Origin of the sequence: Rheinheimera sp. 4Y26 (genome assembly GCF_025245835.1) — a bacterium.
Taxonomy (GTDB): Bacteria; Pseudomonadota; Gammaproteobacteria; order Enterobacterales; family Alteromonadaceae; genus Pararheinheimera.
In genome coordinates, this window is record NZ_JAOBWS010000015.1 from 1 (window position 1) to 55,901 (window position 55,901).

Sequence of the window (55,901 nt, forward strand, 5' to 3'; positions counted from 1 at the left end):
TATTGCCCGAGCAGGGCATTCCCATGCGAGTAGTACAGTGAAGCCGGGAATTAAGAACGCAACCAATGTTGCGTTCTTCCGACGGAACAATCCCTAGCTCTGCGAAGGATATCAAGGTTCCCTGATACCGCCACCAGTTGACTGCCCTCCGGCTGAACGCCCCGAGCTCTGCGAGGGATATGAAGACGCCCAATCCAACAGAACCCCAGTTATATCCCTTCCCAGAAACAAAAAATCCCCGCATTAGCAGGGACTTTTATCGTCAGAAACTTGTGATTAATAAATAAGATAGGCGTAAGCAGTAATAAAGGCGCTTTCCTGAAAGGCTTTGAGGCCTGTATCTCTGAAATCAACGGGGACAGGGTGTCTGGCCAGTTTGTCTTTGATGGCCGCGTTGGTACAAATCACAGTCTCTACTGTTGGGATCAACTGCAGTGCAGCTTCAATTTTAAAACCAACGGCTGAGCCGGAAAATTTGCCTTTTTGTGGTCTTTCTCGCACCAAAAACTTGCTGATTTTATAATCTTCCGCCAGTTTGGCCATACTGAACTGAAACTTGCGCATCTGCTCAGTGTCCTGATCGTTTAACAGTGGGAAACGCACCTGACGGCAATCGGGCAACACCATCAGGCCGTTATCCATTTCCATCAAACACAAAATTATTTCACTGCCTTTAATCTCAACGCCACATACCCGCATGTTCTTTACCTGCCATTTTGCAAAAGGCCGTTATTATGCCATGTAAAAGGCTAAAGGTAGCAGTAACATCAGCTGACTGTAGCTATTAATCGGTAATTGGCTTACAGATTTTCGTCGTGTGGATCCCATTGGCTGACGGCTATGTGCTGATAAAACTGCCATTGTTCCGCTAAACCTTGCCAGCAGTGCCAGAAAAATAGTTGTAAGTTACTGGTCTGGCTTGGAAAAATACTGTGATAACTTTTCATCTTCATCTCCTGCAATAACGGGGGCTAAAGACCCACCCGCAGTTTAATTAGTCGGTGTCGCTTTCCAGAGGATTGGCGGCCAGCAAAGCAGTACCCGTATTTAGGCTTGATGTCAGTTTGCCAAGGTTGTGCTGGCTGACGGCGTTAGCGTTTATCCGATGGGCCCGCTGAAAATCGGCCAGCGCACCGATATTGTCGCCACTGAGTACTTTAGCCACACCTCTGTTGCTATAGGCATAAGAGCGTAGTTGACGCTGCATGCCGACCGGACCCTCGCCAGCTTGCCGCACCAGCATGACTGCCTGATGACAAGCGCGTTTTGCTTGTGCGCTTTGCCCTTGTTTGCTGTAGGCAACACAAAGCCGGGTTTGGCGCACATAAGGATCGGTAGTGGCTGCAGGCGCTTTTGCTTCTGCAGTATTTTCGGTCATCAGCACCATTTGATAACTTTGATTGCCAGCCTGACTGGCAAAACTGGCCAACAACAAAGAGGTGGCCAATAAACAGCGTGATTGAGTCAGTTTCATGGTTTTGCTCCTGGTTGGTACACAACAAAGCTGTTGCTTGTTGTATTGCCAACTCTAGGGGGCAGGGAGTGCGTCTGACAAACGAGAAAATTGCAGCTGACAGCTGAAGTTCATTCATCTGTAAGGCTGTCGTTGCTTCTGGCAAAACCTGCCAGTATCCAGTTGATTAATAACTGGATCTCTGGTTTTTGCTGGTTTTGCTCATGCTGTACCAGATAATAATGGTCACGCGTACGCAGTTCCTCGTCAAACAACCGCACCAGACTGCCGCTGTCAAACCAGCTTTGGCTGATAGGCAGAGGGATCAGCGCAATTCCCAGCCCTTGCTGCGCCGCTCTGGCGACGCTGAACATACTGTCGAGCTGGATAATTTGTCTGGGTCTGAAGTCATCATAACCCGCCTGATCAGCCCACTGATGCCAACACCAGGGTCGGGCCTGATGCACTATCAGCGGCACTGTTTCCAGCAGCGGCAAATCGGCAGGTTCCCCTTGCAGACGTTGAAACAGCTCGGGGCTGCAAGCCGGCACATAACTGATGGCAAACAATTGATAAGCTTTTTTATCTGTCGGTTTGCTGCTGGCCAGCACTATTTGCAGATCGGTGTGACGACTTGCGTCCTGACGTGATTTCACTGTTTCCAGCCGTAAATTCACCTGCGGATGCTGAGTCGACCAGCCAACTAATCTGGGGACAAAAAACTCACTGGCAAAAAATTCCGGCAGCGTGATGCTGACCACCTGCTCCCTTTTGCTCTGACAAAACTCTGCAACAGTGGCCGATAACGTGCTTAGCACCGGGTGAATGGCCTGGTAAAAGCGCCGGCCTTCAGCTGTAAGTAATACGGCTCTGGTCTGGCGTTCAAACAGACTAAAACCGAGGTTTTCTTCCAGTTGTTTGATTTGATGACTGACAGCTGAAGGCGTCAGATACAACTGATTGGCAGCTTCTTTAAAACTTAAACATTCGGCGGCCACGCAAAAACAACGCAAACCACGCAATGGGGTATGAACGGCCATGTGCAACAGCTCCGTGCTTAAAGATAACAGCCATAAAGCAATTGTTGTTCCTGTATGTAATTGATTGAATTATATTAACAATATGAACGGATGTATTACCTGGTTGCTATTTGCTGGCGCGTAAATGCACCAAAAAAGCGCGCAGGCTGCCAGGTAGAAATGACACGATTTAGCTTGCTGCTGTTATAGCTGTCCTGACACTTTGAGTCTTTCCAGTTCACAACTGAATAAAAACTCCCACGCCTCCAGTTGCCGTTTGGCTTGCTCCAGATTGTCGGCCCAGACATAAAGGCCCTGACCCCGCACCAAGAAGGCGGAACTGAGCTGATGCTGACGATGTGTAAGCTCCCGGGCCAGTTGTGGCCAGGCCTGTTTGGCATCCAGGATCGGCAGATTCACACCGGCCTGATGTTGCGTCTCTGGCTGGATCAACTGCTGCAGATCATAACCACAAAACAGATGCTGTTCGGCTCTCACCAGCCTGGAAAACACTGTTGCGGCAACAGACTGGGTTTGCAGCACCACTCTGGCGCGGCTAAACAGCTGGTAAATAGTGCTGTGCAGCAAAGTGCAGGGTGAAAGTGTTGGGTTTTGATTTGGTTGGGTATTGTGCCAGGTCAGCAACGCCAAATCTTGTGGGCTCAGCTCAGCTTTGTCCTTATATGCCGGAGTGACCAGCGCACTGTTCTCATTCAGCCGGATAGAAAAATTACCGCTGCCGGCCGGTGTCCATTGTTTCGCGCTGATCCAGCGCCCCAAAGCACAGAGTTGAATAGCATAAGGATTGAGTTGGTTGCTGCTGGCTGTTTTATTCATCTTTATGTTTAGACGTCTAGGTGTTGAAATGTCTCAGATGGTAGCATTGCCGGCAGCTCGAGGCCAAGCCGTTTTTTTCGGTGCTGACAGACAATTGGTTGGCAAAAATGCTAGCATCAGCTTGTTCTGCCGCGCTGCAACATGAGGTCAAAAGGAGTTTTATGGATTTGCGCAGTAAGTTGCCCTGGGTGGGCACTACTATTTTCACCCAGATGTCTCAGTTAGCTTTAGAGCAGCAAGCCATTAATTTATCTCAGGGTTTTCCTGATTTCCCAGCACCTGAAGCGCTATTGCAGCAGTTGAATCAGCAAGTATTGGCCGGTAAAAACCAATACGCGCCTATGGCAGGTGTGCTGGAATTACGCCAGCAAATCGCGTTGCTGACCGAACGTTGTTATGGCCGTATGGTGAATGCCGACACCGAAGTCACTATCACTTCGGGTGCTACTGAAGCGCTGTTTGTTGCCATTCAGGCGGTGGTGCGGCCCGGTGATGAAGTGCTGGTATTTGATCCCGCTTATGACAGTTATCAGCCAGCCGTTGAACTGGCCGGCGGCAAAACCGTACATATTCAGTTAACGGCGCCGGATTATCGTATTGACTGGCCGGCGGTGCATCGCAGAGTCAGTAATCAAACCAAACTGATCATCGTTAATAGTCCACACAACCCAACCGGCATGGTGTTTAGTCAGCAAGACTGGCAGGCGCTGGCTGAACTGGTGCAGCAGCACGGCCTGTTTTGTATCAGTGATGAAGTGTATGAGCATATGGTGTTTGACGGTGCGGCACAGCTTAGTGCTCATCAGCAGGCGGCGCTGCAGGAGCGCAGTTTTGTCGTCAGCTCTTTTGGCAAAACCTTCCATGTTACCGGCTGGAAACTCGGTTATTGCGTGGCACCACCGGTATTAACCACTGAATTTCGCAAAATTCATCAGTATGTGACTTTTTCCAGTTTTACGCCGGCGCAATATGCTATTGCCAGCATCCTGGAAACGTCACCTGAGCTGGTGACAGGCCTGGCTGGTTTTTATCAGCAAAAACGCGACCGTTTTGCCGCTTTACTCAGCCAAAGCCAGTTTAAGTTATTGCCTTGTGCCGGTACTTATTTTCAGCTGGCTGACTACAGTGCCATCAGTGCGCTTGATGACCTGGAATTTTGCCGCTCTCTGGCAACAGATGTTGGCGTGGCAGCCATTCCTTTATCAGTATTTTCCCGCCAGGAGCAGGACAGTAAAATTATCCGTTTTTGTTTTGCCAAACAGGATGCAACCTTACAACAAGCAGCGGAGCGGTTATGCCGGTTAAGCCGATAACAAAACAGCTGAATGTAGCGCTGATCCAGTCTGAGCTGGTCTGGCAGGACGCAGCTGCCAACAGAGCCTATTTTGCCGCGCAATTCAGCAAGCTCAGAGAGGTTGATTTGGTACTGTTGCCGGAAACCTTTAATAGTGGTTTTTCGATGCAAAGTAACCTGATTGCCGAAGAGATGACAGGGCCAACAGTGCAGTGGCTGCAGCAACAGGCGACGTTTTATCAGTGGGCCATTTGTGGTTCTGTGGCCATAAAAACCGCCGAAGGTGTGCACAACAGATTGTTGTTTGTACACCCGGACGGATCCATTGAGTATTACGATAAAAAACACCTGTTCCGGATGGCCAACGAACATCAGCATTATGTGGCAGGAGCTTGTCGTAAGGTGGTGCAATACAAAGGTTTCCGTCTGATGCTACAGGTGTGTTACGACCTGCGTTTTCCGGTGTTTGCCCGCAACAGAGGCGATTATGATGTGCTGATTTATGTGGCCAACTGGCCACAGGCGCGCCGTGACATCTGGTGCACCTTATTAGCCGCCCGGGCTATGGAAAATCAGGCTTATGTGCTGGGCTGCAACAGGGTGGGTAAAGACGACAACGGCATCGACTACAGTGGTGATTCTCAGCTGCTGGATTATATCGGCAAGCCGCTGGCTGAGCTAAAGCCGCATCAGGCCGGTGTATTGCAGGCAAGCCTGGATTTGACCCAGTTACAGGAGTTCCGGCAAAAATTCCCGGCCATGCTGGACGCTGACGATTTTAGCCTGCTGTAATGGCAGGCCCGACGACCGTTCGTTGCCGATTGAATAAAAACAGGCGCTGCATTCGTATGGCGCCAAAAACGCTGCTTTAAAGCGCTTACAAAAAACCTATCTGTTTTATAATCACGGTTTTCCATACTGCGAAGCCTGAGTTCATGTCCAGATTTCACCCCACAGCTCTCATTTTCAGCGGATTTTTTCTGCTGGGTTTACTGATTATTTTGTGGGGCGTATTGCTGCCGGATTTAAACCGCGAGCTTGGTATGAGCGCTGCACAAAGTGGCTGGTTTTTTCTGGTGATGGCGCTTGGCACTGTATCCGGCGCTTATCTGGGTGGCAAATATGTGCAGAAGTTTCATTTCCTGCAGCTGTTTGCGGCGTTAGCACTGATTGAAACTGTGATCCTGCTGGCCATTTCATTGGCGCAAAACGCCTGGCAGCTACTAGCAGGCATTTTTTTATTTGGTTTGTTTTGCTCGGTGATGTTCACCATAGGTCATACCCTTATAGCCCGTCTACACGCCAATAAAAGAGCCAAAATGATGGGGCTGATGGATTTTATGTTTAGCCTGGGTACTTTGGCGGCGCCTTTTCTGGTGGTGGTGTTGTACTGGTGGTTGCCCGACTGGCGCTGGCCATTACGGCTGTTGGCGGTGTTGTTAGTGGCGCTGGCGATGTATGCGTTATTGATAGCCCAAAAGGCAACAGCAGATCCGGGCGCTGAACCTGCGCCAAGTCATAGCTTGTCTTACAAGGCCGTATTAAAACAGCCGGTATTTGTAGCTTTGGCGTTTGCGATGTTTGGTTACGGTGCGGTCGAATGGGGTAACGGCAACTGGTTTGTCAGTTACGCCAGCTCGGCGCTTTTGTATCCAACGGAACAGGCGCGGCTGATTTTTGCGTGGTTTACCGGCGGTATGGTGCTAAGCCGGCTCGGTTTTGCATATCTCATCCCCTATCTTGGCGCCAGCCGTTTGCTGCGGTTACTGGTGCTGATGATGCTGGCCGGCGCTATGGTATTAAAACTGGCCGACAGCAGCTGGGCCTTGTCAGCAGGCAATCTGTTATTGGGGCTTGGGCTGGGTGGTGTTTATCCGTTGCTACTGGCAACAGCGATGGATCTGGCGCCGCAGCAGGGCCCGGTGTTATCGGGTTTATCTAATATCGGCGGCTCTTTAGGCTGCCAGCTGGCAGGGCTTGGTACTGGTCTTTGGGCTAATGTATCCGGTATAGGCACAGCATTCTGGATGTTACCACTGGTGGCTTTATGGTTATTTGCTGCAGTTTGGTTATTCAGCCACCGCGCCCGCGCTGCACAAGCGGCTGCCCGTATTTAGCCATCCGGCAGTATAGTTGTTGCTACTTTGTAGCTAAAAACAACAAACTGTGAGTAATTTCGGCAAATTTGCGAAAACCACTCTTGATTCCGCGTAAAAATCGGTGCATAACAGGCTGCCCTAACAAACCTGAGATTTTCAGTTGATGAAAACATCTGTGGATTGGGCTTTACTGCAACAACAAGCCCGCGCTGCCTCTGAGCAAGCATACGCCCCTTACAGCCACTTTCCGGTGGGTGTGGCCATTCTGGCGCAAAGCGGCAAAATTTATACCGGTTGTAACGTTGAAAACGCATCTTATGGCGGTACGACCTGCGCTGAACGTAATGCCATTGCCGCCGCTGTAGTGGCAGGTGAGCGTCAGTTTCAGGCTTTAGTGGTTTACACCCCCCAGGAAAAACTGACGCCACCCTGTGGTATTTGCCGTCAGGTGATCGCCGAATTTTTCACTCCACAAAGCCCGATTGCCAGCTGCAACCACCTGGGACAAATCCAGCAGTGGACTTTAGGCGAATTATTACCCAGTGCTTTTACCCCTTTGTATTTAGCCGAAAGCACTAAAGTTGACACCAGCGCTGCTGCCAAATCTTAACGGAGTCCAACGTGTATTTACCGCAGGAAATTATCAAATTAAAACGCAATGGCGGCCAGTTACCTCAGGCGGCCATAGAGCAGTTTGTCAAAGGCATTACCGATAACAGTTTTAGCGAAGGCCAGACTGCTGCCCTTGCTATGGCGATTTATTTAAATGGCATGGTCACCGAAGAAACTGTGGCCTTAACCCGCGCTATGCGCGACTCAGGCGCAGTGCTTAACTGGGCCGGTAAACTAAATGGCCCCGTGGTGGATAAACACTCCACCGGCGGTGTTGGCGACAAAGTGAGTTTAATGCTGGCGCCGATGATTGCCGCTTGTGGTGCTTATGTGCCCATGATTGCCGGCCGTGGTTTAGGCCATACCGGCGGCACAGTAGATAAACTGGAAACTATTCCGGGTTATAGCTGCACTCAGCCGCTGGCAAAAATTCAGGCCGAAGTGGCCCGGTTAGGCTGTGTCATTGTTGGTCAAAGTGCGGAATTAGCGCCGGCCGATCGTCGTTTGTATTTGATTCGAGACGTCACTGCCACTGTGGAATCTATTCCACTTATTACTGCTTCTATTTTGTCGAAAAAACTGGCAGCAGGCCTGGATGTGCTGACGATGGACGTCAAGATTGGCTCAGGCGCCATTATGAAAAATGTGGCCGACGCTTCAGCCCTTGCCACCAGCATCGTCAATACCGCCAAAGGCGCCGGTGTAAAAACACAGGCACTGCTCACCGACATGAACGAATGTCTGGGCGCAACTGCAGGCAACGTATTGGAAGTATTAGAAACGCTGGATTATTTAACCGGCAAATACCGCGAACCAAGGCTGCATCAGGTAACGCTTGAACTGGGTGCCAGCATGCTGCAACTGGCCGGTTTGCAGCCTGATAAAGCCAGTGCCATTAAAGCGCTGGAACACAGCTTAACTTCGGGTAAAGCGGCGGAAATTTTTGCGCAGATGGTGGCGGCTATGGGTGGCCCGGCCGACTTGATGGAAAAACCACAGCAGTATCTGGCCGCCGCTCCTGTGGTGCAGGATATTCTGGCGCCACAAGATGGCTTCCTGGCCAGCAGCGACACTGTAGCTGTGGGTATGGCGGTGGTGCGTTTAGGTGGCGGCCGTGCCCATCCGGCACAGCAAATAGACCCGGCCGTTGGTTTTAGTGATGTGCTGGCCCTTGGTATTAAAGTAACCAAAGGTGACTTGCTTGCGCGGGTACATGCAGCTTCGAAAGAAGCAGCCGACAAAGCCAGCAGTGAATATCTGGCAGCTCTAACTTTCAGTGATATGGCACCAGCGTTAAATCCAATAGTGCATAAAGTGATTGATTAAGCTGGTACTTTTACCTAAAGGTTGATAAAACAGGCAAAGGATTGCCTGTTGGTCTTCGGAGTGTCTGATGTCCCGCCTTGAATTAAAAATTCCCCCGCTGTTACTGATGCTGATTTTTGCCGTTCTGATGTTTGGCTGTACCCATCTGCTGCCATTATGGCAATTTATCCCGGTGGATTTTGTGTTCTGGCGGGCAGGGCTGGCTGGTGCCTGGTGTGCAGCCGGCATTTTGATAGCTCTGCTTGGGGTTATTACTTTTCGCCGCGCGCAAACCACTGTGAACCCGTTAAATCCAAAGGCTGCCAGTCAGCTGGTGCAGCAGGGTATTTTCCGTTACAGCCGCAATCCGATGTATCTGGGAATGTTGCTGGTGCTGTTCGGCTGGTCTTTATGGCTGGCGGACGTTAGTGCCTTTGTACCTTTGCCATTTTTTGTCTGGTATCTGCATCAATTTCAGATCAAGCCGGAAGAACGCGCGCTCACAACCTTGTTTGGAGATGCGTTTTTACAGTACCAGCAAAAAGTCAGGCGCTGGTTGTAGCGGGGCAGCGTGCACTGCTTTTTGCTGCAATAACAGGCAAGGTACTCAGTTTTTCTTCCTGTAAAAGCATGTTGCAGCCCATACTTTTAAACATAAACCTCTGATCCAAATCCATATTGTAATGCGGTTGTCCGGTAACTGGTCAGCTTTGGCCTTGCCTGGCTTTCAGGTTAGATTGGCCGGCAACTAAAAAGGAACAACCATGTTGCTGTGGCCAGATACATCCACTTCTTTATTATCAATCCGGCCAGCGCAGTCTGGGGATGATCATTTTTTTCAACAGCTCTTTGCCGCCAATCACAGTTATTTTGCAAACAGCGGTTTGCCACAGCCTTTGGCTCAGCAGCTGTTGCGGCAGCAGTATCAGTTGCAACAACAGAGTTACCAGCAACAATCACCCTGTCCTCAAGTTTATTTGATTTTGTTGCAACAACAGCCGGTTGGCCGTCTGATCCTGGCGCGCCGTCCGGATTTTTTGCATATCACCGATCTGGCTTTATTACCCGATTTTTGCGGGCAGGGGCTTGGCAGTGAGTTGATGACTGGCTTGCGACAATATGCGCAACAGCAGCAGCTGGGGCTACAGCTGCTGGTGGAGCAACAAAATGACGGAGCTTTGCAGTTTTATCGGCGCCATGGTTTTCAGTGCCGGGGGCTAGAAGGCAACCATTTTCAACTGTATTGGTCGCCTGATGTTGTTTCTAATTTGGTTGCGGGTTGATGTTTTGCCGGATTTCGCCTAGCTTTGAAGGGTTTCCTCTTTCAATCAACAACTTGAGCATCAGCGCTATACGAGCGATTGTCAGACTTGGCTAGCATCAAAATAACACTGCGCCTGGGTTAAACGAGTCGCCCCGGAAAGCGGACATTGTTTGTATAAGGATTTGTACCCCCCATGAAAAAACCAACTAAGGAGAGTTTAAATGTCTGATCCGTTTTTAGGCGAAATTCGCATGTTTGCTGGCAATTATGCCCCAGAAGGCTGGGCATTCTGTAATGGCCAGCTAATGTCTATTTCCAGTAATACAGCGCTTTTTTCGTTGCTAGGCACCACCTATGGTGGCGACGGGCACTCCACTTTTGCTTTACCAGATTTACAGGGCCGCAGTGCTGTAGGTATGGGGACGGGCCCTGGTTTAAATCCTGTGGTATTGGGACAAAAAGCAGGCGCGGAAAATATCAGCCTGACCACGGCACAATTACCGGCGCATGCGCCCACAGCGCAGTTTACCGGTACTGCAACAGCAGTAAACGCTACTGTGGATGTTGCAACCAGCACTGCTACTGCAATGGTTCCGCCGACGACAGGTGCCACAACTTATTTGTCTGCTACTACTGCTAAGGCTGGTCCCACTAACGTCGCTTTTAATGGTTTGTTTACCGGCACGGCGCCCGATGCAACCAAAGCAAATTTGGGTGGGGTGCATGCTAATGTCACAGCGGCGGGTACAGTGACAGTCAATTCAGTGGGTAACGGGGCTCCTGTGGGCATCCGCAATCCGTATTTGGGAATGAATTTTATTATTGCGCTGGAAGGTTTATACCCTCCGCGTCCGTAACAAATCACTTTTAGTGACTGACTCCGATAACCTGATGAACGATACCTCCTCAGGTTACCGGAGAATTTTTTAATGGAAACTTCGTGAGCTGAGAGGCCTCTATGAAAAGCAGCACAACAACAGGTTATTTTGACCAACATTTATTGACGTTGGCAAAATCTGCCAGCAAAATTTTAGGCAGCAGTTTGTGTTACATGTTGTTTTTTTTGGCAACAATGCTGACGAGCCATCTGAGTTACGCAGCTTCCATACCGTCCAATGTAACTATTGATTTTAACGCCGCTGGTTTTGTCGAAAGTGCGGACCATGGCTCTGCCACCTATACCCAGGGTGATTTTACTATCACCTACAGTGCGGCCAACTGGTTTCAGGATACTGATGATGGACAGGGGGGGAGTGCAGGCCTTTTTGCCGGCGCTTTTACCGGCGTTGAAACTATTACCATCCAGACCACGTCGGGCAACGAGTTTGATTTCTCCAGCTTTTATATCAATGCATTTGGTGGTGGTTTTGCTTCGGCAGAAGGCTTCAGAGATGCCGCTTCGACAGGTACCCAAACGACCGGAACTGGTTTTGATGAAACCGCAGGTGCTTATAACGTTACCTTAAACAGCACCTTTGATAATGTTGACCGCGTGGTGATTACCTCCAATAGTTCCGGCTTCTTCGATGTTTTTGATAGTTTTGTTCTTAATACGGTACCAACACCCACTATCACCTCCGCTACCTACAACACTTCCACGGGCGACCTGGTTGTGACCGGAACCACCTTTACCGCAACCGGCGGTGCCAGCAATGATGTGGATGCCAGTGATTTGACCCTGACCGGCGAAGGTGGCACTACTTACACCCTGACCGACACCGCCGATGTGGAAATTACCTCAGCCACCAGTTTTACCCTGACCTTGAGTGCCACTGACAGCGCGGCGGTCAATTTAATTATTAATAAAGCTGGTACCAGCTCCACCGGGGGCACTACCTATAATCTCGCTGGTGCTGCCGGTTTTATCGCCGCCTCGGCAGCAATCGCAGATCTGACCGGTAACGGTATCACGGCGACTGTTGCTGCACCTACCGTCACTTCTGCAACTTATGATGCCAGCAACGGTGCCTTGGTTGTAACCGGCACTAACCTGAAAAAACTCAGTGGCGCCACCAATGAAATTATCGCCAACAAATTTACCCTGACCGGGGAAGGTGGCAGTACTTATACCCTGACCGATACCGCCAATGTGGAAATCACCTCAGGTACCAGCTTTACGCTGACGCTAAGTGCAACGGACAGGGCTGCGGTTAACCTGATCCTGAATAAAAATGGTACTAGTTCTACAGGCGCGACTACTTATAACCTCGCCGCTGCTGAAGATTGGAACGCCGGGGCTGATGCCGCAGTGACTATTGCCGATCTCACTGGCAATGGGATAACTGTCAGCAATGTGGCGGCACCCGCCATCACCAGTGCCACCTACGATGCTTCCACCGGAGCATTGGTGGTAACAGCGACAGGCTTGTTAACATCAAGCGGCGCTGGCAACGACATAGTGGCCAACAAATTTACCTTTACCGGCCAGGGCGGCGGCACTTATAGCCTGACCGATACCAGCAATGTTGAAATCACGTCCGGTACCAGCTTTATGCTAACACTCAGCGCTACAGATAAAAACGCAGCCAATTTGCTGCTGAATCAAAACGGTACCAGCTCAATGGGCGGTACCACCTACAATCTGGCTGCTGCTGAAGACTGGAACTCAGGTGCGGATGCTGCTGTGGTGATTGCCGATACTACAGGCAATGGCGTGACCGTCAGCAATGCACCTACTGCTCCGGGGGCTCCCACTATTGGCACTGCCACAGCGGGCGACGGGCAAGCTGATGTGACATTTACCGCGCCGGTCAGCAATGGTGGTTCGGCTATTACCCAGTACACAGCCACTGCCAGCCCTGGTGGGGCGACCGGCAGTTGTGCCGGCCCTGCGGCCTGTACTATTACGGTTGGATCACTGACCAACGGCACTGCTTATACTTTTACTGTCACTGCAACCAATGGCGTAGGAACAGGTTCTGCATCAGCGGCGTCTAACTCTGTTACGCCAAAGGCGGAACAGACCATCACTTTTGCTAACCCGGGCGCACAAAACTTTGGCACCACGCCAACGCTGAGTGCCACAGCAACATCGGGTTTAACTGTTGAGTTCAGCTCTGCCACCACCGGTGTTTGTACTATTACATCCGGCGGAGCATTGACCTTTGTAACAGCAGGTACCTGTACCATTGACGCGGATCAGGCGGGCAACGCCAGTACGAATGCGGCTCCCACTGTGTCCCGTAGCTTTACGGTAAATGCAATAGTGCCTGGTGCGCCAACTATTGGCACTGCAACGGCAGGTGATACCCAGGCATCGGTTACCTTTACTGCACCTGCCAGCACCGGCGGCGCTGCTATTACCGGTTATACCGTGACCGCTAACCCAGGTGGGCTCACAGGAACCGGAGCTGCTTCACCCATCTCAGTCACAGGACTGACCAATGGCGTGGCCTATACCTTTACCGTGACCGCCACTAACTCGGCCGGTACCGGCTCTGCTTCGGTTGCTTCCAATTCGGTAACTCCGGCGTCACCACAAACTATTACCTTTGCTAACCCAGGTGCACAAAACTTTGGTACTTCGCCGACGCTGACGGCAACCTCAGATTCCGGTTTGACGGTCACCTTCACTTCATCTACCACCGGAGTTTGTACTGTCAGTGGCACAACGCTGACATTTGTGACCGCAGGTACCTGTACTATCAATGCCGATCAGGCGGGCGACTCCTCTTATCTGCCAGCGACCCAGGTCAGCCGTTCCTTTAGCGTGAACGCTGTTGTTCCAGGCGCTCCGACCATAGGGACTGCCATCGCCGGTGATACCCAGGCCAGCGTGGCTTTTACTGCACCTGTAAACACAGGCGGTACCACAATTACCGGCTATACAGTGACCGTCAGCCCGCCAGATGTGGCTCCGGTGAACGGGGCTGCCTCACCTGTTGTGGTGACGGGGTTAACCAATGGCCAGGCTTATACCTTTACCGTGACAGCCGATAACTCGGCCGGTACAGGCCCGGCATCATCCGCGTCAAACTCGGTGACTCCGGCCGCTACCCAAACAATTACCTTTAATAATCCGGGAGCTCAGACTTTTGGCACTTCGCCAACCCTGACTGCAACCTCGGATTCCGGCCTGACACCGACTTTTACGTCATCCACACCGGCGGTTTGTACCATCACTACAGGCGGTGCTTTAACCTTTGTCACAGCAGGTACCTGTACCATTAACGCCGATCAGGCCGGTAACAGCAGCTACCTGGCTGCAACCCAGGTCAGTCGCAGTTTTACCGTGAATGCGATTGTTCCCGGCGCACCGGTGATTGGCAGTGCAACTGCAGGCAATGCTGAGGCAACGGTTAACTTTACTGCTCCGGCTTCCAATGGCGGCAGCAGCATTACCGGTTATACCGTGACTGCAAGCCCGGGCGGTATCAGCAGAACCACTACGGCATCACCTTATGTATTTACCGGTTTAACCAATGGCACCAGTTATAGTTTTACAGTTCGGGCGACCAATAGTGTTGGTACCGGTGCAGCTTCCGGCACTTCCAATACAGTCACCCCGGTAGCGCCAAATCAAGCGCCGGAGATCACTCAAGGTGCTTCAACCAGCGTGAACATCAGTGAAGATGGTGCTCCTACCGCTTTTGCGCTGACATTGACTGCCACAGATGCCGACAATGACCCGCTTAGCTGGAGTATCAGCAGCGCCGCAGAAAACGGCAGTGCCAGTGTCAGCGCTGGTGTGGTGAGTTACACGCCGCAAGCGAACTACAACGGCAACGACAGTTTTGTTGTTGAAGTCAGTGACGGTGAAGCAAGCGACAGCATTACCGTCAATGTGGTGATTGCTGCGGTGAACGATGCACCCAGCATCAGCGGCATCCCGGGAACCAGCCTTGATCAGGACACGTCTTACAGTTTTGTGCCCACAGCGACTGATATCGATACCAATGATGTGCTGACCTTTAGTATCAGCAACAAACCAACCTGGGCCAGCTTTGACCCGGCCACAGGCGCGTTAACCGGTACTCCGGCGGGCACTGATACAGGCAAAACATTGGGCATAGTGATTAGTGTCAGCGACGGTACTGCAAGTGATGCGCTACCGGCATTTGATCTGAAAGTCATTGCCACTATTGATCCGCTGCAGCCAATAGTCACAGCGCCTGAGCATCTGGTGATAAATGCCACAGGCCTGTTTACGCCAATGACGTTACGGCAGCTGTTAGGGCTACCGGAAAATGCCACACAGGCCGACCTTGAGGCTGCGCTGAAAAAACTGGCCAAAGACGGCGTGTCGGGCAATGAGTGTTGCACTGTAACTGTGACCGGTTTCGCCAACAACGGCTCTATGTTGCTGTCGCCAGGTCGCCATGACCTGGTGTGGAAAGCCACTAATGCGGTAGGTGTCAGTGGTGAAGCCATACAGCAGCTGGATATTCAGCCGTTGGTGTCACTGAGCAAATCACAAGTTGCCATCCGTGGCAGTGAAGTTAATTTCCGCGTGCTGTTAAATGGCCCCGCGCCACAGTATCCGCTGAGTGTGCCTTATGTGATCGATGCCGCAACAACAGCTACTCCTGCCGAGCATAATCTGACATCCGGTGTGGCGATATTTACCCAGCCAGGGCAAAAAGAAGTGGAGATTCCGGTGAGTTTGGCCCAGGGGGCGGGGTTCAGTGATAGTCAACTGGTGGTTGCTTTGGACAATGGCGTCAATGCCAGCAGTGCCAATCAACACACCATTGAAATCCGCAGTGGCAATATCCCGCCTGTGGTGAACCTGACGCTGACACAGGGTGGCGTTAATACCAGTTTGGTCACCCCCAATGGTGGACCTGTGACAGTGACAGTGCAGGTTAGCGATGCTAATGCCGGTGATACACACAGTTACGATTGGTCTGCCACTTCAGGTTTAGCCGATACCGACGGCAATTCAACTGACGCCAGCAGAACTTTCAGTGCTGAAGGTTTAGCCGGCAGTTATCAGGTGCAGCTGAACGTGACAGACTCAGCCGGTGCTGTAGTGCAGGCTTCGGTGTATTTCCGTGTGATTGCGAACTTGCCGGTGTTAAACCCTAATACCGATACAGACGGCGATGGTAAGAATGACGAGCAGGAAGGGACAGGGGATACCGACGATAACGGTATTCCGGATTATCTGGACAATATGCCGTCTACCAATATTCTGCCGCAGCAGGTAGTCACCACCAATGCCTACCTGATTGAATGTGACCCGGGTGTGCGTTGTGGTCTGGGTTTATTTGCCCGCAGTGGCAGTACAGGTGGTGTGCAGATTAAGGATGAAGAGCTGGGTCAGTTAGATGATTTAGTGGTTGACCCCGCTTTTGAACCTGTGGGTGGTGTGTTTGACTTTGCCATCCGTGATTTGCCAACCCCAGGTCAGTCGGTGCGGGTGGTGATCCCACAACGTAGTGCCATTCCGGCCAATGCGGTGTATCGCAAATTCCAGCGTGGTCGTTGGGTAACTTTTGCCGAAGATGCCAATAATGCATTGCATTCTGCACCTGGTAATCCGGGTTATTGCCCACCACCGGGTTCTGCTGACTGGACGCCAGGCCTGACTGCCGGCTATATGTGTGTGCAACTGACCATAGAAGACGGTGGGGCCAATGATGATGATGGGCTGGTGAACTCTGCTGTGGTCGATCCAGGTGGGGTGTCTGTGTACTTTAATACTGCACCTGTGGCGGTGAATGATAGCGCCAATACCGACGATCGTACTGCTATCACTATTAATGTGCTGGCCAACGATCAGGACATCGACCAGGATGTGTTAACAGTGATCAGTGCTACTGCTCAGCAAGGTACGGTTCGAATCGAAGCTGACAACCAGCTCAGATACACACCTAAAGCCGGTTTTAGCGGCACAGATCAGCTGAGTTACCGTATCCGTGACAGCAAAGGTGGTGAAGCCAACGCCACGGTGACTGTCACAGTGAAGGCCTATCAGGATGTGGTGGTGGAGAATAAATCTTCAGGCGGTAGCAGCGGCGGCTGGATGCTGCTGGGGCTGGCGGCTTTAGGCGGCTGGCGCCGCCGCACCGGCTTGCTGGCATTGTGTTCTGCCATCCTGGCAACAAGCCAGGCGGTAGCCGCAGATTTTTATCTGCAGCTGGGCGCCGGCCAGAGTGAAGCCAGTGCGCGGCAATTTGACCTGCCGCAAGGCAGTTTAATCAGCACTGATAACACCGACACAGCCTACCAGCTGGTGGCAGGTTATCGTCTGCTGGATAACCTGGCGGTTGAGCTGGGTTACCAAAAGCTGGGGGAAGGCAGTGCCACTATATCCGGCTCAGTGTTGGATGCGGCCAAATATCAGCAGCTGGTAGCCCAGGCCACACCGGTGTTAGGTGACGGGGTGTCGGCAGCAATACGCTGGCAATTCTGGCAGCTGAATAACTGGCAGTTTGAACTGCCGCTGGGTGTGATCCGCTGGCAAGCCGATCTGAGCAGTCAGATGGCGGCTAGCACTTTAACGCAGGAGCTGGACGGCACTGACTGGTTTTCCGGGCTGACGCTGAACTATCAGTTAAGTCCGGCCTGGCAGGCTGGCATTAGCTACCAGCGTGTGTTGCTGGAGCCTGCGGATGTAAACCAGTATCTGCTGCATCTGCGCTATCAGTTCTAAGCAAAAAAAACGGCGACCTAAGTCGCCGTTTTGTTGTTGAGGCTAAGCCGCTTCTGCAGAGACTGCGCGACTCAGACTTTTTGTGATCTGGTGCTCGTTGTTTCTGCCGGGGCTGCAGTCTGACAAGACTGTAATAAGGACTGCAAATGAGCCCCTAAGTCTTGCTGTGCAACAGCGCTGCTGGCACTCACCATTTGTTTTAACGTCTGCAGTGCCTGTTCCAGACCTTGCTGGTCGATTAAGGTTTTGGCATAAGCTGCGGCTGCAGCACCTTTTTCAAGGGTGCTGGCCAGCTGTTCAAAACTAAAATCCTGCTGTAACAATTGTTCTAAGTCGGCTAATAATTGCGCCACTTTGGCCGATTCCGCCAGAGCACCTTCAACACTAATCAGTTTACCCAGTGGATCTGTGGTCAGTTTTCCGGCGACACAGGCTGCCACTGAGCCTGCTTCTGCAGAGGCTACCACTGCATCCAGCCCTTGTTCACGAATTTGGCTCACTGCCTCTGCTAATTGTTGATCTTTGGCAAGCCAGGCCTGTTCGGCCAGTTGTTTAGGGTCGGCAGAAAAATAACCACAGCTGGTCAGAAAAAAAGACAACAACACCGGCAGGGTATAACGATGAGCAACAGACATAACAACTCCTGAAAATAAATGAATGCCAGTCAGGCTGGCTGCTATGCCCATAAAGATGGGGTTTATCCACTGCCGCTTCAAGCCATAGGCAAAAAAGTTGTGTGACTCTGCTAAGGCGCGGTTCTAACGGGTTTTCCTGAAGGATAAAAACTGCGACCATTGTCGCATTTTTTGCTTGCCAGTCTGCGACATATGTCGCACTATAATGCCATCATTGTTTTTAGGCTGGGTTCACTGATGCAACAACCAACGGCGCCTGAATTGGAAATTCTGAAACTGTTATGGTCAAAACAGCCGCTGACTGCCCGTGAACTGCACGATGAGCTGGCGCCTGTATTGGGTTGGGGTTATTCCTCTACCCGCAAAACGCTGGAGCGTATGACCGAAAAAGGACTGGTCAGTTTTGAAAGTCAGGGTCACAAAAACAGTTACAGCGCGCTGGCCGATAAAGTCAGTACGCTGGCGGCTTTTGCCCAGGACTTTGCCAGCCGCATTTTTGAGCTGAAAGGGCCCTTGCCCGTGGCCATGTTTGCTGGCAGCCAACTGGTGAATGCATCAGAAATTGCCGAACTGGAACGGTTGCTCAGCAGGCTGGCGGCAGCAGAGCAGGCAGACAACAAATGCTGACTTTGCTGCAACTTTGTGCTTTTGTGCTCTGGAGTTTTTTGCTCTGGTCTGGGCTGCAGGTTCTGCTAAGGAAAAAGCCCGCGCTGGCGCAGTGGCCGACAGGATACTGGCTGGCACTTTTTTGTTGCACTCTGCCGCTCTGGCCACCGTTAAAATGGCAACAAGAATGGGTGATCCCTGCTGCTTTATTACAGCCTGTTGCCGAGACCACAGCTTATTGGACGGCTCAGGTTATGCACCCAAGTCTGAGTGCGCAGTTGCATTGGTCCGAATTGTTGCTGATGTTGTTGAGCGGCATCTGGCTCAGTGGTGCTTGCTGGCGGTTATGGCAGCTGCGGCAACAATGGCGGCGGTTGTCTCAGTTATCTGCTCAGGCAGACAATCTGGCCCTGAGTGCTGTGCTGCAGGGGATAAACCCGGCAGCTGCTGACAAACTGGTGGCCCGGCTTGCTAAATTACAGATAAAACAGCAACAGGGTACAGGCTCACCTTTTGTGTTTGGTTTTTTCCGCTTGTCACTGCTGTTGCCGGCCAATTTTAGCGATTTCCCCCCTGCTGAACGTGTGTTGTTATTACAACATGAGCTTTGTCATGTGCAGCGCTGCGATCCACAACAATTGTTGTGCTGGCGGCTGCTGGCCGCTTTATGCTGGTTTAATCCGGTGGTCAGCAAACTCGAGGCGGCTTTTGTCCGTGCCATGGAGTTTTGTGTAGACCGTCAGGTGCTGGCATCTCAGCCTGAGTTAGCGCTCAGTTATGGCAAAGCCATGTTGACCAGCCTGAAATATCAGCAATATGCCAGCCAGGTCAGTGCCGGTTTTACTCAGCAGCAGCTGGATGAACAGTTTTATCAACAGCGCTTAATGCAACTGTTTCAGCCGGTGCCGTTATGGCCGGCCCGTCGGCTGGCAGCGCTGGTTGTTGTGCTGCTGCTGTTGATGTTGTTGGGTTATTTGTTGATGAGCCAGCTGTGGGGGCAACACGCGGCTCCCCGGCAGTGGCAATGGCCGCTGCAACAGGTGGAAGTGAATTCAGCTTTTGGTGTGAAAAGTGCCATCCGTCAGTACAGACCTCATTCCGGGCTTGATTTAGCCGGGCATGCCGGTGATGAAGTCCGCGCCGTGGCGACGGCCAGAGTCTTGATTGCCGATAACAGCACTTTGCACCCCAATCTTGGTTTGGTGGTATTGCTGGACCATGGTGCTGGCTACCAGACCTTATACGCACATTTGCAACAGGTGAATGTTCAGCCTGGTGACAGGGTGCTGGCCGGAGCCCCGATAGCGGCAGTGGGCAGTAGTGGCAAAGCCACGGGCGCACATTTGCATTTTGAATTACTGCACCAGGGTGTACCCCAGGATCCCATGTTGTATTTACCGGCTTTACCTTAAAAACCGCGCAGCGTCTTAGGCCTATTGCATTTTATTTTCCGGAGTTTGGCATGTTGTTAGAAAAATCGCGCTTGCGCAAAGTGTTGCTGTTATTAGCACTATTTAGTGCGGCTTTGCCGGCCGCGCCTGTATCAGAAGCTGAGTTATTACACAGTTTTGAACAGCAGTTCAGAGAAAAGCTGCAAAAGGCCAAAGTGCCTGGCGGTGCTTATGCCATAGTGCAGGGCGATCGTATTCTGAAGCTGGGGCATTATGGTGTGCGATCAGTTGGCGAGCGCGCGACCGTCAATGCTGACACTGTGTTTCGGTTGGCATCTGTGTCAAAAACTTTTGCCGGCGTTAGTCTGGTGCAGGCGCAACAGGCGCAGCAGCTGGAATTACAGCAGGCTTTATCTAAATACGTGCCTGAACTGCAGCTCAGAACCCCGGAGCTGACACAAAGCCTGACGCTGGAGCAGGTGTTGTCGCACAGCAGTGGTTTTTGGGCTCATGCTTTTGAAGACTTAATTGAAGCCGACCAAACGCCGGCGCAAATTCTGCCACGCCTTAAAGAGTTAAGCCCGGTTTGTCCGCTGGGGCGTTGTTACAGTTATCAGAACGTGTTTTTTGGTTTGCTCGGCAATGCGCTGGAGCGGGCAACAGGGCAAAAATATGACCAGTTATTAACGCAGCGGTTGTTCCAGCCATTGGGTATGCAAACCGCTTCTGTTGGCCTTGCACCACTGCTGGCGTCGCGCAATAAAGCCATGCCGCATGAACGGGGTGGCAAAGGTTGGCGGCAGGTGAAACCCAAAGCCAATTTTTACCGTGTAAGCGCTGCAGCTGGTGTGAATGCCAGCGCACGGGATCTGGCGCTTTATCTGCAGGCTATGTTAGGGCAAAGGCCAGACGTGTTGCCTCCACAGTTACTGAGCCAGCTGCAGCAGCCGTTAACCCGGATGCCGGGTAAACCACGCTGGCCGGTGTGGCAACAGTTTAAACAAGTCAGTGCCTGGTATGGCCGCGGCTGGCGGATGGTGCAATATGACAATGAAAAGTTGTATTACCATGCCGGTGTGGTAGACGGTTACCGGCCTTATATTGCTTATTCACCGCAAAGTGGTTATGGCCTGGTGCTGCTGACTAATGCGGAAGCGGATGTGATAGGGCCTCTGGCAGGCTGGTTCTGGCAGCAGGTGTTAGCTACACCACAACAGTTAAAGCTGGCACAACAAGCACAAACAAAGGGGCGTCGTAGTGGTGGCTGATAAAGGTTAAAAATAAAACTCCGTCAGCTCACTGACGGAGTTTTACGACCTAAATGCACTCTGGCGCGCGCCAAAGCTTCCTGCTCATAATCTTCCATATACTGGGCGACATCATTGCGCCAGTGCTCATCTTCATCCTTGTTCACACTGTTTTGTCTGGCATCCAATTGGTCTTTACGTACCAGCAAATCGTGAGCACGTTGTTGTAGCTCAACAGCAACTTCGGCAAAAATTTGTGGTTCGCTGGCCAGTTGCCGCAATTTTAAATGCAGATGCAAAGCCAGGATCAACAAACAGCAGGTAAATAAAATCAGGAAAAAAGCCATGGTTATGCTCCTGTATAAATCAACTGTCGTTTGCGGATCTCAACCAGCCAGAAATATGCACTTAATGGCAACGAACATAGGTTGACGACTGCAATCAGTATCTGATAAGCATCAGCAAAAAAGTTGCTTTGCAGTGTAGCTCTATCAATAAAATCAATAGCTTGAATCAAGCTCATCGCAATGAAACTTAACGAAGTGACCATTGATAATTGTGTTGCTCTGAGCTTTTGTAACCAATGCATGTAATAAATAAACCAAATACAAAATACGTTGATCAGTATCCAGCCGCCATACCAGGCAAATTTGTGCAATACGGTAGGTCCGGACGCAATTTCGTAAAGTAAAGGGCTTAACAACCTCGACATTGTTAAGCTCAAACAAATGACAAAAAATGAAATAGTAATGGAGTTCAGTTTTTTCTCGTAAACCAACGCCAGCACCAGCAATAGTAAATTGCCGACAATGGCGTAGTTAGCGATGTACAGAAATATCTGACTTTCAGCTGCCAGAGTCAGCATAAGCTGTTGAAACTTTTCATCCATTAGTTGAATAACTCCAGCATGTTAGCGAGGTGGGCGAGCGCTATAACCACCACCATAGCTAGGTGTGACAGGTGGTTCTTCTGTAAATGGAGGTTCTACCGTAGTCGCCTGCAACGCCAAAGCTTCCGCGCTTAAAGTCACGGTATCTGCAGTGCTGCTGACGGTGTTTTGAGTCTCAGCGGTGCTGGTTGTGCTGGTTGAACTGGTCGTATTGCTGGTGCTGCCACTATAAAGTGCATATTGATTTTGCAGGTTATTAATACCGCTGGTGTTCATCAGAATTTCTCCCTATCTTCATCGTTCGCAGTTGTTGTTGTACTTGTAGTACCAAAGTTATAGTGGAACTTCCCTATTGGAATTTCACTACGGCGCAGCGGTAAAAGGCTGACAAAAATATGATATTGCTGTGATATATCACTGAAAATAAAGAAGTTCGCGCATAAACACTGATAAACAACCAAAAGCACCCGGGAGAGATGATGATCAACAGATGGATATTTTTTGTATTACCGGCATTGTTCTGCGGCCAATTGCTGGCTGCTTCGCTGCAGTTTGGTTCTGGGGTAGATAAAACCTTGCTGACGGATCTGACCAAAGTGCAGGCGACGCCGGAACAATTTGTCGGCAAGACGATTACGGTGCAAGGCAAAATTGTCAGTGTTTGCCAGAAAAAAGGTTGCTGGATGCAGCTGGCGGTAAATTCCGGTAACAGCTTAAAAATTAAGGTCCGGGATGGCGATATGGTGTTTCCGGTCAGCGCCCGTGGCAAAAACGCACTGGCGACAGGGCAGCTGGTTAAAATTGAGCAGGATTTAGCGTCAAGCCGTGAACAGCAGGCGGCAGAAGCAAAAGCTCAGGGTAAAAGTTTTGACCCGGCAACAGTAACGCAGCCATTGATCAGCTGGCAACTGGTGCCAACTGCGGTGGAAATTCTGGCTGAATAAACAATGTTCACCAGGCTGTGGCCGTTAGCGGATCCAGCCCTGATTCAGACGCCTGAATTCGTCGGTGCCTGCTTTATCCAGCCATTCAAAAGCCAGCATTTCCAGACTGATAATACTGGCACCGGCCTGTTGCAACCGGGCCAGTGCCAGTTGTTTGTTCTCTTCGGTGCGCGAGCCCACGGCGCAGGCCACCACAAAGACCGCAAAGCCAGCCTCTAACAAATCCAGTGCGGTTTGCAGCACACAGACGTGGCTTTCGGTGCCTAGTAACACAATTTGCTGACGCTGCTGAACACGAATCGCCTGGGCAATATCGGCTTCCCGCCAGGCGCTGAAATGAATTTTGCTGTAAATATTGGCCGGTGCTATCAGTTGACGCAAATCAGGCACTGTTTGCCCTAGCCCCTGCGGATATTGTTCAGTAGCCAGCACAGGCACCTTTAGTTGCTGCGCCACCTGCAACACCCAAAGGGCTGAATGCTGCACCTGGGAAGTTTGAAAAATGGCCGGTGCCAGTTTTTGCTGAATATCAATCAGTATCACCAGGCTTTGTTCCCGCTCCAGTCGCATGACCTACTCCTGTGGTTGCCGTTTGCTCGTTTCATACCGCTGGCAGCCTTTGGTGAGCATGGCAGGCAAACTTGCGGCATCAAAGTTTTTCTGTGTTGGTTGCTGTCGTTTGGTGCACCGTCGCTTTTGGCTTGCTGCTGAACATCCAGCGCTAAGCACACAAAGATCAGGTTCAGCGGTCAATCGTCGTTTTGTTGCTGGCGCAGTTGCCGTTCCTGCATCTGGGCAAAAGCAGCCTTAATTTCTTCTAACACAGCGTCGACATCGGCTGCCGCTGTTGTGTCCTGGAATTGCCCTGTTAATTCAGCTTCAGGGTCAAAATCACCGGCCTGATACAAAGCCCGGATTTCTTCGGCGTATCTGGTTTTTAGCAGTTCTGGCGCAAACTGGCCGTAGTACTGCGTCATGTTGTTAATGTCGCGCTCCAGCATCCAGAGTGCATTATTATTGGCTGCTGCGTCGACCGCCTGAGGTAAGTCGATAATGACAGGGCCGTAGCTGTCGACCAATACGTTAAATTCCGACAAATCACCATGCACCAGACCCACCCCCAGCATCCGCATAATGTAACGCATCATGATGGCGTGATCTTCAATGGCCTGTTCTGCGGACATCGATACATCATTCAGCCTTGGCGCTACATCGCCATCGGCGTCTGTGACCAGTTCCATCAGCAGCACACCGTCAAAACAGCCATAAGGCTCGGGCACACGAACGCCGGCATCGGCTAATTTAGCCAGAGCTGAGACTTCGGCCTGTTGCCAGCTTTGCTCTTGTTGTTCCCGACCATAACGCGAGCCTTTTTCCATCGCTCTGGCCCGGCGCGAACTGCGCACCTTGCGGCCTTCCTGATACTGCACAGCCTGCTTAAAACTGCGCTGGCTGGCGTCTTTGTATACTTTGGCACAGCGGATCTGCCCGCCACAACGCACGACAAACACAGCGGCCTCTTTGCCGCTCATCAGTGGCCGTAGTACTTCATCAACCAGGCCTTCATCAACCAGTGGCTGGATTCTTTTTGGTATTTTCATGCAGCCGTTATACCTTAGTTTGCCATGCCTTGGAATGAATCATTGTGCCAGCGTTTTTAAAGCAAAAAAAAGCCCGGCAGCAGGCCGGGCTCAGATAACACATTTATTAGTCTTTTTTCGCCAGCAGGTAGGTCACCAGCTGTTGCAGTTCCTGATCAAAATTTTCTGAGTTCAGCTGGTCAAACTTCAGTTTGTATTTGCCATTCACCAACAGCATAGGGACACCGGTCAGTACACGCTTTTCTGACCAGTGGTTTTGGGTAGATTTCATCGCGTTGGCGCCAGTCACAATTGGCATGCTGTTGATTTTGGCGTCAAACACCTTGCCGTCAAAATCATTGACCACTAACAGGTTGCGAATATCAGCTTCATTGCTGAAAGTAGCGCGTTTTTGATGAATATAATCAAAAATCATCGCTGCAACTTTTTCACCCTGACCTGCGGATTTACCCACCAGATAAGCACGGGCCAGCGCGTTTTGTATCTCTGGTGCTGCGGCTTGCACAAAATCCACATGCACTTTTTCCAGCATCACGCCTTTTGGCAGCTGATTGGCCAGTTTATTGGCGAAAGGCTCAAAGCGGAAACAATGGCCACAATAAAAGGAAAAAAACTCTTTCACTTCAGGTTTGGCAGTGGCTTTTTCAGCCACCACTTCATAGTGGGTACCTTCAACAAATTCTGTCGCCTGAACGGTCAATGTCAGGCTGAGCAGTGCAACTGCACTGAGTAAAATACGGCGAAACATGATAAAACCTCCTGAAAATTAAGGCAGTTGCAGTAAATGGTTAACCAGCGCTTTTAAGTCCTGTTCCAGGTTGGACTGGTCCAGTTTGCTGAGGTCGATTTTGTAGCGGCCGTTGACAATAAAAGTCGGCACCGAAGTCAGCACACGGGATTTTGACAGGGTATTTTGTTCTTTTTGCATCAGGCTAACCTGAGATTTCACCACAAAGTTGTTGATGTTTTTGTCGTAGTCGGCGGCGTCAATACCTGCACTTAATACCACTTCACGAATATCCTGCTCGCTGGCAAAAGCTTTGCGTTTGGTATGAATGTGGTCAAATAAAGCGCGGTTCACTTCAGTACCTTTGCCTTTTACTTTGCCAATCACCATAGCGCGGCTTAAAGCCACCTGGGTTTCCTGTTTGGCGCCGCCCATAAAATCAACATGAAATTTTTTCAGCGCCACACCTTCAGGAAGAGATTTTTCCAGGCTCTGCACTACAGGTTCAAATGCGTTACAGTGTGGGCAATAAAAAGAGAAAAACTCTTTCACTTCAGGTTTGGCGGTTTTTTGCTCAGAAATAACCTGATAGTGTTCACCTTCTTCATATTTACCGGCAGCTTGTACCCCAGGCACCAGCAATAAAGCCGCTGCAAACCACATCATTAATTTTTTCATTTTTCAGTTCCAGAGTTACGTTCTATCGTCCATTACCGGCAAGCCGGCAGTCAGCTGGCGCACAGCTTACACCAAGCTAAATTCCGCTGTATAGCTGCTTGGCCTGATGAAATTTCATTGTTAATAATCAAACGGATGCATTTGCAATGATGGCTGTTGTAAACGCCATATTTGCTCCTGCAATACCACCAGCTGTTGTTGCCAATATGCTTCGGTGTTAAACCAGGGAAAATGCAAAGGGAAAGCCGGATCGACCCAGCGTCTGGCGAGCCACTCCATATAATGCACCATCCGCATCGCTCTGAGTGCTTCAATCAATTTAAGTTCCGCAAAATCAAAATCACAAAACTGTTGATATTCATCAAGTAACAAATCAAGCCGCATTCTTTGCTCCGGCGCTTCGCCTCCCAGTAGCATCCATAAATCCTGCATGGCTGGTGCCTGACGGCAATCATCGAGATCAACAAAAAATGGCTGTTGATGATAAAACAAGTTGCCTGGATGGCAATCGCCGTGACAGCGGATGGTGCGTTTAGGTTGATATTGTTGCTGGCATAACAGCTCTATTTGTTGCAATAACTGCTCAAGTTGTTGTCCTGTGTGCGTGCTGAACTGTCCTTGTTGCAGCAATAAATTGCGGCTTTGGCCGATAAATTCCTGCACCGACAGCTTTGGTCTGTGTAAAAAGTCTTTGGCGCCGCCAAGCTGATGGAGCTGACCTAAAAAACGCCCGAGTTGGCATAACTGTTCATCATCATCAATTTCCAATGGGCGGCCGCCGCGGCTTGGGAATACGGCAAACTGATAACCCTGATAGGGCAGCAGGGATTGCCCCTCGACCCTAAGTGGCGCCACCACAGGGATCTCGGCTTCGGCCAGTTCAAAAGCAAACTGATGCTCTTCCAGAATTTGTGCCGTACTCCAGCGCTGTGGCCGGTAAAACTTCACCACATAACGCAGGCCATCGTCGGCTTTAAACTGATACACCCGGTTTTCATAACTGTTTAAAGCCAACAAGCCGGATTCAGCATAAAAACCATAATGCTGGCAGGCATCAAGAATTAAGTCGGGGGAGAGTTCAGAAAAATCAAAAGCAGCGGCCATAACCAACCTCATCAAAAGCTGTGGGCAGTGTAACCGGCTCTGGACAAGACTGCGATGGCTTTGTTGGAGCAGCAGCTTAAACTGCTGCTCCGGTTCAGGCTTTAAATAGCAGGATTAACGGCCGGCAAAAAACTTACTGCCCTGGCTCAGTTCTACGTCAGGCTCGTCTTTGTCGCGTACCTGGAACTCTATATCCATCACAGGTTTTTTCGCATCGGCCGGGTCCAGCGACAGGCTGATCGGAATGCCGGCAGTATCGCCGCCTTTGATGGTGATTTCTTTTTCACCTATCCAGCTCGCTTGTTCCAGACCGGTGAAACTCAGCACAAAGGTTTGATCCTGCTGCGATTTATTGATGATTTTTAAGGTGTAGGTGTTTTCAATTAAACCTTCATCCGTTTCGCGGAACAAACTGCCACGGTCGCGCACCACGTCCAGCTCTGCCGGCATCCGGGTCCAGAGGGTCCAGGCAAAGGCAGTACAAACCACCAGCAGCACCACAAAATAACCCAGCAGTTTCGGCCGCAGCACTTTAGTCGGTTTGCCAGCCAGGCTGTGCTCGGTGGTGTAGCTGATCAGACCCTTGGCATAACCCATCTTGTCCATGGTGTCATCACAGGCATCAATACAGGCACCACAGTTGATGCACTCGTATTGCAGACCATTGCGGATATCAATACCTGTTGGGCACACATGCACACAGAGGTTACAGTCAATACAATCACCCAGACCTTTTTCTTTATAGTCGGCGTCTTTGCGCGAGCGTGGGCCGCGGTTTTCCCCCCGCACTGCGTCATAGGTCACGGTAAAAGTGTCTTTATCAAACATCGCAGACTGGAAGCGGGCGTAAGGGCAAATGTGGGTACACATAATTTCGCGCATCCAGCCGGCGTTGCCATAGGTACACACCATAAAAAACAACACAGATACCACGGCCCAGAAACCGGCATTACCGCTGAAAAAGTCGATAAACAGTTGATCTACCGGCGTAAAGTAACCGACAAAAATCAATGAAGTTAACAAGGAAAATGCCAGCCAGGCGAAGTGGGTCAGACCTTTTTTCAGCACTTTTTGCGCCGACCAGGGGTCTTTATCCAACTTCATTCTGTTATTACGGTTGCCCTGAATTTTTTCTTCAAACCAGATAAAAATAAAGGTCCAGACCGTTTGCGGACATAAATAACCACACCAGACCCGGCCATAAAAAGTAGTAACAAAAAACAAGGCGTAAGCGCCGATGACAAAAATCCAGGCCATGATGGTGAAGTCTTGTGGCCATAAGGTCATGCCAAAAATATTAAATTTTTGCTCGCCTATATCAAGCAGAATGGCCTGATGGCCGTCAAACTGCAGCCAGGGCAACAGCATAAACAGGCCCATAAAAATAAAACCCATATTGCGGCGTAATTTCTGATGTAAGCCTTTGACTGCCCGCACATAAATCCGATCCCGAACCGGGTAATTTTTTTGCTCTTTTGGATTGTGCATATCCACTTTAATAGGGATAGCCTGTTGCTTTTGTTGTGGTTCCACGCTGTACCTCTGATGCTGCAGCCAGGCCGGCATCTGTGTGGCCGGCACTGTGGGCGATTATAGCAGTAAATGCTGATGGATCATGGTCTTGCCTGCATTGCGGTAGATCAACTGCGGGCTTTATCACTGACATTCAGTGATCAAAGGCAAATTTTGTACCAAAATTTGCCGGGTCTGAATGCCTGATAAAGCGCAGGTTCAGCCAAGAATATGTAAACTTTGGCAACAGCAAAGTGTCAACAATGATGACAGTTTACTGTGTGAATCGGGTGCAAACCGTCAAAACACAATGCCGGATTTCGTTCGGGTTATTTTATGCGTAGAATAAGCGACAATGCGCAAATAAAGGTGTAATGATGAAAAAAGTCTTATGGTTTATCGTGTTAGTGCTGGCGCTTGCCACATTGTCAGATCATCCTGTGTTGCTGCCTTATAAACAACAACTGTACGCAAAATTCAGTGATTCAGCGCAAAATGCCAGCAAGGTGAAGTCGGATCAAAGTATGCGCGCCATTAAAACCCGTTTTGCTGAAATTGGTGGCAGTCTGGGCAGAGGTCAGCAAACCGAATTGGAACGGGTTGCCAGCAGTGCGGCCAATGTTCTGGATTTTTATCAACGGTATTGTGTGGAACGGCAGTTTCACCAACAGCTCTATGGTGACAGTATTACGCAGGTGTGTGCTGTCATCGAGAACAACCGTGGCGGTCTGACAAATTAACCAGACCGCACAGCGGTGTTACTCCACCTTTTTCACCACGACGGACTTACCTACGCCCACAGCGGCACTCTGATTTTGTTCGTTGACGCTGAGAATCAGCTGGCGGATCAATTTTGATTTTGACACGCCAGTTTCTTTACTCAGATTGTTTAACACTTCAATCGCTTCGGCACTTAAAGTGAAAGTTGCATGACGCATTGGTCCCTGACTCAGCAGATTTGCTGAATCTTCTTCCGGTGCCTGTCTGACACTAACGATTTTGGGGATCCCCATAGCGTAGTTTTCAGCATCGGCAATAAATTCTTCCACGGTGAAAGCGCGTTTATTCGATCGTGTTGAATTTTTTTTCAGATCGGTCAATGCCATCTTCTTGAATTGCCTTCATTGCCATCAGTTCAACAATAATGTCTTTGATTTCGGTAGCCGCTTTACCATCCGGCTCAGTGTCCATCACAGACATACCTTTTTCTTCACTGTCATCATAGATATTGCGGCTATAGGTGACGCCGTTTAACACCCGTAAATTAAAGCTGCGTACCACTTCTTTTGCATCGAGGATCCGGTTAGCCTGATTCGGTAACGAAGGGCACTGGGTCAGTACACAGGCAACTATCATGTCGGGGTTGACCACATTACAGTTGCTGACCAAATCTTCTAAGTGTTCCAGTGTTTTTAAATCACGGCGTTTTGGCCGTAATGGCAACAATACATGAGAGGCAACCGACATGGCGGAACGCAGCGCCACGCTATCCTGACCACCACAGTCGACGATGACATAATCGTAGTGATGTTCAAGGCTCTTCAGTTCATAACGGATCTTGCCGTACATTTGTACACAGTTGATCCATTGTACGTTCGGTGACAGGTGGCGTTCCTGCACCCAATCAGACGTGGTTCGCTGCGGATCACAATCCACCAGAATCACGTTGGCATTTTTCTGGGTTGAAAAATACACGGCGATATTTTGGGCCAGACAACTTTTGCCACTACCGCCTTTTTCCCCACCGACTAACAAAATCATGCACATTCCCTCTTCGTTGCGACCACGACAATTCAGCACTGCTGCTGCAGAACTGCAGGTTAAACTGATAGTTCAGTGCACAGATGTTGCTGACTATCAGTTTCTTAGTGTAGGAGACAACTCTGCAGACTGGCAAAGTTTGCCAATAAGTCTTTGCAGTTGTTGTGTCCTTTTATAACTCCACCCTGATCTGCTGAATTACATTCAGGGCTTTTTCTACCGCTTGCTCAATAGTGCCGGCCTGAGCCAGCGCAACACCGAGCCGGCGTTCCCCCTGTACTTCAGGTTTTCCGAATAAACGAATTTCAGTATCCGCTTCGGTCAATGCGCGGTCAAGCCCATGAAAACGCATCTGTTGTGATTGTCCCTGCACCAGTAATACAGCTGAGGCGGTGGGGCCAAGCTGCCGTATGACCGGAACAGGTAAACCCAGGATAGCGCGGGCATGCAGAGCAAACTCAGACAGGTTCTGTGACATCAGCGTCACCATGCCGGTGTCGTGTGGCCGCGGCGACACTTCGCTGAACCAGACATCGTCTCCTTTGATAAATAATTCAACTCCAAAAACGCCACGGCCACCCAGGGCATGGGTAATACGGCGGGCATAATCTTCCGCTTTGGCAAGGGCTGCGGCTGACATAGCTTGTGGCTGCCAGGACTCGCGGTAATCCCCTTTTTCCTGACGATGGCCAATCGGCGCACAAAATTGGGTGCCGCTGACAGAGCAGACGGTTAATAAGGTAATTTCGTAGTCAAAATCAACAAAGCCTTCCACTATCACCCGACCTTTGCCGGCGCGGCCGCCTTCCTGTGCATAAGCCCAGGCTGCTTCGACATCGGCATCAGATTTTAATACCGACTGACCTTTGCCGGACGACGACATAATGGGTTTGACCACACAGGGGTAGCCCACAGTGGCGATAGCGGCCAGATAACTGGCATGGTCATCGGCAAACTGGTAACGCGAGGTTTGCAGTTGCAGCTCTTCAGCAGCCAGACGGCGAATGCCTTCGCGGTTCATCGTCAGGTGTGCTGCACGGGCGCTTGGGATCACCTGAAAACCTTCCTGCTCCAGTTCCAGTAAAGTAGCCGTGGCGATAGCTTCTATTTCCGGCACAATCAGATCTGGTTTTTCTTTGATCACCAGCTGACGCAAGGCTGCGCCGTTGAGCATTGAAATCACATGATGGCGGTCTGCCACCTGCATGGCTGGGGCATTTACGTAGCGGTCAACGGCTATCACTTCACAGCCATAACGTTTTAATTCTATACATACTTCTTTGCCTAACTCGCCGGCGCCAAGTAACAATACCTTGGTGCTGGTTGGGCTGGCTGGGGTGCCAATGCTGGTCATAACCACTCCATCTGAAAAAGCCGCAGACGCTTTGGGCTGGGGCGATAAAATTTTTGGTAGATTAACAAGAAATTGGCGCTTTGCCTGCAGTTTTATCTGTATTGGCTCATGCATACCTAACCCTGGCTGAGGTGTCATGATGAGCAGCTGCACTGAATTGTCGCCATGTTGGATGGACTGAGCCAGGCGCTGGTACTTTGCGGTGCTGCGGCGTAAAGTAGTTGGGCTGTTTTTCTATGGTTATCAGCTGAGGAGCCCATTATGGATCAGGCGGTTATCCGACATTTGCCGGAGCAACATTGTTTTGTGCTGGATTTTGCAGGGCAGCAGGCCCGGCTGGACTATCAGCTTAGTACCGATGCATCCGGTGATGCCGTGCAGGTTAATTTTACCCATACTTTTGTGCCTGAAGCAGCGCGTGGCCAGGGGCTGGCCGAACAACTGGTGCGGGCGGGGCTGAGCTGGGCCAGAGCGCAGCAGTTGCAAATCGTCGCCAGCTGCTGGTACGTAGCAAAATTTTTGCGTTAGTGGTTGTTGTTACAGAACACTGGGAGTAGTGATGAAACCGGAAAAAACGCCAATGCAATGGCAGGACTGGAGTGTGTCGGCTGTGGTGGCCGGTTTTGTTGCTGTATTGGTAGGTTTTGCCAGTTCAGTGGCTATTGTGTTTCAGGCGGCCAGCGCGGCAGGGGCAGATCAGGCGGTGACAGCGTCCTGGATTGCGGTGCTGGGTTTTGCCATGGGCATCACCTGTATTGGCTTTTCCTGGTACTTTAAAGCGCCGGTGCTGACCGCCTGGTCTACGCCGGGCGCGGCTTTGCTGGCCAGCAGTTTAACGGATGTCAGTTTAGCCGAGGCTGTTGGTGTCTTTATGTTCAGTGCAGTACTGACTTTGTTGCTTGGCCTGAGCGGCTGGTTTGACAAACTCAGTAGCCGCATTCCGTTACCTATTGCCGCGGCCATGCTGGCTGGTATTTTATTTAAGTTTGGTCTGGCCATTTTTATCAGCCTGCCCGATGCTCCCGTGCTGGTGCTCACTATGTTAGGGGTGTTTCTGGCGGCAAAAAGATGGTGGCCCCGTTATGCGGTGCCGCTGGTGTTAATGGCCGGTTTGCTGTTTGCATCCGTCACGGGGCAATTGCAGCTAAACCAGGTGTCTTTGACGCTGGTGGAACCGGTATGGATCAGCCCAGAGTGGTCATGGCAGGCGCTGCTTGGCGTTGGTTTGCCGTTATTTCTGGTGACTATGACGTCACAAAATATTCCCGGTCTGGCGGTACTGAAGGCCAGTGGTTATCAGTTACCGGTGTCGCCGCTGTTAAGCTGGACCGGCCTGGTGACTTTGCTGACGGCTCCTTTGGGGAACTTTTCTATTAATCTGGCCGCTATTACGGCAGCCATCTGCAGTGGGCCTGAAGCTCATTCGGATCCGGCAAAACGTTATACTGCCGGCATTGCCGCCGGGGTGTTTTATTTGTTGACCGGCTTGGCCGGTGCCACAGTGGTGGCGCTGTTTGCGGCTTTTCCAAAGGCGCTGGTGGCAACAGTTGCTGGTGTGGCATTACTCGGCACTATTGCGTCCAATCTGGCGCAGGTCAGTGCGGAGTCGCCGCATCGTGATGCCGCTATGCTGACTTTTCTGGTTACAGCGTCCGGCCTGAGTTTTTGGGGTATTGCATCACCTTTCTGGGGTTTAGTGGCTGGTGTTGTTACTCTGGTGCTGCTGAACTGGCGGAGGGGATGATGAGCTTGTGTCCGGGTTGTGGCAAACAAAATCTGTGTGCGGTTAGTGCCGGTGAACCGGCTGAACATTGCTGGTGTTTGCGCTTGCCCTTTGGTTTAGCTGAGCAGGCCGGTTTGCAGGCAACAGAGTTTTGTTATTGCCAGGCTTGTCTGACGACTCTGGCGGCAAAGCTTGCCACTGAGCCCAATACCGGGTCCAGCATTGAGCACAAAACATAAACCGGGCAAAAGCCCGGTTTATGTTTTTGAGTACTGGGTTTTTCACAGACTTAGCAGCTGCGGCGACGCCAAACCAGTAAGGCTCCTGCCAGCAAACTGAACCAGCCAAGGCTGCCACCTGAGGAACCGGAACTTCCGCTGCTTGGCGTGCTAGTGATCAGTGTGTTGGTTTTTGGATTCAGGCCCGAAGCGGTATTTACTTCAGCATTAATCACGGTAATGCTTTCAATCATCACCAGGTTATTGCTTGTGACCGGCGTTTTGGCGGTACCGTCGGCTGCGGTGTAGTTACGCAGCGGCACTTCCGGGTAATTGGTGTTGAGGTTATTCGGTAAGTTGCTGATGGAATCAATAATTTCCATACCAGTGCCTGTCACCTGACCAAAAACAGTAAAACCACCGTTTTGCAGATCCAGATTGGCGCTGTTGTCGCTTAAATTAATAAACCACTGATTGGTTGCGCTATTCGGGTTGCCGCTGACTTTTGCCATCGCAATAGTGCCGCGAACATTGGATAACTTGGGTTCGTTGGCAATAGCCGCCAGCTGCGGAACTGCCACAAAAGGGGCGTTGTTGTCACCACTGAAGCGAAAACCACCACCCTGTAATACAAAACCTTTGACGCTGCGGTGAAATACAGTGTTCTGGTAACTGCCATTTTTGACATAAGCCAGGAAATTATTCACTGTGGCTGGGGTGGTTTGATCAAACAGGTTCACTTCAAAATTACCCAGACTGGTTTTCACCAGCACCACTGTTGCGCTGACTGGCGCACAAACAAACAACAGGGCGGCGGCCAGACTGGCCAGCACTGGGGCGGTTTTTTTCTGCATTGGGGTTACTCCGGATTTGAATATCAGCCGCAGCTTATACGACGGCTGAGTGCAGATGCCAGCGCCATTACATTTAGTCACCAATTGAATACAGATCATTGTAAAACAACTGGTTAATAAATAGTCAGCGCTGAAGGTCTGAACTATTGCTCTGTCAGTTGTTGCCAGTTTTGCAGGTAGCGGATAGCGTTGGGATGTTCGCCTGCCTGCTCAAAATATAATTTGGCTTTGGCAAAATCGCGGGGAACAACTTTGCCTTCAAAATACAGCAGTCCGAGGTAATAGTTAGCGCTGTTGCTGCCGGCAGCAGCCGCTTCAGTTAATAATGCCAAAGCTTTGGCTGCGTCTTCTTTCACACCTTTGCCAAACAGATACAACAGGGCCAGCCGGTTTTTAGCGGGGGTATAACCTTCGGCGGCTGCATACTGGTAAAAATGCGCGGCAGTTTTGGCGTCCTGGCTAACACCTTCACCATCATCAAACATCAGACCGGCATTAAAGGCACAGGCAACATTGCCTTGTTTGCTGCACAACATAAACCAGCGGTTGGCCAGTTCGCTGTTTTTGGGCAGCAATTCACCATCACGGTACAAAGTGCCGAGCCTGAGCATAGCTCTGCTAAAAAAACGCTCTGCAGCCAGCTGATAATAATGCAGTGCAAGTTTGGGGTTGGCTTCGCCAAACACTGCTTCTTCATAACCATAACCAAGCAGATAAAGCGCTTCCGGATGCCAGTTTTTACTGGCTTGCAGCAAATAAGCTTCGGCCGCCGGTACTTTGGCTGGCAATGGGCTTTCCTGCATCAGTTGTGATGCATAAAGATAAGCGGCAACGCTATTGCCTTGATCGGCCAAAGGTTTTAATTGTGCAGCCAGAGTGGCCTGTTGCTCTGGGTGTTGTTCCAGCTGTGACAACAGATAAAAAGCCCGGGCGTCCTGCAAGCCGGCGGCAGCTGCTTCTTTTAACCAGAAATCGCCTTGCGCCGGGTCGGACTTGCCAAATTTATTACCAAAATAATAACGCGACAGCTGCAACTCCGCCTGACCGGCACCGGCCAGCTCGTTAATTTGCGCTCGTTGCAAGCGGATATTGTCGGCATCTACTTTGCCAAGCCGGCCGCTTTGATGCAGAAACAGCAAAAATTGCAGCGCTGGCACGTAGTCATCGTCAGCTGCAGCCATTAACCATTGGTGACATTGGTTTTTGCTGAGTGTCAGTTCCACCTGATAACAGAGTTCCGCCAGTTTGACTGCCGCCTGATGCGAACCCTGGCCGATGCCTTGCAGATAAAGATTGGCCGCCTGTGTTGTATCGCCATTTTGCTGCAGCATCATGGCCACAGGCACCAGCAACACTGAATTGGTTTTGGTGTATTCCGGCTGCATCTGCCGGCTCCAGCCGTCAACCAGGCCGGTAAAAGGGAAAGGGATTTGATCCAATGCATGCAGATAGCGCTGATTTTCCAGATAAATAGCTTTAAATTTCTGCTCGTTGTTGTCGTAGACCTGCAGCACATAATGCAGGGCGTTATTGCTGGCGGAAAGTTCGGCATAATAATCCAGCACCTGCATACCGAGCAGTTGCACCAAATCGTGGCCGTCCTGATACAGATTGATTTGATAAGCACCGTAAGCGGTTTTGCCATGACCGCTTTGCAAAATACCGCTGCGCAGATAGTTCAGATAACTATGCCAGTGTTTTAACTGAGCCTTATTCTGCTGTTCGCTAAAACACTGAATGGCATGACGATAAAACGCCAGAGTCCAGAAATTGTCTTTTTGCCCTTGTTGCCAGTCGAGCTGTTGACAGTTTTTAGTTGCAGCCTGTTTTTGCCATTCATTCCAGGCAGACGCAGTGTTGGCCACTTCAGCGCTTTGCAGATAGCTCTGATACAAGGTGGCATAAGGCGGCAGTTGTTCGGCGGCAGGCAAGTTATTGATAGTCTGCAGATATAACTGTGCTGCGGTTGGCGCAGTGGCTTTGCTCTGACAGCCAGACAACAACCAGAGGCAACAACACAGGCTTATCAGACGCAATATCACAAGATGCTTCCCTGTTTTTTGGCAACAACAAAAGTGGTTATTCGGCTTCCAGCCAGGGCGTTTCTGGCAGCAGATCCAGATGTTGCTCATAACGGGCCAGATTAAACTGTTGTTGCTGTTCAACTACGGCCAGCATTTCCGGCGCCAGGGCGCAGGCAATCAGTTCCATCGCTTCTTCCTGGCTATGGCCAGTCATGCGCAGGCGCATTAAAGTCGCTTTGACTTTGGCCGGGTACGCGTCAGCCAGCTGGTTTTCAATGACTTCAAACAGCAGGCTTTGATCAACCTGTTCAGACTCTTGATTTGACATCAGTATATTCCGTATGCAAAAGCTGCAGCATGCCAGAAATGCCCTGTATTGCCTAGGCGCAGAGCCGATAAATAGCCTGTCATCACTGCAAATACCGCCGTTGATAAAGTGCTTGCTATGGCGTTGGCGCAGCGTTATGTTGCTGTGATAACAACACAGACCGGCTGTAGCCGGCGGTGAAGCGGGCCAGCGCCCGGTCTTTCGGTACAACAACCCTCTGTCCTGCATTGCCTTATAAAACAACAGCAATAGCGAGTGATATCTATGACAAATCCCGAGTTGGCCTGGGCCTTTCTCCAGCAGTTAGTGGTCATTTTACTGGCCGCACAACTGTTTGGTTATTTAGCTAAATTTATCGGCCAGCCTCGTGTAGTGGGTGAAATGATTGCCGGTGTGGTGCTTGGGCCTTCGTTATTGGGTTTGTTTTGGCCACAGCTGCAACAAAGTATTTTTGTCGCCGACACTATGCCTATGTTGTACACAGGCGCCCAAATTGGCGTTGGTCTTTATATGTTTCTGGTCGGGTTGGAGTTTAATACCTTCTTGTTCCGGCAGCAGGCGCGAAGTGCCATTGGCGTGTCGCTGGCCGGCATGATAGTTCCTTTTATCGTCGGCGCTTTGCTTTGTCTGTGGTTGCTTGGCCAGCCGGGCTTGTTTGCTGCGGATATTTCTTTTGCCAATGCCGCACTTTTTATGGGCGCCGCCATTGCTATAACGGCCTTTCCAATGCTGGCGCGCATTATTTATGAACGAAAACTGGCGGGTACTGCGCTGGGCACTCTGGCTTTAGCTGCAGGCGCCATTGATGACGCTGCTGCCTGGGTAGTGCTGGCTGTGGTACTGGCTAGTTTTGGCGGCGGTGCTGTGTTGGCCATCAAAGCGGTGATTGGTGGGTTGATTTACGCCGCTTTTATGCTGACTAAGGCCCGTGGCTGGTTACAACCGCTGGCCGACAAAGCAGATAAAACCGGAGTGTTAACCCAGCCGGTGTTTTTGCTGGTGTTGCTGCTGTGGGCGTTATCGGCTTACGCCATGGAGTGGGTGGGCCTGCATGCTGTATTTGGTGGTTTTTTATTGGGTATTGCCATGCCCAGGGGCAAAATGAGTGAAATTGTCAGCGCCCGTTTAAGCAAAATCACCGTTTTTTTGCTGTTGCCGATGTTTTTTACTTATTCAGGTTTAAAAACCCAGCTGGATGTTTTGGGCTCCTGGCAGGTGTTTTCCACAGCGTTGATTATTCTGGCGGCCTCTGTTTTTGCCAAAGGTGTGGCCTGTTGGGCAGCCGCGCGCATTGGCGGAGCCGATAACCGCACTGCCATGGCAGTAGGCGCTTTAATGAACTCCCGCGGCCTGATGGAGCTGATTATTATTAATATTGCGCTGAGTTATGGCGTGATCCAGCAAGGTTTGTTTTCCATTATGGTGTTAATGGCGATAGTGACCACTCTGATGGCCACACCGTTATTTCAGCTGGTGTACGGCAGGCATATGGCCAAAACAGCGCCGGCAGCAGCGGCACAGGACATCAACCCTACAGCGCTCAAAGCGGGCTAAGCCCGGTTGATACAGTATCAAAAAGGGGCGCTGCCATTGGCTGCGCCCCTTGTTGTTTTTACTGCTCTGAGTGTGGCTGGTTTCAGAGCGCCAGCGCTTTTTCGCCTCTGGAAATACCAGACACGCCGGTACGTACCACTTCCAGGATCTGAGTGTTTGACATGGCTTCAATAAAAGCTTCCAGCTTGTCACTGGTGCCCACCACCTGAATGGTATAAGTGGTCGGTGACACGTCGATGATCTGGCCGCGGAAAATATCGGCACAACGTTTGACTTCTTCCCGTTGATCGCCGCTGGCTTTAACCTTTACCATCATCAGCTCCCGTTCGATATGGGCGCTTTCGCTTAAGTCCACCAGCTTCACCACTTCAATCAGCTTATGTAGCTGTTTGGTGATTTGCTCTATGACCTGGTCGTCACCGCGCGTGACCAGGGTCAGGCGTGACATCGTTGGGTCTTCAGTGGCGGCCACAGTTAACGAATCAATGTTATAACCGCGCTGGGCAAACAAACCCACCACACGGGCCAGGGCGCCGGACTCGTTTTCCAGCAGAACTGCAATAATGTGCCGCATGTTAAGTCCGCTCCGTTTTGCTTAAGAACATGTCATTCATAGCGCCGCCAGGCACCTGCATCGGATACACGTGTTCTTTCGGGTCAATATGAATATCCAGAAATACCAGCCGGTCTTTTAATGCAAAAGCGCGTTCCAGCGCTGGCTCTAACTCTTCCGGTGTGGTGACGCGGATACCAATATGGCCATAAGCTTCAGCCAGTTTGACAAAGTCCGGCAGCGAGTCCATGTAAGAGCTGGAATAACGCGAATCGTAGTTCATGTCCTGCCACTGCTTCACCATGCCCAGATAACCGTTATTCAGGTTGATGATTTTGACACCAAGGCCATATTGTTTGCAGGTCGACAGCTCCTGAATATTCATCTGAATGGAGCCTTCACCTGTGACACACACTACTTCTGCGTCCGGGTAATGCAGCTTCACGCCCATAGCGGCCGGTAAACCAAAACCCATGGTGCCGAGGCCACCTGAGTTGATCCAGCGGTTGGGTTTATCAAACTTGTAATATTGGGCGGCAAACATCTGGTGTTGACCCACATCTGAGGTGACATAAGCTTCACCTTTGGTATGACGGTGCACAGCTTCAATCACGGCCTGAGGTTTCAGCAGATCAGAGCGTTGTTCATAACGGCCACCATGCACTTCACGCCATTGCTGAATTTGCGTCCACCACTGGTTCAGTGCAGTTTGATCCAGCTGCGCCTGAGATTTGCTGTCCTGTTTATCCAGTTGACTCAGCATTTCCTGCAACACAGGTTTGACCAAACCCACTATAGGTACATGGGCATTAATGGTTTTTGAAATACTGGCCGGGTCTATATCAATGTGAATAATAGTGGCGTTGGGGCAGAATTTTTTGGTGGCGTTGGTCACCCGGTCATCAAAACGGGCGCCGACGGCAAAAATCACATCGGCATGGTGCATAGCCTGGTTGGCTTCATAACTGCCGTGCATACCCAGCATGCCAATAAATTGTTTATCTGACGCCGGATAAGCACCCAGCCCCATCAGGGTATTGGTCACCGGTAAGTTTAACCTTTTGGCAAGCTCCGTCAGCTCTTCAGAGGCTCGGCCTAAAATTACCCCACCGCCTGAATAAAGTACTGGCCTTTTGGCTGCCAATAAGGTTTGCAGCGCCTTTTTAATTTGCCCCGGATGGCCTTTGGCATTCGGATTATAAGAGCGCAGCTTGATATCTTTTGGATAAGAATACGGAAACTTCTGATTGGGCATGGTCATATCTTTTGGGATATCTAATACCACAGGGCCAGGCCGGCCACTTTGCGCGATATAAAATGCCTTTTTTACCATAGCCGGTATATCAGCCGGGTTTCTGACCGACATATTGTGTTTCACAATAGGGCGGGAAATACCGAGCATATCGGTTTCCTGGAAAGCATCGTCGCCAATCAGGTGACTCATCACCTGACCGCAGATCACCACCATCGGAATAGAATCCATATAAGCAGTGGCAATGCCGGTGACTGCATTGGTGGCACCAGGGCCTGAAGTGACGAGCACGACGCCAGCTTTGCCGCTGGCACGGGCATATGCGTCCGCCATATGGGTTGCAGCTTGTTCGTGGCGGACCAGCACATGCTTCACATCATTTTGCTGGAACAGCGCATCATAGATATGTAACACGGCGCCGCCGGGGTAACCATAAACATATTCCACGCCCTCATCGTGCAGGGCGCGAACTAACATGGCACCGCCAGACAGCATTTCTGGTTGGTTTTGTTGGCTCATGACTCAGGTCTCATAGTTTGCGTATGCAAAAATATCGGCGCTGCGGCTGTGGTTAAAAAACACGGGCGCAGTTCCGGTTGGGTCTTGTCGAAACAAGAAATTCTTTTGCTACGTGGACAGGTTGGCAGCGTAAGGCACTGGCAACAAATAGTTCAAACTACGGCCCTGATTTTTAGTGGTGACTTCTGTGAGCAGAAGTTCATTTTGCAGGCTCGTCAGGGTGTTACTCTAAGGGAAAAACTCGGGCTTTGTCGACTTCTTTTTTCTGGTTTTGCCGCTGCTTACAGCATATTTTCCGGCAGTTGCTGACAATTACGGCAACGGCAATGCTGTGCCTTGCAAAAACACCGGCCTGACCACATAGTATTAAATCAATAAGTTAATTCAGTTACAGGTGTTGTCTTGGTGAATCAGGTTGCTGCTGGTTTTGAAAACGTGCGGGATTTATTGGTTTTATCCCAACAAAAACTGGTGATTTTTGCGTTCTGGTCTGAACGTGCTGAACAAAGCAAAATGTTGTTGCAGGTGCTGTCAGGGATCAGCACTGCTTATCCGGAACAGCTGGTGCTGGCCACAGTGAACTGCGATCTGGAGCAGGAACTGGCGATGCAGTTTGGCGTACGCAGTGTGCCAACCACGCTTTTTATTCAAAATGGTCAACCGGTGGATGGTTTTGCCGGTGCAGAGAACGAAGCGCAAATCCGTCAGCGGTTACAACCTTATTTGCCCAAAGCCGAAGACTTGTTGTTACAGCAGGCCGAGCCGCTGCTGGCTGCACAGCAGTGGGCAGAGGCATATCCGCTGTTAGCGCAGGCGCAGCAACTGGCTGCAGAGCGGGCGGATATCCGCAAAATGCTGGCGTATTGTGCCGCTTCGCTTGGCAAAATTGATGAAGCCAAACAGCTGCTGAGCACAGTGCTGCTGGCCGATCAGGATGCTTTGTACCAGCAGGTGCTGTCGTTGATTGAACTGGCTGAACAAGCGGCCGACAGCCCGGAGATCCGTGCGCTGGAACAGCAGCTGGCCGCTGACCCGGATAATTTGTTGTTGTGTCAGCAGCTGGCTGTGCAGTATCAGCAAGCCAACAGAGTGGCCGATGCGCTGGCCTTGTTGTATAAAATTTTGCAACAGGACTTAAATTTTGGCGACAGTAAAAAACTGATGCTGGATATGCTGGCGGTGCAGCCTAAAGGGGATGCCCTGACCGCAACTTACCGGCGTAAGTTGTATAGTTTATTGTATTAACCTGGCAATACGGCAATTGCGTGTGATGTTGCAGCTGCTGAGCTCACAAGGATCTGTTATGCGCTGGATTTGGTTTTGCTGTTGTTTGTTGTTGCTCACCACTTTGCAGGTGCAGGCTGATTCGGCCGAGCAATTATTTGCCCGTTATGAACCTGCCTTATTACAGGTGCGGGTGCTGGAAAAAGCCTCGGGCGCCAAGTCTTCAATTGGCACTGGATTTGTGCTGGAACAACCGAATTTACTGGTTACCAATTACCATGTGGTGTCGGAAGCTGTGTTGTTTCCAGACAAATATCAGCTGGAATATCTGGCGGTTAATCAGCAAAAAGGCGCTTTAACAGTGCTGGCGGTGGATGTGGTCAACGACCTGGCGCTGGTGCAAACCGATTATCAGCCAGAGCACAGGTTCAGCATTCAGCCGGAAAAACCAGTGCAGGGTGCCACCTTGTATTCACTGGGCAACCCGCATGATTTGGGCATGATTCTGGTGCCTGGTACCTACAATGGCCTGCAAAAATACAGTTATTATCCGCGCATTCATTTTACCGGCGCTGTGAATGCCGGCATGAGCGGCGGCCCGACTGTCGATGCCAGTGGCAAAGTGGTGGGGGTGAACGTCGCTTCTGCCGGCAATCAGCTTGGTTTTCTGGTACCTGCCGATGCGCTGCAGCGCTTGCTGGCCAGCTATCAGCAGCAACAACAGCATGATGCCGATTTACCCAAACAAATAGCGCAGCAGTTGTTTGACAGCCAGCAAAAAATGTTCAGTGAAATTTTGGCGGCCGACTGGCAACTGAAAGATTTTGGCCCGGGCAAGGTGCCGGACGAAGTGGTGTCTTTTATCCGCTGCTGGGGTGAATCCAATGTGGAAAAAAGCAAAGACCAGCTGAAAAAAGTGGCGGCATTTTGTAGTCAGGGCGAAGAAATTTTCTTATCTCAGCAGTTTAGTACCGGCCGTATTGAAATGCAGTTTGAGTGGTTACACGGCGCAGGTTTGCATCCGCTGCAGTTTTTTAACCGTTATCAGCAGAATATCAGTAGTGCCAATGCCGATAATCAGGCCAGCAAAGAAGATGTCACGCCTTTTGAGTGCCAGCACAAGGTAGTGCAGCAGGCCAATGGCCAACACGCCAAAACCATTTTTTGTGTGCGGGCTTACCGCAACTTTGCCGCTTTATTTGATGTGTTGTATCTGGCCGCTTCTTTAGACCATCAGCAGCAAGGGGTGATCAGCCACTTTACGCTGTCAGGGGTCAGTCAGGACAACGCTCAGGCTTTTGCCCGCAAATTTAGTGAGGCTGTGTTATGGCAATAATTATTGAGGTGCTGAATAAACAGCACAAGGTGACGGAACGCCATAAATTCAGCCAGCACAGGGTGGCGCTGGGCCGGGCTTATGACAATGATGTGATTTTGTACGACAAACATATTTGTCCGCATCATGCCGAGCTGGTGCAGGACGAGCAGGGGCAGTGGTTATTGCGGGATCTGGCCTCGATGAATGGCAGTTATCTGCAACCAAAACAGCCGCTGACCGAAGCTGAGCCGCTGGCGTCGGGCCAGTTATGCTGGCTGGGTGAGCAGGCGGTGCGTATTTATGACGACCGCCATCAGGTGGCGCCGGCTATGCCTTTTAATCCGCTGGAGCAACTGTTGTTGCGTTGTGGTCATCTTGGCATGATCCTGTTGCTGTTGCTGTTTGTGGTGCTTGAAGAGGTGTTTCATATCTGGCTGTCGGCACCTGAGCAACAACAGGCGCAGTGGTCGCGCAGTCTGGCCAATTTACCTTTGTTATTACTGGTATTAACTTTATGGCCGGCAGTGCTGGCGCTCTGGTCCAAGATTAATCAGCACGAAGCCAGGTTTTTACCCCAGTTAGGCATCACTTTTATCGGACTCAGCGTGCTGGCGGTGTGGCAGGGCCTGATGGCGATCTTCAATTTCAGTTTTGACGGGGCTGCGGCTATCAACTGGTTGCAGGAAGGCGGGCGCTTACTGATCTTTACGCTGTTGCTGGGCGCTAACTTTTATCTGGCGATGCAGGTGAGCACAGGTAAAAAAATAGCCATGGCTTTTGGCTTAGCGTTGTTACTCAGTGTGCAAAGTCTGGGACTGGGTTTTTGGTTTGATGAGTCGCGTCAGCTGGCGCCGCAATTTGACAACAGCTTATTACCGCTGAATTTTTATCTGAATAGCCCGGTGCCAGCCGAAGATTTTGCGGCTCAAAGCAATCAGTTGTTTGAAACTGCCGCTAAAACGCGGCAGGAGCAGGATTAAGCCTGATGACCGTCAAGCCAGATCCGACGGATTTGGCTTGATAAGGTCATAGGGTCAAAAGGCTTGACCACCACGTCACTGGCGCCCAGCGCTTTATAAGATTCAATTTCGCTGGCCTGCACCTTGGCCGTCATAAACACCACAGGCACCTGACGCAAATCGTACCTTTGCTGCAGTTGTTTCAGCGTCGTCGGGCCGTCCATGCCAGGCATCATCACATCCAGCAACACCAGCTGAGGTGCAAAGCTGCTGAATTTGTCCAGTGCTTCCTGACCCGAGCCACAAGTGCATACCTGATAACCGCCGACTATTTCCAGTGCCACTCTGGCAACATCCTGAATAGATTGATCATCTTCCACATGCATTACACGAACTAAATCATTCATTTGTTTATTCTGCGCAAAAACCGGGGTTGCTTTAGTCTGGCATAACTGTGCGACAGAGGCCAGTGCCGGGCGCCGGAACAGTAGCTTTGACACAACTTGCCTTCGTATAATGCCAGCCTGATATGACCTTAAAAGTGGATAATCTGTGTCGATTGACGATCTGAAGTTGTGGTTTTTACAGCTGAACCAGCTACTGGAGCAACAGCAGGTATATTGGCGGTTGCAGCCGATGCAGCAAAATGATCTGCCTTTTTCCGATCACAGCCTAAACCAGCTGTTGTTATCGTTCAGTTTGGAACAATGCGACGCCATCGACCAAAGCCCGGCATTACAGCAGCAGTATTTTGCGGTCTTTTTCCCGGAGTTATTTGCCGCTTTACCAAAACTGCCGTACTTTGCGCCCCAGGGACTGACATTACCCTTCTGGCTCAGTACCGATATTGGTGGGCGTAAATGGCAGCAAATCAGCTTGTTTGCCGAAGCTGTTGGCAAGCCAGGCCTTAAGGTGCTGGAGTGGTGCGCCGGTAAAGGCCATCTGGGTAAGGTGCTTTGTTTTGCTTATCAAAATAAGGTGACAAGCCTGGAATGGCAGGCCGAGTTATGCCAACAAGGCCAGCACAGTGCTGACAAACTCAAGCTGCAACAACTTTTTATCGAACACAATGTGCTGACAGCACAGACACAGCCGGTATTGGCCGGTATTGATCAGCTGGTGGCACTGCATGCCTGTGGTGATTTACACCGGGTAGCACTGACCGCTGGTGTTGCTGCCCATTGTGCTGAACTGCATGTGCTGCCCTGTTGTTATCATTTGCAGCAGGATGAGTGGTATCAGCCGTTGTCGACTTTGGCTTTGACCAGCAGCTTAAGGTTAAGCCGTGCTGAGCTGAAACTGGCGGTGCAGGGGCAAAATACCGCAGGTGAGCGGGTGCGGCGTTTACGCCATACCGAAGTATTATGGCGCCGTGCTTATCAGCTGTGGCAGAGTGAACAAAGCGGCAGCCCGCTTTATCGCAATTTGCCTTCAACCGGGAAACACTGGTTCAGTGGCGCTTTTACCGACTTTGCCCAATGGGCCGCAGCGCAGCATCAGCTTGAATGGCCGTTAGGGCAGGACGGCGAGTGTTATTTAGTTCAGGCTGAGCGATTACTGCTACTGCAACGACGTATTGAACTGGTGCAACATTTGTTTCGCCGACCGCTTGAGCTGTGGCTGGTGCTGGATCGGGCTTTATATCTGGCAGAGCAGGGGTATCAGGTGCAGCTGCAGCAGTTGTGTCAGGCCAGTGTGACCCCCCGCAATCTGCTGCTCAGTGCTTATCGTTAAACCGACGAACAATCCAGCTCCGTCAGAGTGACAGGCGCTGTACCCAGATAATGGCTGATTTGCTGGTCTTTATGCACCCAGCGTTGGTTCAGCCATTGCTGAAAACGCTGGCGAAAAGCTTCGTCGTTAAAATAATCGCCAATAATGCTGTCATCCACTGGCAGCACTTCTACCTGGATCACCACCCGTTTTAATTTACCCAATAACATGTCAATTAACACATGATTGGGGTTGTCCGGATAAATGAGGGTGACATCCAGCACTGCATCAAACTGCGGGCCCATACTGGCCAGCGTAAAGGCAATACCACCTGCTTTGGCAGGTAACAAATGCCGGAACGGGCTGTTTTTGTGTTGATGCTTGGCCCGGGTAAAACGGGTGCCTTCAACAAAATTAATAATAGTGGTCGGGGTGTGGCGGAACTTTTCACAGGATTTTTTTGTGGTTTCAATATCCTTGCCTTTGAGCGCCGGGTTTTTCTGGATTTGGGCCTGGCTGTACCTTTTCATAAAAGGCATATCCAGCGCCCAGGACGCTGAACCAATAAAAGGTACCCATTTGAGTTCTTCTTTTAAAAAAAACTTCGGCTCCGGAATACGCTCCAGCGCAAACTGACTGAGCACCGGAATATCCAGCCAGCTTTTATGGTTGGATATTAATAAATACCAGCTGTCCGGCTTCAGTTCGGTCAGACCTGAGAGTTGCCACTCTACCGGGTTAAACAGGTTGATCAGCTGGCGGTTGTGCAAAGACCAGTGGCGGTAAGCCCAGTGCGCCAGCCGGGAGACCTGACGCTGCAGTGCAGGTAGTGGCAGCAGCAGTTTCAGCAGGCCGCAGACTGTCACAATCATGCCCCAGACCGTCAGGTTCAGACTAAACAGCAGCAGTGCCAAAGGTGCACGCAACAGCCGGAATACATCCATCAGCATCATACTTCTCCCTGTTGCAGAGCACTCAGTTGCCGGTCTTTATCCAGCCATAACTGATTCACCCAGTGTTGAAAACGTTCGCGAAAATGCGGATCTTCATAGTCGCCAATTAAATGTTGTTCAATCGGCAACACCCTTACTCTTACTTTAATGTCGTGTACTTTACCAGAAATAAAATCCCAGAAGCTTGGCGAGCCCTTGGGGTAATAAATAGTCACATCCAGCAATTTATGCAGATGTTCTCCCATGGCGTTCAGCACAAAAGAAATGCCACCGGCCTTGGGTTTTAATAAATGCCGGAATGGCGATTGTTGCTGTTGTTGTTTTTCCGGCGTAAAGCGGGTGCCTTCCAGAAAATTCATCACAGACACAGGTTTATAACGGAATTTTTCGCAGGCTTTGCGGGTAGTTTCAATGTCTTTGCCTTTGAGCTGCGGATATTTTTTTAAAAAAGCGGCGCTGTAACGTTTCATAAAAGGAAAATCCAGCGCCCACCAGCACAGGCCTATCACAGGCACATAAATCAGCTCTTTTTTCAGGAAAAACTTCAAAAACGGGATTTGCCGGTTCATCACTTTTTGCAGCACCAGAATGTCGACCCAGGACTGATGATTGGCCACCACCAGATACCAGTCTTTCACCGATAATTTGTCCAGGCCTTTGATATCCCAATGAATTTTACTGAATAAACTATTGGTGAAGTTATTCAGGCTGATCCAGGCGCTGGCGCAGGTATCCAGTAAGTAGGTGATAGCCACTTGCCATAACCGCACCGGAGGCAGTTTTAAAATCGCCAGCAATAAAATAGGGCCTGCCCAGAATAGGGTATTCAGCAGATACATTAGAAAAGAGATGATGCCAATCAAAGGCTTAGGCAAAAAGTGCAACATAGGTTTTCCTCCACAAATAAAAAGAGCAGGGTGGCCTGCTCTTTATATCTCAATGCATCGTGACAGTGTTGGACTGCTCCGACCTGTGTCAGTGTACCTTAATCTTCGAAATAGGTGTAACCATAAACACCGGCTTTCAGCTCTTCGAGCATAGAGGCCTGTTGCTGTGGGTTAAACTTCGAAGTCGCCAGTTGGTTTTTGTACGACTGCAGCAGTTTTTCTGCGTCAAACTGCACATAACGTAATACGTCAGCCACTGTGTCACCTTTAATGGCGTTGGTCAGTTTGTAGCTGCCGTCGTTGTTCAGTTCAACATGCACCGAGTCGGTGTCGCCAAACAGGTTGTGCAAATCACCGAGAATTTCCTGATAAGCGCCCACCATAAACATACCCAGCAGGTACTGTTCATCTTCTTTATACGCTGGCAGTGGCAAACTGGATTCAATACCATTGCCGTCGGCATAACTCTTCAGCGCACCGTCCGAGTCACAGGTGATGTCCTGAATAATGGCGCGTTGTTCCAGCGATTCGTTCATCCGCTCCAGTGGCATCACCGGGAACAGCTGATCAATACCCCAGGCATCCGGCATCGACTGGAACAATGAGAAGTTAACAAACAACTTGTCGGCCAGTTTTTCATTCAGTTCATCGTGAATTTCACGGTGTGAACGTGAGGATAAGTCCAGCTTGTCTTTCACTTTGTTAATGGTGGCAAAATAAATCTGCTCCAGTAACGACCAGTCTTTGAGCGTCAGCAGGCCATGCACGTACTGCGCATGAGCGTCGGTAAAATAATGCACGGCGTCGTGATAAGCCTCAACCGCAGAGCGGGCTGTGACATTCTGATAAGAATCCCATAAAGCCCATACCACCTGAGGTGAATCTTCGCTTGGTTCCGGCAAATGACGCAGGCCAGGTGCACGTTCGACGTCGATAGCGTCTGTGACCAGAACAGCGTGGTGTGCTGTCATAGCACGGCCAGACTCAGTGATGATGTTCGGGTGTGGCAAATCGTATTCGTCACAGACTTCTTTTAAGCCATAGACTACGTTACGGGCATATTCGTACATGGTGTAGTTCATCGAACAGGCTGAACGTGAGTTCGAACCTTCGTAATCCACACCTAAACCACCACCGACATCCACTGTGGTGATAGGCACGCCTAAGGTACGCAGTTCGGCATAATGACGGGCACATTCACGAATCGCATTGTGAATATCACGGATATTCGCAATTTGTGAACCTATATGGAAATGCACCAGCTGTAATAAATCTAACTTGCCAGCTTCTTTCAAAATATCAATGGCTTGCAGCACCTGAGTGGCGGTTAAGCCAAACTTGCCTTTTTCACCACCGGTGTTTTGCCATTTGCCTTTACCTACAGAATTCAGCTTGATACGGATACCGATAAAAGGTGCCGCTTCCAGGCTGTCAATTTCGCGGATCAGGGTTTTTAATTCAGACAGTTTTTCCACAACCACATAAACGCTGTGGCCCATCATCTGGCCAATAGTGGCCAGACGTAAAAACTCGCTGTCTTTATAACCGTTACAAACAATACGCAGTGGCTGTTCCGTCACACCTAAAATGGCCATCAGTTCTGGTTTAGAACCTGCTTCCAGACCTACTTTGCCACTGTGGTGACTGACCAGTTTGCTGACTACGGAAAACTGCTGATTTACCTTAATTGGGTAAACCGCTGTATATTCGCCCTGATACTCGCGCTCTTGCTTCGCTTTGGCAAAAGACTTGATCAGCGTATCAACACGATGTTCCAGAATGTCGGTAAAACGTACCAACACCGGCAGCGTTAATCCTTCTTCTTTAAAACGTGCAGTCAGCTCCGGAAAGCTGATGCCTGGTTTGCTGTGATCCTGATCCGGATAAGCAACGAGATTGCCCTGTGCGTTGACGTCAAAATAGCCTTCGCTCCAGACTGCTACGTTATAGATGGATCTTGCTTTGTCGATACCCCATTCTGCCATTGTCGTGCCCTTCAAAAAATTAGGCCGCTATTTTAAGTGCAATAGCAGCAAAAAAACATGAAAAATTTGTCCCAAAGCGGCTTCACTGGCAAAATAATTGCCCCCTTTGCCAGTGCCCGGAGTGGAGCTATGTCAGAACTTATTTCTAAACAATGGTTTACCGAGATTTTTCAACCAAGCGGAAGTGCGTTTTCGCTGCAAATTCACCAAAAGTTAGCTGAAGTTCAGTCTCCTTTCCAACATATTGAAGTCTACGAAACCACAGACTTTGGCAATATGATGGTGATCGACGGCGTGATTATGCTCAGCAGCCGGGAAAATTTCCTCTATCACGAGATGTTAAGCCACCCGGTGTTGTTTACTCATCCCAATCCGCAGCAGGTGGTGATTATCGGCGGTGGTGACTGCGGTACCTTACGTGAAGTGTTAAAACATCGATCAGTACAGGCGGTCACCCAAATCGATATTGATGAGCAGGTCACCCGCATGGCGGAACAATATTTCCCTGAGCTGTGCGCTTCCAATAACGACCCGCGTGTCACCTTATTGTTTGATGACGGCATCAAATATATGCGTGAAGCGGCGCCAGAAAGCCTGGATGTGGTGATTGTGGATTCAACCGACCCTATTGGTCCTGGTGAGGGTTTATTTAACCGGGCTTTTTACCAAAGCTGTTTTAACGCGTTAAAACCAGGTGGCATTCTGGTACAACAAAGTGAGTCGCCGCTGATCCATCTGGAGCTTTTAAACGCGATGCGCGAAGCGATGAAAGACGCAGGTTTTGCTGCACTGCAAACGTTGAATTTTCCACAAATGGTTTACCCAAGTGGTTGGTGGACTTGCACTCTGGCACGTAAAGGTCAGCCTTTTGACGGTTTCCGCCGGGAAGATGTTGATAACGCCGATTTTTCCACTGAATATTACAATGCCGACATCCATCAGGCTGCCATGGCATGGCCTAACTTTATGCGCCGCAAGCTGCGTGGTTAAAGGCTTTGACGCCGGCGCTGCTGCCGGCGTCTGTTGTTAACCAGTTGTGACGCCGTCAGAAATATGTAACTTTGTTGGTTCAGTACTTGCTTGATCTTAAATGCTTCTGTACATTTAACGTTCAAGTTGGGAGAACTGCCGATGAAAAGTCATAGCCTTTGCTTATTATTACTTTGTGCCACCAGTGCGCATGCCAACGTCTATCAATGCGAACAGGACGGCAAAGTTACTTTTAGTCAGTTCCCATGTGAAGAAAACGCTGAGCTGGCGCAGGAAGTGAACGCTGGCAATGTGGTGCTGAGCAGCAATAAAAAAACCGATTTGCAGATGGAAAGCCTGAAGAAAAAAGGCCGCTACCTGGAGTATCAGTTGTCGGTCACTGAGCAGCAGCAAAAGAAGCAGTTAACAGCGCTGGAAGATGAATATTACGAAGCGCAGAAAAAAGGCGCCAAGTCGAATTATCTGGCGATGCTGAATCAAAAAATGCAAAAACTGCGGCAGGAATTTGCCGAGCAGAAGCAAAAACAGCAGCAGGAACTGACCGCTTTGAACAATCAGATGAATGCATTACAACGCCAGTACGCGGTGAACTAAATGCTCTCAGGCTCAGCTAATTGCTGAGCCTTTTTCCCCACACCAGACTCCAGATAATTAACACCGATCCCAGACTAAAAGTCAGCCAGTTCACCTGTTGTTGCCAAAGCGCAAAATTCACCAGTAAACCGGCCGGGATCAACAGATTATTCATCACTGCCAGCTGATGGGCATTCACTTGCCGGGCACCGGCATTCCACAACCAATAACCCAGGCCTGATGCCACCAGCCCTAACCAGACTAAAATGACCCATTCGCTTGCTTGTTGTGGCACTTTTTGCCAGTCGGCAAAAAGCCAGGCACCCAGAGCTGCAACCACAGCAGCGCCGATAAAAAACCAGCCAAAACTTCGTTGTTGTTGCACGCTGCTGCCAAGGTTCAGTTGACGGTATGCGACTTGCCCAAAAGCAAAACAGAGGTTGGCAGCCTGCACCAACATCAAACCGATCCAGAAATCTGTGGTTGGGGCGGTAAAGCGGATCACCAGAGCACCCAGCACGGCCAAAGTTGCTGGCCCAAGCCAGCGCCAGCTGATAGTTTTGCGTTGCAAAATACGGTCAAACAACACCACATAAACCGGTGTCAGAATGGTAAACAGCAGTACTTCAGCTACGGTCAGATATAAAAAGCTGTGGTAAAAAAACAGATACATCAGCCCAAGCTGCACAGCACCAATAGCGGCCAATGCCAATGCTTGTTTGGGCGGTGTTTTGTAACGGATTAACCAGGGTAAAAACAACAACAGTGCCAGTACCATGCGGCTGCCAACGGCCAGATAAGGGTCTACTTTGCCTGCCAGAAACTCACCTATCAGTGAAAAACTAAAAGACCAGATCAGTGTTACCCAGAGTAATAACTGCATGCAAAATTGCCCTTACTGTGAAAAACCGGCCAAGACTAACGTTTTTTTGCCGGATTAAACAGTATGGCGGCTCGCTATTGTACTAGCGGTCAAAACCAGCATCAGCTTTGAGTTGAGCGTATTGAGTGGATGTTGGGAATGCTGCGAGCAGATCAGAGGAAAAAAGGGCGGTCTAAAAAAACAAGCAACCGCCCCTGGGACAACCTTATTCGGTTACGGGTTCGATATGAATTTCCACCCGACGGTTCATCGCGCGATTGGCTTCGTTGGTATTTGGCACTGCCGGGTAATTCGGGCCTACACCCCGGGTTTCCAGACGGATAGGGTCTACCTGCTGCGCAATCAGGTAACTTTTTACCGCGTCGGCACGGGATTGTGACAACTGCATATTCAGCGCCATTGGGCCTGTGTCGTCGGTGTGACCTGTGATCACCAACATGGTTTTATTGTATTCACCCAATACTTTGGCGATGTCGTTTAACACCGGATATAAATCGGCCCGAATATCAGAGCGGCCCACGGCAAAAGTAACCTGAGCCGGAATATCCAGACGCAGAATATCGCCGTCGCGATACACTTTTACGCCAGTACCTGACAACTGCTCGCGCAATGCCTGCTCCTGATTATCCATGTAACGTCCAACGGCGGCGCCTGTTAATGCACCTAAAGCAGCACCAATGGCTAACCTTTTATTTTTGTGGTTGCCGGTGGCCTTACCGGCAATGGCACCCACTGCAGCGCCAATAGCCGCACCTTTAGTGGTGTTGTTCTGATTGATAGTGGCGCAACCACTTAAAGTTAAACTGGCGCAGACAGCTGCAACCAGAAAATGACGTGTATTCATCAGCATTCCTTGATGTAAGCATTAAAAGCAGCCTAGTTCGGCAGAACTGAATTTTGGCTGAATCTAAAGGTTAATGGCGGCGGCAGTGTAGTCAGAGCGTGGCGTGGATGCCAGTAAATTTGGCGGCATTTTGCTGAACTCGTCCGGCCACTGGATTGATCTGGACATATATACGTCTGAAAAGTTAAGCTCAGGCCGGATTTAACCGGAATGACAGAGGTTTTTAACAAGATGAACGCGCTGCGTTGGAAGCGGATTGTGATCAAAGTGGGGAGTGCTTTGATTGCGCCGGAAGGCAAAGGTTGTTCCACCCGGTATTTGCTGGCGATTGCCCGCTTTATCAGCGAATGCAAATTACAGGGGGTGGAAGTGGTGCTGGTGTCCAGCGGTAGTGTGGCTGCAGGCCGCGCTGCTATCCCCTTTAGCCATCAACCGCTGCCCATCAACGTGAAACAAGCCATGGCGGCTATTGGCCAGAGTCAGATGATGATGATCTGGAGCAAGCTGCTGGACTGGCCCTGCGCGCAGATTTTGTTAACCCATGATGATTTACGCGACCGAAGAAGATATCTGAATATCGACAATACCTTACGCACTTTGCTTAGCCATGGAGCTCTGCCTGTGGTCAATGAAAACGACACAGTGGCCACAGCTGAACTGAAAGTGGGTGACAACGACAACTTAGCTGCCATGGTTGCCACTGTGGTGGATGCGGATGCACTGATCATCTGTTCTGATATTGACGGTTTATATAGCGCCAACCCAAAAACCAATCCGGACGCCAGGTTTATTGCCCGGGTTGATGCCATTACACCAGAGATCTATGCCATGGCCGGTGGCAGCCACCACAGTGTAGGCACAGGTGGAATGGTGACTAAGTTACAGGCCGCAGCCAAAGCCACAGCGCAGGGCATCGAAACCCTGATCATCAATGGCCAGAAAGCCAGCAGCTTTGATGCGCTGCTCAAAGGCGAGGCTGCCGGCACGCTGTTTTGTGCCCAGCCCGGCCACTTATCAGCAAAAAAACACTGGTTATTGCACAGCAGCAAAGCCAGCGCCGAAGTGACGCTGGACGCCGGTGCTGTAGAAGCCTTGTTGCACAAAGGCGCATCCTTGCTGGCCAAAGGGGTAACTGCTGTTCAGGGCGATTTTGATAAAGGGGATGCAATCTGGCTGGTCAGCAGCACAGGTACCCGACTGGCCAAAGGCGTTTGCCAATACAGCGCACCTGAGCTGAATAAAATCAAAGGCATTCACAGCAGCCAGATTGAGGCTGTGCTGGGTTATTGCCCAAGTGAAGTGGCGGTACACCGCGACGATTTAGTTCTGATGGAGTAGCCAAAATGCAGCAAGTAAATACCACAGCAGAATTGGTGGCTTTATGCCAGCAAGCCAAAGTGGCCAGCCGGCAATTAGCGCAGTTATCTGAAGCGCAGAAAAACCAGGTGTTGCTGGCGATGGCCGACGCCCTGGAAGCAGCAACCAACGAAATATTGCAGCAAAATCAGCTGGATATGCAAAATGCGATAACCAATGGTTTGGCTGAGGCGATGCAGGACAGGCTGTTATTAACACCAGAGCGCATTCAGGTGCTAGCCGGCGCAGTGCGGCAAATAGCAGGTTTGACCGACCCTGTCGGGCAAATCCGTCAGCTGGCGCCAAGACCCAATGGCATTCAGGTGGGACGTATGCGCATTCCGCTTGGTGTGATAGCGATGATTTATGAAGCCAGACCCAATGTTACGGCTGATGCCGGCGCCTTGTGTTTTAAATCCGGCAATGCAGTGATTTTACGCGGCGGCCGTGAAGCGTCAAATTCCAGTCTGGCCATTGCCAGGGTGTTACAGCAGGTGCTGGTTGCTCATCAGCTCAATCCGGCGGCTATTAGTGTATTACCCAATCCGGACCGGGATTTATTGCTGCAGCTGCTGCAGCAAAACAACACTGTGGACTTAGTGATCCCACGCGGTGGCGAAGGTTTAATTCGTTTTGTCAGTGAACACAGTCGTATTCCTGTGATCCAGCATTACAAAGGCGTTTGTCATTTATTTGTCGATAAAGCCGCTGACTTTAACAAAGCCTTAGCGCTGCTTTTGAACGGCAAAACACAAAGGCCGGGTGTTTGTAATGCACTGGAAACCTTATTGGTGCATGCCGATATCGCCAACGAGTTTTTAGCTTTAGCCGGCAAGGCTTTGACAGAAAAAGGTGTACAACTATTTGGCTGTGCCAGCACTGTTGCTTTGCTGCCACAAGCTCAGGCAGCGTCTGACGATCAGTTTGATACTGAATACCTGGCGCTGGCGATGTCGGTGAAAGTGGTCGACAACTTTGCCGCAGCTGTTGCGCATATTGAACAACACAGCTCAGGCCATACCGAAGTGATCTGCACCCAGGATATCAGCCGCGCCCAGCGTTTTTTAAAAGCGATTAACTCAGCTGTGGTGATGGTCAATGCATCATCGCGTTTTTCTGATGGCGGTGAGCTGGGGTTAGGGGCGGAAATTGGTATTTCCACCAGCAAGTTACATGCTTATGGCCCTATGGGGCTGGAGTCTTTAACCACGGAAAAATATATAGTGATTGGTGACGGCCAGATACGCAGTTAAAGGCCTATC

General features: G+C 50.5%; 55 protein-coding genes. 26 read left to right on the top strand and 29 right to left on the bottom strand.

Annotated elements, in window-relative coordinates; translation table 11 throughout:
- Positions 1–276 precede the first annotated feature (276 nt).
- The 5 genes from N3Z11_RS15725 to mtnB all read right to left on the bottom strand — a co-directional run bounded on the left by N3Z11_RS15725 (position 277) and on the right by mtnB (position 3,309).
- The gene (locus tag N3Z11_RS15725) at positions 277–699 is read right to left on the bottom strand and encodes a DUF3010 family protein (protein ID WP_260658153.1); all 423 of its coding nucleotides are present in this window, start codon (positions 697–699) and stop codon (positions 277–279) included.
- A 101-nt stretch (positions 700–800) separates the two neighbouring features.
- On the bottom strand, positions 801–947 hold the full coding sequence (locus N3Z11_RS15730) for a hypothetical protein (protein ID WP_260658154.1): 147 nt from the start codon (positions 945–947) through the stop codon (positions 801–803).
- A 47-nt stretch (positions 948–994) separates the two neighbouring features.
- Entirely contained in the window at positions 995–1,474 is a 480-nt protein-coding gene (locus N3Z11_RS15735) for a hypothetical protein (RefSeq protein WP_260658155.1), read from the bottom strand.
- A gap of 110 nt (positions 1,475–1,584) precedes the next feature.
- The gene (locus tag N3Z11_RS15740) at positions 1,585–2,493 is read right to left on the bottom strand and encodes a LysR substrate-binding domain-containing protein (RefSeq protein ID WP_260658156.1); all 909 of its coding nucleotides are present in this window, start codon (positions 2,491–2,493) and stop codon (positions 1,585–1,587) included.
- Positions 2,494–2,676: 183 nt separating this feature from the next.
- Positions 2,677–3,309, bottom strand: a complete 633-nt coding sequence (gene mtnB, locus N3Z11_RS15745) for a methylthioribulose 1-phosphate dehydratase (RefSeq protein ID WP_260658157.1) — start codon at positions 3,307–3,309, stop codon at positions 2,677–2,679.
- Positions 3,310–3,470: 161 nt separating this feature from the next.
- On the opposite strand from mtnB, the gene N3Z11_RS15750 reads away from it, so the two are divergent.
- From N3Z11_RS15750 to N3Z11_RS15790, 9 genes are all read left to right on the top strand, one after another.
- The gene (locus N3Z11_RS15750) at positions 3,471–4,622 is read left to right on the top strand and encodes a methionine aminotransferase (protein ID WP_260658158.1); all 1,152 of its coding nucleotides are present in this window, start codon (positions 3,471–3,473) and stop codon (positions 4,620–4,622) included.
- Entirely contained in the window at positions 4,604–5,395 is a 792-nt protein-coding gene (locus N3Z11_RS15755; protein WP_260658159.1) for an amidohydrolase, read from the top strand. Before N3Z11_RS15750 ends, N3Z11_RS15755 begins: the two co-directional genes overlap by 19 nt.
- A 143-nt stretch (positions 5,396–5,538) precedes the next feature.
- The gene (locus tag N3Z11_RS15760; RefSeq protein WP_260658160.1) at positions 5,539–6,720 is read left to right on the top strand and encodes an MFS transporter; all 1,182 of its coding nucleotides are present in this window, start codon (positions 5,539–5,541) and stop codon (positions 6,718–6,720) included.
- 145 nt (positions 6,721–6,865) lie between these two features.
- Positions 6,866–7,312 carry a cytidine deaminase gene (locus N3Z11_RS15765; protein ID WP_260658229.1) on the top strand — a complete coding sequence of 149 codons (447 nt, stop codon included), beginning with the start codon at positions 6,866–6,868 and terminating at the stop codon, positions 7,310–7,312.
- Positions 7,313–7,323: 11 nt separating this feature from the next.
- Entirely contained in the window at positions 7,324–8,640 is a 1,317-nt protein-coding gene (deoA, locus tag N3Z11_RS15770) for a thymidine phosphorylase (RefSeq protein ID WP_260658161.1), read from the top strand.
- A gap of 67 nt (positions 8,641–8,707) precedes the next feature.
- Positions 8,708–9,181 carry an isoprenylcysteine carboxylmethyltransferase family protein gene (locus N3Z11_RS15775; RefSeq protein WP_260658162.1) on the top strand — a complete coding sequence of 158 codons (474 nt, stop codon included), beginning with the start codon at positions 8,708–8,710 and terminating at the stop codon, positions 9,179–9,181.
- Between the two features lie 202 nt (positions 9,182–9,383).
- Positions 9,384–9,902, top strand: a complete 519-nt coding sequence (locus N3Z11_RS15780; RefSeq protein WP_260658163.1) for a GNAT family N-acetyltransferase — start codon at positions 9,384–9,386, stop codon at positions 9,900–9,902.
- A gap of 202 nt (positions 9,903–10,104) precedes the next feature.
- Positions 10,105–10,740, top strand: coding sequence for a phage tail protein (locus N3Z11_RS15785; RefSeq protein WP_260658164.1), 636 nt, complete (start codon positions 10,105–10,107; stop codon positions 10,738–10,740).
- A gap of 101 nt (positions 10,741–10,841) precedes the next feature.
- Positions 10,842–17,480, top strand: coding sequence for a fibronectin type III domain-containing protein (locus tag N3Z11_RS15790; RefSeq protein ID WP_260658165.1), 6,639 nt, complete (start codon positions 10,842–10,844; stop codon positions 17,478–17,480).
- A 71-nt stretch (positions 17,481–17,551) separates the two neighbouring features.
- Here the strand turns inward: N3Z11_RS15790 and N3Z11_RS15795 are convergent, their stop codons facing one another.
- Positions 17,552–18,115: a hypothetical protein gene (locus N3Z11_RS15795; protein ID WP_260658166.1), complete on the bottom strand. Its 564-nt coding sequence runs from the start codon at positions 18,113–18,115 to the stop codon at positions 17,552–17,554.
- 237 nt (positions 18,116–18,352) lie between these two features.
- On the opposite strand from N3Z11_RS15795, the gene N3Z11_RS15800 reads away from it, so the two are divergent.
- Genes N3Z11_RS15800 through N3Z11_RS15810 form a run of 3 tightly spaced genes read left to right on the top strand, consistent with a single transcriptional unit; the run spans position 18,353 to position 21,380 of the window.
- A complete protein-coding gene (locus N3Z11_RS15800) occupies positions 18,353–18,742 on the top strand; it encodes a BlaI/MecI/CopY family transcriptional regulator (RefSeq protein WP_260658167.1) in 390 nt (129 codons plus the stop codon).
- Positions 18,736–20,133, top strand: coding sequence for a M23/M56 family metallopeptidase (locus N3Z11_RS15805; RefSeq protein WP_260658168.1), 1,398 nt, complete (start codon positions 18,736–18,738; stop codon positions 20,131–20,133). The genes N3Z11_RS15800 and N3Z11_RS15805 overlap by 7 nt, the downstream gene beginning before the upstream one ends.
- 50 nt (positions 20,134–20,183) lie before the next feature.
- A complete protein-coding gene (locus N3Z11_RS15810; RefSeq protein WP_260658169.1) occupies positions 20,184–21,380 on the top strand; it encodes a serine hydrolase domain-containing protein in 1,197 nt (398 codons plus the stop codon).
- Positions 21,381–21,403: 23 nt separating this feature from the next.
- Here the strand turns inward: N3Z11_RS15810 and N3Z11_RS15815 are convergent, their stop codons facing one another.
- From N3Z11_RS15815 to N3Z11_RS15825, 3 genes are read right to left on the bottom strand one after another with little or no spacing between them, the layout of a single operon-like run.
- Positions 21,404–21,706, bottom strand: a complete 303-nt coding sequence (locus N3Z11_RS15815; protein WP_260658170.1) for a hypothetical protein — start codon at positions 21,704–21,706, stop codon at positions 21,404–21,406.
- 2 nt (positions 21,707–21,708) lie between these two features.
- The gene (locus N3Z11_RS15820) at positions 21,709–22,248 is read right to left on the bottom strand and encodes a hypothetical protein (RefSeq protein ID WP_260658171.1); all 540 of its coding nucleotides are present in this window, start codon (positions 22,246–22,248) and stop codon (positions 21,709–21,711) included.
- A gap of 21 nt (positions 22,249–22,269) precedes the next feature.
- Positions 22,270–22,524: a hypothetical protein gene (locus N3Z11_RS15825; protein WP_260658172.1), complete on the bottom strand. Its 255-nt coding sequence runs from the start codon at positions 22,522–22,524 to the stop codon at positions 22,270–22,272.
- A 203-nt stretch (positions 22,525–22,727) separates the two neighbouring features.
- Here N3Z11_RS15825 and N3Z11_RS15830 point away from each other — a divergent pair, with 203 nt between their 5' ends.
- Positions 22,728–23,192 (top strand): DUF4920 domain-containing protein, encoded by a 465-nt coding sequence (locus N3Z11_RS15830; RefSeq protein WP_260658173.1) that lies wholly within the window; start codon positions 22,728–22,730, stop codon positions 23,190–23,192.
- Positions 23,193–23,216: 24 nt separating this feature from the next.
- On the opposite strand, the gene N3Z11_RS15835 is transcribed toward N3Z11_RS15830, so the two are convergent.
- The 6 genes from N3Z11_RS15835 to ccoG all read right to left on the bottom strand — a co-directional run bounded on the left by N3Z11_RS15835 (position 23,217) and on the right by ccoG (position 28,868).
- Positions 23,217–23,762, bottom strand: a complete 546-nt coding sequence (locus N3Z11_RS15835) for a hydrolase (protein WP_260658174.1) — start codon at positions 23,760–23,762, stop codon at positions 23,217–23,219.
- A gap of 179 nt (positions 23,763–23,941) precedes the next feature.
- A complete protein-coding gene (locus N3Z11_RS15840) occupies positions 23,942–24,793 on the bottom strand; it encodes a PA4780 family RIO1-like protein kinase (protein ID WP_260658175.1) in 852 nt (283 codons plus the stop codon).
- A 106-nt stretch (positions 24,794–24,899) separates the two neighbouring features.
- On the bottom strand, positions 24,900–25,541 hold the full coding sequence (locus tag N3Z11_RS15845) for a thiol:disulfide interchange protein DsbA/DsbL (RefSeq protein WP_260658176.1): 642 nt from the start codon (positions 25,539–25,541) through the stop codon (positions 24,900–24,902).
- A gap of 18 nt (positions 25,542–25,559) precedes the next feature.
- Positions 25,560–26,198 carry a thiol:disulfide interchange protein DsbA/DsbL gene (locus N3Z11_RS15850; protein ID WP_260658177.1) on the bottom strand — a complete coding sequence of 213 codons (639 nt, stop codon included), beginning with the start codon at positions 26,196–26,198 and terminating at the stop codon, positions 25,560–25,562.
- Between the two features lie 120 nt (positions 26,199–26,318).
- Positions 26,319–27,302 carry a serine/threonine protein kinase gene (locus N3Z11_RS15855; RefSeq protein ID WP_260658178.1) on the bottom strand — a complete coding sequence of 328 codons (984 nt, stop codon included), beginning with the start codon at positions 27,300–27,302 and terminating at the stop codon, positions 26,319–26,321.
- A gap of 114 nt (positions 27,303–27,416) precedes the next feature.
- The gene (gene ccoG / locus N3Z11_RS15860; RefSeq protein WP_260658179.1) at positions 27,417–28,868 is read right to left on the bottom strand and encodes a cytochrome c oxidase accessory protein CcoG; all 1,452 of its coding nucleotides are present in this window, start codon (positions 28,866–28,868) and stop codon (positions 27,417–27,419) included.
- A gap of 323 nt (positions 28,869–29,191) precedes the next feature.
- Between ccoG and N3Z11_RS15865 the strand changes: the two genes are divergently transcribed.
- Positions 29,192–29,554, top strand: a complete 363-nt coding sequence (locus N3Z11_RS15865) for a hypothetical protein (RefSeq protein WP_260658180.1) — start codon at positions 29,192–29,194, stop codon at positions 29,552–29,554.
- Between the two features lie 18 nt (positions 29,555–29,572).
- Here N3Z11_RS15865 and N3Z11_RS15870 read toward each other — a convergent pair whose 3' ends face one another.
- From N3Z11_RS15870 to purT, 3 genes are all read right to left on the bottom strand, one after another.
- Entirely contained in the window at positions 29,573–29,920 is a 348-nt protein-coding gene (locus N3Z11_RS15870) for a ribbon-helix-helix protein, CopG family (protein ID WP_260658181.1), read from the bottom strand.
- A complete protein-coding gene (locus tag N3Z11_RS15875) occupies positions 29,877–30,575 on the bottom strand; it encodes an AAA family ATPase (protein WP_260658182.1) in 699 nt (232 codons plus the stop codon). The genes N3Z11_RS15870 and N3Z11_RS15875 overlap by 44 nt, the downstream gene beginning before the upstream one ends.
- A 172-nt stretch (positions 30,576–30,747) precedes the next feature.
- Entirely contained in the window at positions 30,748–31,929 is a 1,182-nt protein-coding gene (gene purT / locus N3Z11_RS15880; RefSeq protein WP_260658183.1) for a formate-dependent phosphoribosylglycinamide formyltransferase, read from the bottom strand.
- Positions 31,930–32,190: 261 nt separating this feature from the next.
- Between purT and N3Z11_RS15885 the strand changes: the two genes are divergently transcribed.
- The 3 genes from N3Z11_RS15885 to N3Z11_RS15895 are packed head-to-tail and all read left to right on the top strand — an operon-like array spanning position 32,191 to position 33,891.
- Positions 32,191–32,457 (top strand): GNAT family N-acetyltransferase, encoded by a 267-nt coding sequence (locus tag N3Z11_RS15885; protein ID WP_260658184.1) that lies wholly within the window; start codon positions 32,191–32,193, stop codon positions 32,455–32,457.
- Positions 32,458–32,488: 31 nt separating this feature from the next.
- Positions 32,489–33,673, top strand: coding sequence for a benzoate/H(+) symporter BenE family transporter (locus N3Z11_RS15890; RefSeq protein ID WP_260658185.1), 1,185 nt, complete (start codon positions 32,489–32,491; stop codon positions 33,671–33,673).
- The gene (locus tag N3Z11_RS15895; RefSeq protein ID WP_260658186.1) at positions 33,673–33,891 is read left to right on the top strand and encodes a cysteine-rich CWC family protein; all 219 of its coding nucleotides are present in this window, start codon (positions 33,673–33,675) and stop codon (positions 33,889–33,891) included. Before N3Z11_RS15890 ends, N3Z11_RS15895 begins: the two co-directional genes overlap by 1 nt.
- A gap of 50 nt (positions 33,892–33,941) precedes the next feature.
- Here N3Z11_RS15895 and N3Z11_RS15900 read toward each other — a convergent pair whose 3' ends face one another.
- The 3 genes from N3Z11_RS15900 to N3Z11_RS15910 all read right to left on the bottom strand — a co-directional run bounded on the left by N3Z11_RS15900 (position 33,942) and on the right by N3Z11_RS15910 (position 37,076).
- Positions 33,942–34,724 (bottom strand): peptidylprolyl isomerase, encoded by a 783-nt coding sequence (locus N3Z11_RS15900; protein ID WP_260658187.1) that lies wholly within the window; start codon positions 34,722–34,724, stop codon positions 33,942–33,944.
- A 143-nt stretch (positions 34,725–34,867) separates the two neighbouring features.
- Positions 34,868–36,766: a tetratricopeptide repeat protein gene (locus N3Z11_RS15905; RefSeq protein ID WP_260658188.1), complete on the bottom strand. Its 1,899-nt coding sequence runs from the start codon at positions 36,764–36,766 to the stop codon at positions 34,868–34,870.
- A 37-nt stretch (positions 36,767–36,803) separates the two neighbouring features.
- Positions 36,804–37,076, bottom strand: a complete 273-nt coding sequence (locus tag N3Z11_RS15910; protein WP_260658189.1) for a hypothetical protein — start codon at positions 37,074–37,076, stop codon at positions 36,804–36,806.
- Between the two features lie 264 nt (positions 37,077–37,340).
- Between N3Z11_RS15910 and N3Z11_RS15915 the strand changes: the two genes are divergently transcribed.
- The gene (locus N3Z11_RS15915; RefSeq protein ID WP_260658190.1) at positions 37,341–38,630 is read left to right on the top strand and encodes a cation:proton antiporter; all 1,290 of its coding nucleotides are present in this window, start codon (positions 37,341–37,343) and stop codon (positions 38,628–38,630) included.
- Between the two features lie 82 nt (positions 38,631–38,712).
- Here N3Z11_RS15915 and ilvN read toward each other — a convergent pair whose 3' ends face one another.
- Positions 38,713–39,204 carry an acetolactate synthase small subunit gene (gene ilvN, locus N3Z11_RS15920; RefSeq protein ID WP_260658191.1) on the bottom strand — a complete coding sequence of 164 codons (492 nt, stop codon included), beginning with the start codon at positions 39,202–39,204 and terminating at the stop codon, positions 38,713–38,715.
- 1 nt (position 39,205) lies between these two features.
- Positions 39,206–40,954, bottom strand: coding sequence for an acetolactate synthase 3 large subunit (locus N3Z11_RS15925; protein WP_260658192.1), 1,749 nt, complete (start codon positions 40,952–40,954; stop codon positions 39,206–39,208).
- A 405-nt stretch (positions 40,955–41,359) separates the two neighbouring features.
- On the opposite strand from N3Z11_RS15925, the gene N3Z11_RS15930 reads away from it, so the two are divergent.
- From N3Z11_RS15930 to N3Z11_RS15940, 3 genes are read left to right on the top strand one after another with little or no spacing between them, the layout of a single operon-like run.
- The gene (locus N3Z11_RS15930) at positions 41,360–42,199 is read left to right on the top strand and encodes a tetratricopeptide repeat protein (protein WP_260658193.1); all 840 of its coding nucleotides are present in this window, start codon (positions 41,360–41,362) and stop codon (positions 42,197–42,199) included.
- 58 nt (positions 42,200–42,257) lie between these two features.
- On the top strand, positions 42,258–43,514 hold the full coding sequence (locus N3Z11_RS15935; RefSeq protein WP_260658194.1) for a serine protease: 1,257 nt from the start codon (positions 42,258–42,260) through the stop codon (positions 43,512–43,514).
- Complete coding sequence (locus N3Z11_RS15940) at positions 43,505–44,476, top strand: FHA domain-containing protein (RefSeq protein WP_260658195.1); 972 nt, start codon at positions 43,505–43,507, stop codon at positions 44,474–44,476. Before N3Z11_RS15935 ends, N3Z11_RS15940 begins: the two co-directional genes overlap by 10 nt.
- Here N3Z11_RS15940 and N3Z11_RS15945 read toward each other — a convergent pair.
- A complete protein-coding gene (locus N3Z11_RS15945) occupies positions 44,473–44,862 on the bottom strand; it encodes a response regulator (protein ID WP_260658230.1) in 390 nt (129 codons plus the stop codon). The two genes, N3Z11_RS15940 and N3Z11_RS15945, sit on opposite strands and share 4 nt — an antisense overlap.
- 145 nt (positions 44,863–45,007) lie before the next feature.
- Between N3Z11_RS15945 and N3Z11_RS15950 the strand changes: the two genes are divergently transcribed.
- Positions 45,008–46,189, top strand: a complete 1,182-nt coding sequence (locus tag N3Z11_RS15950) for an SAM-dependent methyltransferase (RefSeq protein ID WP_260658196.1) — start codon at positions 45,008–45,010, stop codon at positions 46,187–46,189.
- On the opposite strand, the gene N3Z11_RS15955 is transcribed toward N3Z11_RS15950, so the two are convergent.
- From N3Z11_RS15955 to speA, 3 genes are all read right to left on the bottom strand, one after another.
- Positions 46,186–47,121: an acyltransferase gene (locus tag N3Z11_RS15955; protein WP_260658197.1), complete on the bottom strand. Its 936-nt coding sequence runs from the start codon at positions 47,119–47,121 to the stop codon at positions 46,186–46,188. The two genes, N3Z11_RS15950 and N3Z11_RS15955, sit on opposite strands and share 4 nt — an antisense overlap.
- Positions 47,118–48,008: an acyltransferase gene (locus N3Z11_RS15960; RefSeq protein ID WP_260658198.1), complete on the bottom strand. Its 891-nt coding sequence runs from the start codon at positions 48,006–48,008 to the stop codon at positions 47,118–47,120. The genes N3Z11_RS15955 and N3Z11_RS15960 overlap by 4 nt, the downstream gene beginning before the upstream one ends.
- Before the next feature lie 98 nt (positions 48,009–48,106).
- On the bottom strand, positions 48,107–49,993 hold the full coding sequence (gene speA / locus N3Z11_RS15965) for a biosynthetic arginine decarboxylase (RefSeq protein ID WP_260658199.1): 1,887 nt from the start codon (positions 49,991–49,993) through the stop codon (positions 48,107–48,109).
- 129 nt (positions 49,994–50,122) lie between these two features.
- On the opposite strand from speA, the gene speE reads away from it, so the two are divergent.
- Positions 50,123–50,983, top strand: coding sequence for a polyamine aminopropyltransferase (speE, locus tag N3Z11_RS15970; protein WP_260658200.1), 861 nt, complete (start codon positions 50,123–50,125; stop codon positions 50,981–50,983).
- A 141-nt stretch (positions 50,984–51,124) separates the two neighbouring features.
- Positions 51,125–51,577: a DUF4124 domain-containing protein gene (locus tag N3Z11_RS15975; protein ID WP_260658201.1), complete on the top strand. Its 453-nt coding sequence runs from the start codon at positions 51,125–51,127 to the stop codon at positions 51,575–51,577.
- 16 nt (positions 51,578–51,593) lie between these two features.
- Here the strand turns inward: N3Z11_RS15975 and N3Z11_RS15980 are convergent, their stop codons facing one another.
- Together N3Z11_RS15980 and N3Z11_RS15985 are read right to left on the bottom strand one after the other, a co-directional pair.
- Positions 51,594–52,439: an EamA family transporter gene (locus N3Z11_RS15980; RefSeq protein ID WP_260658202.1), complete on the bottom strand. Its 846-nt coding sequence runs from the start codon at positions 52,437–52,439 to the stop codon at positions 51,594–51,596.
- A gap of 205 nt (positions 52,440–52,644) precedes the next feature.
- Complete coding sequence (locus N3Z11_RS15985) at positions 52,645–53,283, bottom strand: OmpA family protein (RefSeq protein WP_260658203.1); 639 nt, start codon at positions 53,281–53,283, stop codon at positions 52,645–52,647.
- Between the two features lie 210 nt (positions 53,284–53,493).
- Between N3Z11_RS15985 and proB the strand changes: the two genes are divergently transcribed.
- Entirely contained in the window at positions 53,494–54,621 is a 1,128-nt protein-coding gene (proB, locus tag N3Z11_RS15990; protein WP_260658204.1) for a glutamate 5-kinase, read from the top strand.
- 5 nt (positions 54,622–54,626) lie between these two features.
- Complete coding sequence (locus N3Z11_RS15995) at positions 54,627–55,892, top strand: glutamate-5-semialdehyde dehydrogenase (RefSeq protein ID WP_260658205.1); 1,266 nt, start codon at positions 54,627–54,629, stop codon at positions 55,890–55,892.
- The last annotated feature ends 9 nt before the right edge of the window (positions 55,893–55,901 follow it).

What these genes read in the sequence shown, in the direction of transcription:
- N3Z11_RS15725 (WP_260658153.1), bottom strand. Translation starts at nt 699, where the DNA reads ATGCGGGTATGTGGCGTTGAGATTAAAGGCAGTGAAATAATTTTGTGT.
- N3Z11_RS15730 (WP_260658154.1), bottom strand. Translation starts at nt 947, where the DNA reads ATGAAAAGTTATCACAGTATTTTTCCAAGCCAGACCAGTAACTTACAA.
- N3Z11_RS15735 (WP_260658155.1), bottom strand. Translation starts at nt 1,474, where the DNA reads ATGAAACTGACTCAATCACGCTGTTTATTGGCCACCTCTTTGTTGTTG.
- N3Z11_RS15740 (WP_260658156.1), bottom strand. Translation starts at nt 2,493, where the DNA reads ATGGCCGTTCATACCCCATTGCGTGGTTTGCGTTGTTTTTGCGTGGCC.
- mtnB (WP_260658157.1), bottom strand. Translation starts at nt 3,309, where the DNA reads ATGAATAAAACAGCCAGCAGCAACCAACTCAATCCTTATGCTATTCAA.
- N3Z11_RS15750 (WP_260658158.1), top strand. Translation starts at nt 3,471, where the DNA reads ATGGATTTGCGCAGTAAGTTGCCCTGGGTGGGCACTACTATTTTCACC.
- N3Z11_RS15755 (WP_260658159.1), top strand. Translation starts at nt 4,604, where the DNA reads ATGCCGGTTAAGCCGATAACAAAACAGCTGAATGTAGCGCTGATCCAG.
- N3Z11_RS15760 (WP_260658160.1), top strand. Translation starts at nt 5,539, where the DNA reads ATGTCCAGATTTCACCCCACAGCTCTCATTTTCAGCGGATTTTTTCTG.
- N3Z11_RS15765 (WP_260658229.1), top strand. Translation starts at nt 6,866, where the DNA reads ATGAAAACATCTGTGGATTGGGCTTTACTGCAACAACAAGCCCGCGCT.
- N3Z11_RS15775 (WP_260658162.1), top strand. Translation starts at nt 8,708, where the DNA reads ATGTCCCGCCTTGAATTAAAAATTCCCCCGCTGTTACTGATGCTGATT.
- N3Z11_RS15780 (WP_260658163.1), top strand. Translation starts at nt 9,384, where the DNA reads ATGTTGCTGTGGCCAGATACATCCACTTCTTTATTATCAATCCGGCCA.
- N3Z11_RS15785 (WP_260658164.1), top strand. Translation starts at nt 10,105, where the DNA reads ATGTCTGATCCGTTTTTAGGCGAAATTCGCATGTTTGCTGGCAATTAT.
- N3Z11_RS15790 (WP_260658165.1), top strand. Translation starts at nt 10,842, where the DNA reads ATGAAAAGCAGCACAACAACAGGTTATTTTGACCAACATTTATTGACG.
- N3Z11_RS15795 (WP_260658166.1), bottom strand. Translation starts at nt 18,115, where the DNA reads ATGTCTGTTGCTCATCGTTATACCCTGCCGGTGTTGTTGTCTTTTTTT.
- N3Z11_RS15800 (WP_260658167.1), top strand. Translation starts at nt 18,353, where the DNA reads ATGCAACAACCAACGGCGCCTGAATTGGAAATTCTGAAACTGTTATGG.
- N3Z11_RS15805 (WP_260658168.1), top strand. Translation starts at nt 18,736, where the DNA reads ATGCTGACTTTGCTGCAACTTTGTGCTTTTGTGCTCTGGAGTTTTTTG.
- N3Z11_RS15810 (WP_260658169.1), top strand. Translation starts at nt 20,184, where the DNA reads ATGTTGTTAGAAAAATCGCGCTTGCGCAAAGTGTTGCTGTTATTAGCA.
- N3Z11_RS15815 (WP_260658170.1), bottom strand. Translation starts at nt 21,706, where the DNA reads ATGGCTTTTTTCCTGATTTTATTTACCTGCTGTTTGTTGATCCTGGCT.
- N3Z11_RS15820 (WP_260658171.1), bottom strand. Translation starts at nt 22,248, where the DNA reads ATGGATGAAAAGTTTCAACAGCTTATGCTGACTCTGGCAGCTGAAAGT.
- N3Z11_RS15825 (WP_260658172.1), bottom strand. Translation starts at nt 22,524, where the DNA reads ATGAACACCAGCGGTATTAATAACCTGCAAAATCAATATGCACTTTAT.
- N3Z11_RS15830 (WP_260658173.1), top strand. Translation starts at nt 22,728, where the DNA reads ATGATCAACAGATGGATATTTTTTGTATTACCGGCATTGTTCTGCGGC.
- N3Z11_RS15835 (WP_260658174.1), bottom strand. Translation starts at nt 23,762, where the DNA reads ATGCGACTGGAGCGGGAACAAAGCCTGGTGATACTGATTGATATTCAG.
- N3Z11_RS15840 (WP_260658175.1), bottom strand. Translation starts at nt 24,793, where the DNA reads ATGAAAATACCAAAAAGAATCCAGCCACTGGTTGATGAAGGCCTGGTT.
- N3Z11_RS15845 (WP_260658176.1), bottom strand. Translation starts at nt 25,541, where the DNA reads ATGTTTCGCCGTATTTTACTCAGTGCAGTTGCACTGCTCAGCCTGACA.
- N3Z11_RS15850 (WP_260658177.1), bottom strand. Translation starts at nt 26,198, where the DNA reads ATGAAAAAATTAATGATGTGGTTTGCAGCGGCTTTATTGCTGGTGCCT.
- N3Z11_RS15855 (WP_260658178.1), bottom strand. Translation starts at nt 27,302, where the DNA reads ATGGCCGCTGCTTTTGATTTTTCTGAACTCTCCCCCGACTTAATTCTT.
- ccoG (WP_260658179.1), bottom strand. Translation starts at nt 28,868, where the DNA reads ATGCCGGCCTGGCTGCAGCATCAGAGGTACAGCGTGGAACCACAACAA.
- N3Z11_RS15865 (WP_260658180.1), top strand. Translation starts at nt 29,192, where the DNA reads ATGAAAAAAGTCTTATGGTTTATCGTGTTAGTGCTGGCGCTTGCCACA.
- N3Z11_RS15870 (WP_260658181.1), bottom strand. Translation starts at nt 29,920, where the DNA reads ATGGCATTGACCGATCTGAAAAAAAATTCAACACGATCGAATAAACGC.
- N3Z11_RS15875 (WP_260658182.1), bottom strand. Translation starts at nt 30,575, where the DNA reads ATGATTTTGTTAGTCGGTGGGGAAAAAGGCGGTAGTGGCAAAAGTTGT.
- purT (WP_260658183.1), bottom strand. Translation starts at nt 31,929, where the DNA reads ATGACCAGCATTGGCACCCCAGCCAGCCCAACCAGCACCAAGGTATTG.
- N3Z11_RS15885 (WP_260658184.1), top strand. Translation starts at nt 32,191, where the DNA reads ATGGATCAGGCGGTTATCCGACATTTGCCGGAGCAACATTGTTTTGTG.
- N3Z11_RS15890 (WP_260658185.1), top strand. Translation starts at nt 32,489, where the DNA reads ATGAAACCGGAAAAAACGCCAATGCAATGGCAGGACTGGAGTGTGTCG.
- N3Z11_RS15895 (WP_260658186.1), top strand. Translation starts at nt 33,673, where the DNA reads ATGAGCTTGTGTCCGGGTTGTGGCAAACAAAATCTGTGTGCGGTTAGT.
- N3Z11_RS15900 (WP_260658187.1), bottom strand. Translation starts at nt 34,724, where the DNA reads ATGCAGAAAAAAACCGCCCCAGTGCTGGCCAGTCTGGCCGCCGCCCTG.
- N3Z11_RS15910 (WP_260658189.1), bottom strand. Translation starts at nt 37,076, where the DNA reads ATGTCAAATCAAGAGTCTGAACAGGTTGATCAAAGCCTGCTGTTTGAA.
- N3Z11_RS15915 (WP_260658190.1), top strand. Translation starts at nt 37,341, where the DNA reads ATGACAAATCCCGAGTTGGCCTGGGCCTTTCTCCAGCAGTTAGTGGTC.
- ilvN (WP_260658191.1), bottom strand. Translation starts at nt 39,204, where the DNA reads ATGCGGCACATTATTGCAGTTCTGCTGGAAAACGAGTCCGGCGCCCTG.
- N3Z11_RS15925 (WP_260658192.1), bottom strand. Translation starts at nt 40,954, where the DNA reads ATGAGCCAACAAAACCAACCAGAAATGCTGTCTGGCGGTGCCATGTTA.
- N3Z11_RS15935 (WP_260658194.1), top strand. Translation starts at nt 42,258, where the DNA reads ATGCGCTGGATTTGGTTTTGCTGTTGTTTGTTGTTGCTCACCACTTTG.
- N3Z11_RS15940 (WP_260658195.1), top strand. Translation starts at nt 43,505, where the DNA reads ATGGCAATAATTATTGAGGTGCTGAATAAACAGCACAAGGTGACGGAA.
- N3Z11_RS15945 (WP_260658230.1), bottom strand. Translation starts at nt 44,862, where the DNA reads ATGAATGATTTAGTTCGTGTAATGCATGTGGAAGATGATCAATCTATT.
- N3Z11_RS15955 (WP_260658197.1), bottom strand. Translation starts at nt 47,121, where the DNA reads ATGATGCTGATGGATGTATTCCGGCTGTTGCGTGCACCTTTGGCACTG.
- N3Z11_RS15960 (WP_260658198.1), bottom strand. Translation starts at nt 48,008, where the DNA reads ATGTTGCACTTTTTGCCTAAGCCTTTGATTGGCATCATCTCTTTTCTA.
- speA (WP_260658199.1), bottom strand. Translation starts at nt 49,993, where the DNA reads ATGGCAGAATGGGGTATCGACAAAGCAAGATCCATCTATAACGTAGCA.
- speE (WP_260658200.1), top strand. Translation starts at nt 50,123, where the DNA reads ATGTCAGAACTTATTTCTAAACAATGGTTTACCGAGATTTTTCAACCA.
- N3Z11_RS15975 (WP_260658201.1), top strand. Translation starts at nt 51,125, where the DNA reads ATGAAAAGTCATAGCCTTTGCTTATTATTACTTTGTGCCACCAGTGCG.
- N3Z11_RS15980 (WP_260658202.1), bottom strand. Translation starts at nt 52,439, where the DNA reads ATGCAGTTATTACTCTGGGTAACACTGATCTGGTCTTTTAGTTTTTCA.
- N3Z11_RS15985 (WP_260658203.1), bottom strand. Translation starts at nt 53,283, where the DNA reads ATGAATACACGTCATTTTCTGGTTGCAGCTGTCTGCGCCAGTTTAACT.
- proB (WP_260658204.1), top strand. Translation starts at nt 53,494, where the DNA reads ATGACAGAGGTTTTTAACAAGATGAACGCGCTGCGTTGGAAGCGGATT.
- N3Z11_RS15995 (WP_260658205.1), top strand. Translation starts at nt 54,627, where the DNA reads ATGCAGCAAGTAAATACCACAGCAGAATTGGTGGCTTTATGCCAGCAA.